Raw genomic sequence first — 57,671 nt, 5'->3', positions numbered from 1 at the left:
AGGCCGAGGTGCTGGAGGCGGAAGCCGTGGCCCATTCACCCATCGTGAATCGGCCCTTGAAAGATGTCAAATTTCCTAAAGGCGCTCTGGTGCTGGCGGTGGTGAGAGCCAATGAGGTGGTTATTGCCACGGGGAAAACGGTTATTCAAGCGGGGGATCGCATCGTGGTTCTGTGTGCCCGAAAAGCGGTCCCTCTGGTGGAAAAGCACCTTTCGGTTCGAGTGAAGCCGTCATGATTTCATGGCCTTTCGTGGGGCGCGCCGTCGGAGCCCTTCTGTGGTGCGTCGGCGCAACACTGCTCCTTCCTTTGGGATTTTCCATCGCCTTCAAAGACGGGGCCCACACCGCCATCCTCCTCACCATGGCGGTGGCGGCGGCTTCGGGCGCCGTTCTCATGTTGTCGACCTACAAGAAAGAAATCTCTCCCGTCATCGCTCACCGAGAAGGCGTTCTCATCGTGACTTGCGGTTGGTTCGGTGCAGCGGTTTTAGGGGCTTTGCCTTTCTATTTGGCCGAAACCTTTCCGTCATTCACCGATGCCTTTTTTGAATCCATGTCAGGCTTTACCACCACCGGAGCTTCCGTTCTGATCGACATTGAAAGCGTTCCTCAAGGAATTCTCCTGTGGCGGGCTCTGACGCAATGGTTGGGAGGTATGGGCATCATCGTGCTTTCCTTGGCCATTCTTCCTTTTCTCGGCGTCGGGGGCATGCAACTTTACAAGGCTGAAGTTCCTTCTCCCGTACCGGACAAGCTGCGTCCTCGCATCAAAGACACTGCAGTGGCTTTGTGGAAGGTCTACATCATCTTTACCGTGGCTGAAACGGCCCTGTTAATGGCCGGCGGTTTGAACCTTTTTGAGGCCCTGTGCCATACCTTTACCACTCTGGCCACCGGTGGCTTTTCCACTAGAAACGCCTCGGTGGGCCATTTCCAAAGCGCTTACGTCGATGGTGTGGTCACGATCTTTATGCTTCTGGCCGGCATTAATTTTTCTCTTCACTACTTGGCCATAGGAGGAAAACCTCAAGTCTTTTGGCGGGATCCCGAGTGCCGCTTTTTCCTTGGGGTTTGCATGGTTCTCGCGGCGGCGACCGCGGGAAGCCTTTACGGATCGGTCTATGACTCGACCTTGAGAGCCTTTCGGTACGCCGCCTTTCAGGTCGTCTCTATTCTAACCACCACAGGATTTGCCACGGCGGACTATGAAACATGGCCTCCCCTGACCCAAGCAATCCTGTTTTTTTGCATGTTCTTAGGGGGCTCGGCCGGCTCTACGGGCGGAGGGATCAAGTGCCTGAGGGTCATGCTCTTGATCAAGCATGGATACCGAGAAATAATGCGCCTCATTCACCCTCACTCCATCTATCAGGTGAAACTTGGAGGCCGCATGGTACCCTCGGATGTCCTCTACAGCGTCTGGGGATTTTTTATACTTTTCCTGGGCCTTTACGTGCTTTTTACCCTGATGATGGCCGCTTTGGGACTGGACCTTCTCACCGCCTTTTCTTCCGTAGCCGCCACCATGGGAAACGTCGGGCCGGGTTTTGGTGCCGTAGGGCCTGCCGAAAACTACGCGGGCCTTCCCACAGCCGCCAAATGGCTTTTGTCTTTGAGCATGCTTGTGGGGCGTTTAGAAATTTACACGGTTCTGGTGCTTTTGATTCCGGAATTCTGGCGTCCGTAGACGTGTTCGAGGGGATGGACAGATGGGCGGAAAGGCGCCGAAGCGCCTTTCCGCATAAGCCTTAACGATATTGCTGACGCATCACCTTTTTGTCCAGTTTGCCGACACTGGTCTTGGGCAGAGCCTCTACAAAACCGATCTTGTCCGGAACGGCCCATTTGGTGATGGTTCCTTCTTCCACAAAGCGCATGAAATGCTGGCGAATCTCTTCTTGGGTCACCTTGCCCTTGAAGTCTTCCTTAAGGACCACGAGAGCCATGGGGCGTTCACCCCACTTTTCGTCGGGCACCCCAATGGCTGCCGCTTCACTCACCGCTGGATGTTGCATGAGAATGTCTTCCAGAATCAGAGTGGAAATCCATTCCCCACCGGTCTTGATGACATCCTTGATACGGTCGGTGATCTGCAAATAACCTCGTTCGTCGATAAAACCAACATCCCCTGTATGAAGCCACCCACCGTCCCAGAGTTCCTCGGCACGTTCCGGATCCTTAAAATACCCTTGGGTCAGCCAGGGTGAACGAACCACCACTTCTCCGGTGCTTTTTCCATCGTGGGGGAGGGGAACGCCGTCCGGAGTGACCACCTGCAGGTCCACCAAAGGAATAGGTTGACCCGTTCGGCACCGTACGGGAATTTGTTCATCCACGGACCATTGCATCATGTCGGGTTGAGGCTGGGCCAAGGTGAGCACCGGGCAGGTTTCCGACATACCGTAACCCGTGATCAGGTCAATGCCTCGGTCCATGGCCGCTTTGCAAAGGCCTTTGGTAAGGGCGGAGCCGCCGATAATCATTTTCCAACCGGAAAGATCCACGCTCTTGGCCGCGGGGCTGGTAAGAATCATATGCAAAATGGTCGGCACGCAATGGGAAAAAGTCACTTTTTCCGTCACCAAAAGCTTCAGGATCACGGCCGGATCGTAGCGTCCTGGATACACTTGTTTCACGCCCAATTGGCCGGCCACAAAGGGTATTCCCCATGCGTGCACGTGAAACATGGGCGTGAGAGGCATGTACACATCGTTGGATCGAAAGGTGGCCGCCGTATGGTAGGATCCGGCCGCCGCCAATACGGCCAGAGTATGCAGCACCAGCTGGCGATGACTGAAATAAACCCCTTTGGGAAGTCCTGTAGTGCCCGTGGTATAAAAGGTGGTGGCTTTCGCGTTTTCATCGAAATCAGGAAAGTCGTAAGAATCCGAGGCTTGCGAAAGAAGCTCTTCATATTCGCCGTCCAAACGGACCTTTGTGGCAGGCAGGTCCGGGCCGTCTTTAAGCACAAGGATCTTCTTGACGGTTTGGAATTGATCCTGAATGGCTTCCACGATAGGCAAAAAGTCCGTGTGCACCAAGAGCACATCGTCTTCCGCATGGTTGATGGTGAAAAGGATCTGCTCGGGAGACAATCGAATATTGACCGTGTGCAAAATGGCTCCCATCATGGGCACAGCGTAAAACAATTCCAAATACCGATGGCTGTCCCAATCCATGACTCCTACCGTGGAACCTTGCTCGACTCCGAGCTGTCGAAGCATGTTGGCTGCTTTATGAACCCTTTGAAACATCTGAGCGTACGTGAATCGATACAGGTCCCGATACACGATTTCCTGATTAGGTGTGCACCTCAAGGGTTTGTGAAGCAGATGCTTAATAAGGAGCGGGTAGGAGTAGGCGGACGGGGTTCGATCGACAAGCTTAACTGGCATGGATTCCTCCTTCGACAGTTGATGGAACTTTGTGCGTGGACCTTTTCCCAAGACGGCTTTGCGGCTTCGGTTTGTACCGAAGAGCACAATAAAACAATTCCTCTTTAACGGTCAATTGTCTCTTTGACGTAAACGGTAGATTTTCTGAACCCTTTGCAAAGCCTCGGGAGTGTCCACTCCCATGACCTCCCACGCTTCCGCCATGGTAAAGGTGACCACAAAGCCTTTAGTGTGAAGGATTTCCACCAAGTCGGTGAGGAAATACTCCTGGATCGTCACCCATTGCCCGTCTCTTTGCTTTTGGACCTCATGAGGAAGGCGGCAGAGGGTCTCCAGACCTTCCAGCAAAGTCTCCCGATGCACGGCGTAAACACCCGCATTGCAAGGAGCTCCATGCATTTGTCCCGGCATAGTGTTCCAATATTTCCATTCCACGATGCGTCGCACACGATTCTTGTGCACGTCGAGTTTTCCGTATTGGGCCGCATCCTCGGGTCGAAAGGCCAGAAGGGTCATGGAAGCTTCCTGAAGCCCTTGCAAAAGACGCAGATAGGTTTCGGGACGGATGAGAGGCACATCGCCCATGGTGATGATCACCGCGTCTTCGTCAAGGTTTTTCAGGAAAGGTCGAGCCGCCAGCACAGCCCCTCCGGTACCGTCGGTGACAGGCTGATGAATATAGGTGCAGGGGTAAAGGGAAGTTTCACGGCGGACATCTTCGGCACGGTGATGCACCACGATGCCTTTAGGGCCCAAAGGAAGGTTTTCCAAAACTTCCAAAAGCATCGGTCGAGAGCCCTGGTAAGGGTTTTGCGGAAGGGGGGAAAGGGGCAATAGGGTTTTGTTGCCGTCGTACCCGAGCATGCGACTGCCCTTTCCGGCGGCGAGAATAAGGCTTGCCGCCCTTCGAAGCTCTTTGGGGTATCCTGCTTCTGAACTCATGGAATATCCTCTGTTTTGAGATGATCCGCTTCCAGTTTGGCCCCGTTTCGGTTTTCTCGTTTCAGAGCACGAACACGAGCCACCGCTTGCAGGTGTTCGTCGTAACTGCTCGAAAATGTGTGAGAACCATCATTGTTACTGACGAAATAGAGGAATGGAGTCTTTTGAGCTTCCAGGACGGCTCGCAGGGATTTTTCACCCGGGTTACAAATGGGTCCAGGAGGAAGCCCTTTATGAACGTAGGTGTTGTAGGGGCTTTCCCGTTCCAGGTGACGTCGAAGAATGGGACCTGAAAAATCTTCAAGATCATAGACCGCAGTGGGATCACTTTGAAGAGGCATATTGCGCTGGAGGCGGTTCAAAAAAACCCCCGCGATCACAGGCCGTTCCCTGTCCATAACCGCCTCTTTTTCCACCAGGGAAGCCAACGTCACTGTTTCATGAACCGTAAAACCCATTCGGCGGGCTTGGGCTTGCCGCTCCGGTGAAAATCTTCGCCAGAATTCCAGCACCATGCGCTTGAGAATGTCCCGAGGTCGGTCGCTACGCCGAAAGAGATAGGTTTCCGGGAAAAGATATCCTTCCAGGGAAGTGCTATCTGGCAGGCCTAGGGACGTGACAAGGTGTCGATCTCGAGCCAGCTCCAAGATCTCATCGGTATCGGCCAGTCCTGAAGCAGCTACGAGACGGGCAACATCCTTCACGGTGGCCCCTTCCGGAATGGTCACCTTGTAGGCCACCACCTTGCCTTCGACCAGAGTTTCCAGAACGAGCTTCGGAGTCGGTGCCGCAGAGAATTGATATTCTCCAGCTTTCATCTTGCCGGCCATGCCACGGACTCGAGCGTACCAGTAAAAAAGGTTCGCCTGAGTGATGACACCCTCTTTTTCCAGAAGAGCCGCCACGGCGTGAGCCCCTGTTCCGGGCCGAATGAAAATCTTTGTGGAGGCTTCAAGTTTCGGAGTGGGAGTGAGACTGAATAGGAGCAGTCGAAAACCCAAGACTGCGGCCACGGCGACCATGACCAGAACAATCCACAAAAAAACCGCCCCTATTTGTATTCTTCGACGACGTGCTTGACTCATGCGCTTTGCCTCAGGGAAGCCGATTCCATTCTGGCGTTCGCCGCCTCCTACCACAGCACCCCATCTTTCTCAAGCCTTCCTCCTTCACCTCTGGCCCCATTTTAAGCGGCAGAAGCACGGCATACCATGACGCTACGTTTCAAATCGGCCGATTTTCCAGGAACGCCGGCGTTCGGCCCGCAGAATTCGTCTGATGTTATCCTGACACAGGTGTGTCGGCTATGGAGCTCGGTGGGGAGCGGACACATCGAACCGCCCCTACATGGCCAAAAGTCCGTGGGTTATGGAGCTTGGCGGACTGTGGCGTTGAATTGCAGTGCTGATTATGGCACTATGCCGAAGAAAATGGGATACTGCATTTGCTTTTCGTGTGAGCGAGGGAGGCACCATGCACCAAGTCGTGCTCGGCACCGCCGGTCACATCGACCATGGCAAAACGTCCCTTATTCGTGCGCTGACAGGCATCGACACGGACAGGCTGAAGGAAGAAAAGCGCCGCGGTATTACCATCGAATTGGGTTTTGCTTATCTGGATCTGCCCGACGGCACGCGGCTTGGTATCGTGGATGTCCCCGGGCATGAACGATTCGTCAAGCACATGGTGGCCGGCGCCACAGGAATCGATCTGGTGGCTTTGGTCATTGCCGCCGACGAAGGCGTGATGCCGCAAACGCGTGAACATTTGGAAATCTGCCAACTGCTTCGTGTCAAGGAAGGGCTGGTGGTGCTCACCAAAATCGACCTAGTGGACGATGGTGAATGGGTCGATATGGTGGAAGAAGATATTCGCGATTTCCTTAAGGGAACCTTCCTGGAAAAGGCCCCCATTGTTCGGGTTTCGGCGGTCACAGGTGAAGGACTGGACACCCTCAAACAGGTCCTCTTTCAAATGGTCCCGAAAGTCCCGGCTCGAAGCACCTCAGGCCCCTTTCGCATGTCCATCGACCGTGTTTTCACTATGAAAGGTTTCGGCACGGTGGTTACCGGCACCAGTCTTTCAGGCACGCTTCATGTGGGGGACCCCGTGACCGTTTATCCTTCTGGGATAAGCACCAAGGTGCGAGGTCTTCAGGTCCACAATCAGGAGGTTCAGGTAGCTTTTCCAGGGCAACGGACGGCCATCAATCTTCAAGGTGTGGAACGTGAAGCATTGCAACGGGGCGAAGTGGTGGCAACACCGGATTCGCTGCTTTCGAGTTACATGCTGGATGTTTCCCTGGAACTCTTGCCCGAAATTCCCCAGCCGATCAAAGACCGCCAGAAGATTCGGTTTCATACGGGAACCACCGAAACGGTGGCGACCCTGGTTCTTCTGGACCGAGAGCAGCTGGCTCCAGGAGAAAAAACCTATGCTCAGGTACGGTTGGATCGACCTTTAGCGGTCCTTCGAGGAGACCGTTATGTTTTGCGTTCCTATTCGCCCATTCGAACCCTGGGGGGTGGCGCGGTCTTGCATCCGGTGCCCAAAAAGCACAAGGGAAAAGACAAACCCTTGGCAGCCCAAGCCCTGAGAACTTTGGAAGACGGAGAAGCTTCCGAGGTGCTTCGGTGGCATCTTCGCGATGCCGGGTGGCTTGGCGTTTCTGAAAAAGAACTCCAAATTCGAGCCAACCTTTTCGGAAAATCTTTTTCCGAGGCCTTGGAAACGCTCCTTTCCCGGAAAAAGGCCGTCCTTTACGACCGAGAAAACCGTCGGTTTATCGATCCCGAGTCCTTAGCCTCCCTGCAGGCCGACATCAAAACCATTTTGGAAACCTACCACGCAAAAAACCCTCTTAAACCCGGCATGCCCAAGGAGGAGATTCCGGCTCAGACCGACCGGCCCGTGGATCCGAAGCTGCTTCACTACGTGCTGCGTCGACTTGGGGAAGAAGGGACCGTGGTCCTGGAAAAGGAATGGGTGCGTCTTGCCAGCCATAAGGGAGATTTGAGCGCTGAAGAAAAGGCGATTCAGGAGCACATGGAAAAAACTTACCGAGAAGCCGGCCTACAGCCTCCCTTTTTTAAAGATGTGTCCAGTCGACTTCCCGGAACATCCCGGCAGCATAAAGACGTTCTGGATTGGATGCTGAATCAGGGACGTTTGATCAAGGTCAAGGAGGATTTATTTTTCCACGCCGAAGCCATCGCCGACTTACAGGATAAATTGGTGGCCTTTCTGCAACAACATGGCGAGATTTCGGCGGCTCAGTTTAAGGAAATGACGCAGGCCAGCCGCAAGTACACCATCCCTCTCCTGGAATACTTTGACGGGCAAAAGCTTACGATTCGTATCGGCGACGTACGACGCTTGAGAGACAGCAAGACAGCTGGATAAGCCGTCGCAATGAAAAAGCGACGTGAAAAAAAGCGTGACGCGGTGTCTTGAAAGGGTTTTGGCGACAAGTGACATCAAGAAAAACGGAGGCGTCCATGATTAAACACGTGGTGGTGATGAAATTCAAACCGGGAGTCGGCGAAGAGGATATCACACGGTTGGAACAGGGGCTGGATCGGCTCCCTGGAACCATTCCGGAGATACTTTCCTATGATTTTGGACGTGACATCGTTCGATCCCAACGATCCTATGATTTTGCTTTGGTTTCCAGCTTTCAGGACATGGAAGCCCTGAAACGATATCAAGCGCACCCGGAACACATGAAAGTCTTGGAATTGGTTCGAAGCCTCTGTGACCAGATCATTGCCGTGGATTTCACCTTCTAGATCCGAAGCGACGGCGTGGACAAGGGCATGCCGCAGCAAAAACACGTTTATGACTACTTTATCGATGCGCATGGAAATTGGTTCTGTGAAGGAAATCCCGTGACGGACCCTGAACTTTTTCGCATGCTGAGCCGCTCCCTTTTTGAAAGAGACGGTCGTTATTACGTGCGTTGCGAAGGGGAAGTTCATCCTGTACGGGTTGCCGATGCGCCTTTGTGGGTTCGGTATGTGTTCTTGGATGAGGACACCGACGGGAATATTCAGGCTGTTCACATTCAGTTGGAAGATGGGCGCAGGGAAGCCTTGAGGCCGGAAACCCTTTCGGTCAGGGCGGAAAGCGCCCTTTACTGCCTGGCTACGCGAAAAAACCTTTTGGCACGGTTTGCCAAGCCTGCCTATTACGAACTGGCCTCTCGACTGGTCTACGATTCCCAATCCCAAAAGTACGTGTTGCAAGTGGCAGGCCAATCCTACCGCCTGACCGACCGACCATGATCCTCTTTTTTTTCAAGGAAAAGCGCAAGTTAGCCTTTCAAAATTTCTTCCGAGAACGGTTTTTTATCTGAAGGTGCGCGCGTCCCTCGTGCATAAAGAGCGTGTCGAAGTTTTGTGTTTTTAGGAAAAGACCCCCTTGAAGCCTTGTCGTGGCGAGGCGTGCCTCGCTACTCTTTTACAACCGCATTCGGCCCAACGGTCCTCGGACGTTCTCGAACAGCCTTCAAGAAACCTGTACCTGAGAACATGAACCCTTTTGGAAAAATGAAAAGGGACGGCGCAACGGCCGTCCCTTTCAACCATTTCCTTTTTCCAAAGGCTTTTGTGCTGTTTTTCATTACATGGGAATGTTCCCATGCTTTTTGGGAGGTAAAGCCTGCCGTTTGGTCGCCAGAAGTTCATAGGCTTCCACGAGGCGAGCCCGAGTTTCACTGGGAACGATAACTGCGTCGATATATCCTCGAGAAGCGGCAATGTAGGGGTTGTAGAGGAGATTTCGATACTCCTCGATTTTTTCTTTTCGCTTCGCCACGGGATCCGGTGCCGACTGAATATCTTTTCGAAAGATAATATTGGCCGCACCTTCGGCGCCCATGACGGCGATTTCCGCCGTCGGCCATGCCAAAGCGATATCGGCACCCAGATCCTTGGAACACATGGCTAAGTAGGATCCACCATAGTCCTTGCGAATAATGAGGGTGACCTTCGGTACCGTCGCTTCGGAATAGCACCACAGAAGTTTGGCACCATGACGAATGATGCCGCCCCATTCCTGTTGCTTACCAGGTAAATAGCCGGGCACATCCGCCAAGGTCAATAAAGGAATGTTAAAAGCATCGCAGAAGCGAATGAACCGCGTGGCCTTATCGGAAGAATCCACATCCAAGCAGCCGGCCAACACTTTAGGCTGGTTGGCAATGATTCCGATGGTTCGGCCGTTGAGTCGCCCAAAGCCTACCACCATGTTTTGAGCATATCCTTCGTGGACCTCAAAAAAATCCCCTCGATCCACAATGGCACGAATGACATCCTTCATGTCATAAGCACCCATGGGATTATCCGGAAGGATCGTATCCAGCTCGGGAGCCAGCCGATACGGATCATCGCCGGTATCCACAATGGGAGGGTCTTCCATGTTGTTATCCGGCAAGAAAGTCAGGAGCCTTTTGATTTCATCGATAGCATGCTGATCGTTTTCGCAGGCGAAATGCGCAACCCCGCTCTTGGTGCTGTGGGCGATGGCTCCGCCCAGCTCTTCTTGGGTGATCTCTTCTCCCAGCACCGATTTAATGACATCAGGACCTGTAATGAACATGTAGCTGGTGTTTTTCACCATGAAGACGAAGTCCGTCATGGCCGGAGAATACACCGCACCGCCGGCGCACGGTCCCATAATGGCGGAAATCTGGGGAATCACCCCGGAACTGATGGCGTTGCGATAAAAGATCTGACCGTATCCGGACAAGGCATCCACCCCTTCCTGAATACGAGCACCCCCTGAATCGTTGAAACCCACAAAGGGTTTTCCGGCTTTGAGGGCCAGGTCCATAACTTTACAGATCTTGCGTGAATGCATTTCCCCCAAAGTGCCGGCTCGAGCGGTAAAGTCCTGGGAAAAGGCGAACACCTGTCGACCATTCACCAGGCCGTAACCCGTAATGACGCCGTCTGCAGGAATGTCCATCTTGTCCAGGCCAAACAAGGTCCCGCGGTGCTTGACGAAGATGTCCAGTTCACGAAACGTTCCGGGGTCAAAGAAATATTCCAAACGTTCCCGCGCGGTCATTTTTCCCCGCTCATGCTGCGCAGCGACGGCCTTTTCGCCGCCCATCTCTTTGATCTTCGCTTCGCGCTCTCGCAGTTCCTTGATTTTGTCCGCCACCGTCTGCATAAGTGATTCTCCTGTTGATTCTGGTCACGTGGAGGGATCATAGGCCTAGCCGTCTTGGGGCTCCGCGCAATTCTATTGGCTTGCCCCACGATGTCAAGCGCTTTGCCGAGTCTCTGGGAAACGAAAACCCGGAAAACTGTTCGACCTTGACGAAAGGCGATGGTTTTCCCATGGAAGCGCATGCGTCCAACCCGTGCTTTGTGCGGTCGAGACGTTCGCGCTTCCAAGGAAAAACCCGTTCTAGGACGAAAGATTCCAGAAAAGGGGCGGGAACACCACGCAGCGTGCCTTTCATGAGGTTTCTTGGGCGAAAACGTACTGGCAACTTCGCCCTTTTCCCATACGCACCAACAGGCCTTTATCCACCATGTCCGTCAATTCCCTCAAAGCCTGGCGTTCGGAAACCTCGTTGAGGCGCGCATAATCTCGGTTGGTAATGTAGCCTTGCGACTGCACGAAATCCAAGGCACGAAGCTGTCGGACGCGCTGTGGACCTGGAGGAAGAATCTTCAAGGCTTCTCGTCGATCCGATGTCTCCCTCCCACCTTCCAGGCGAACAGACGGCTCCGGCGGCGAGGTTATCGAACCGGGGGAGAGACTCGGTGCCGAAGACAGGATCTCCGCCGGCAAGTCCTCGAGGGTAATTTCCTGATCTGGACAAAGAATGACGGCGCGTTCCACGACGTTTTCCAATTCTCGAACATTTCCCGGCCAAGAATAGTCCAGCAGGGCACGAAGAGTTTCAGGCCGAAAGCGAAGGCCTTCTCGGCCTGTCTGTTTCTCGTATTTTCTGAGAAAATGCTGCGCAAGAAGAGGGATGTCCGACGGACGTTCTCGAAGGGACGGCAATTGCACATGGACCACATTCAAACGAAAGAAAAGGTCGGAGCGGAATCGACCGGCGGCAACTTCTTCCTTGAGATTTCGGTTGGAAGCGGCCACGACGCGGACATCCACATGAAGGGTTTCTGTGCCACCCACACGTTCAAAACGCATTTCCTGCAAAGCTCGCAACAGCTTTACTTGAAGGGGCGGGGACATTTCACTGATTTCATCCAGAAAGAGAGTCCCACCGTGGGCCAGTTCAAATCGACCCTTACGTAACCCGACAGCTCCCGTAAACGCTCCCCGCTCATGGCCGAAGAGCTCGCTTTCCAAAAGATTTTCCGGAAGAGCGCCACAGTTGACCGAGATGAAAGGACCTGTCTTTCGAGGGCTATTGAAATGAATCGCTCGAGCGATAAGCTCTTTTCCCGTACCGGATTCTCCCGTGATAAGCACCGTCGCCTTAGTGGGGGCTACTTTACGAATCAGTGCATAGACCCTTTGCATGGGCTCGCTTTTTCCCACAATGTTATGAAACTGGTGCTGCTCCGCCAGTATATCTTTCATCTGCCGGTTCTGACGCTTAATTTGGTGGTGCTCCACGGCCTTTTGCACAAGAACTTTCAGTTCTTCGTTTTCAAAGGGCTTGAGAATATAGTGAAAGGCTCCTTTCTTCATGGCTTCCACAGCCTTTTCCACCGTACCGAAAGCCGTCATCATGATCACCGGAAGATCCGCATTGAAGGCGAGCACCTGTTCCAGAACCTGCATGCCGTCCATCCCCGGCATTTTCATGTCGGTAATCACCACATCCAGATCGTTGTTTTGAACGATTTCCAAACCGTCCCGGCCGCTTTCGGCCGTCATCACATGGTGCCCCTCTTCGGTAAGCAAATCTTCCAAAATAATGAGGTAATTCTTTTCGTCGTCGATAATCAGAACGTTTCCCATGAAACTACGTCTCACACTGGTCTCGGTAAGTCTTGAGCATGCGCCTTCTCAAAAACTCGTCAAGATGTGGCTTCGCCCTGATCCGAAAGGCTCAAAGGCAATCGCACCACGGCACTCGTGCCTCCTTCCGGCCGAGGCTTGAGCTCCACCGAGCCTTGATGACTCTGAATGATGCTCAGCACGATGGACAATCCCAGTCCAGTTCCTTTTTCACGGGTTGTGAAAAAGGGGTTAAAAATCTTCGGCAGCAATTCCGGAGGAATGCCGGGTCCCGTATCGTTGACACGCACTTCCAGCATCGGTTGCTTTCGACTGTCCACACACTTTAGAGACGTGGCGATTTCCAGAGTGCCTCCCGTTTCCATCGCCTGGACCGCATTGACTAAGAGGTTCAAGAAAGCGCGGTATAAAAGATTGGCGTCGGCTTTCAAAACAGCCTCCCCCGCTTGAAAATCCTTCTCAATGCGAATGTTTCGTTTTTGGCATTCCGCCTCGATCACCGCAAGATTTCGTTCAAGAATCTCTTCCACTCGGCAAGGCTCGGGCCTCAAGTCCTTAGGACGAGCGAAGTCCAAAAATTCCGTCACGATATTGTTGAGCCGCGTAGCCTCTTCAATCATGATGGATGCCAGCTTTTTCTGCCGAGGTTCCTGCAGACGTTTTTCCAAAAGTTCTGCGGTACTTCGAATGATTCCCAAAGGATTTTTGATTTCGTGCGACACCCCTGCAATCATTTCCCCAAGAACCGCGAGCCTCTCCGTCCGTTGCAGCTCCTGCTCAAGTTTCTGGCGTTCACGAGCCCGTGCTTCAAGAATTTTCTCCGCACGACGCAAAATGGCCACAAGCGCGGCAAACAGCACCCCCACAAAAGTGGCAATGCTGGCAAAAATGATCACCTGAAAACGGGCGATGTTCACATGGTCAGCCGTGACATCCTGCGTGAATTCAAAGACGCCGAGAATACGCCCCCGCTTCCAGCTTAAAGGACGCTCCTCCCACATGGGCAAATAGGTGCGTAGCTTTTGAGGCCCGATGGGCCAGGAAATCCCCAGAATCGAAAGATGCCGGCCTTCCATGATGGAAAACATGCCTCCATTGAGAGCCTTTTGAAAAGCCTCTCCCAGATCTTTCTTTTCCCCCAAAGGCACATCTTCCGTGCTGTAGGCCAAAACACCTTCGTCAGTGTAGATGTTCACACTCTCTACGGCCAGTCCGTAAATGGCGTTTCGAACCACTTTGTCCAAACGTTGGTACTGCTCTTTGCGACTGAGTCGAACTTCACCCTCTACGGCGACCACAACGGTCGTAAATTGAAAGAAAACCTGATGGTTCAAGTTCTCGGCCGTCAGAAAAGCATACTCCTCACTCTTTTGGACGAGAATTTTTCGAGCCTTGTGAGAAAGAAAAGTGGAAAGGAGCAACGTGCAGACCAAGATAACGATCAGGCTGGATACCGCTACGTACTTCACCAATCGAAAAGGTTTTCCCGTGGCAAGGTTCACGGGGATCGGGACCGCATCCGCTTTTGAGTCTCTGAGGGGCAAAACGGCGTTCTTGAGTCGCCAGGATTTGGAAGGAGACCCATCATCCCTTCTCTCTAACACAGTCAAGGACATGACCCCATGGTTTTTTTTATCTTTGATCATCCCGTTTTTTCACCAAGGCTCGGCGTCGAGCCAAAGCCTCCTTCCACTTTCCTTCCCAACCCCGCTCCTTGGGTTCATAAAACTCGGTCCCAGCCAACCCTTGGGGCAGATACACTTCGGGAACCCATCCTTCCGGCGAGTCATGAGGATATCGATAATCTTTTCCGTATCCCAGCTCCTTCAGAAGCGCCGTCGGGGCATTTCTGAGATGAAAAGGCACGGGGTCGTATGGGGTTTTTCGAGCGCATTCACGAGCCGCTTTCAAGGCCTTGTAGACGCTGTTGCTTTTCGGCGCAAGACTGACATACACCGCCGCCTGAGCCAAGTGGAGTTCCCCTTCAGGACTTCCCAGCAACTCATAGGCACGAACGGCGTTCATGGCCAAGACCAAAGCAAAAGGATCGGCAAGTCCCACATCTTCGGACGCAGCCACAACAAGCCGACGCCCGATGTAAAGGGGATCCTCTCCGGCTTGAAGCATTCGAGTCATCCAGTAAAGGGCCGCGTCCGGATCGCCACCTCGAAGGCTCTTGTGAAAGGCGGAAATCAAGTTGTAATGTTCTTCACCGCTCTTGTCGTAATGCGAGGGCCGTTCCAAGACGTCGACCAGCGCTGAGGGTTCGAGACGTCGAAAACCGTCCGGGTCAGGAGCTGTGCTTAAAACGGCCGTTTCCAGCAGGTTCAGAGCCACACGGGCATCCCCGCCGGCAGCCTTGACTAAAAGCCTCAGGGCCTCTTCGCTCATGACGGGACGAAGCATCCCCAAGCCTCGATCCGGATCCCTGAGGGCCCTTGTGATCACCTGCGTAAGGTCTTCCTCGGACAAAGGTTCCAGAACCAACACATGGCAACGGCTAAGTAAAGGACGAATGATTTCAAAGGAAGGGTTTTCGGTGGTAGCCCCCAAAAGATAGAGGGTTCCTTTTTCCACATGAGGCAGTAGGACGTCCTGCTGGGCTTTGTTCAAGCGATGGATTTCATCCATGAAAAGCCAGGAACGTCTCTGTTCCGTGGCAAAAACTCGGCGCGCCTCCTCTACGGATTCGCGAATTTCCTTGGTTCCCGCCGTGACAGCCGAAAGGGCCATGAAGTGGCCTTGAGTGTGGGCTGCGATGAGCTGGGCCAAGGTGGTTTTGCCACAGCCGGGTGGCCCCCATAAAATGAGCGACTGAAAAAGGGTTCGACTCAAAAGCCGATGAAGAATCTTGCCTTCACCCAGAAGATGCTTTTGGCCCACAAATTCTTCAAGGCGACGGGGCCGCATTCGATCCGCCAGCGGAGCCGACAATGTTGGAGCGCTAGACAGGGACGGCTTTTGAGGCGTCTTCCACAAGGCTTTTCTCCTTTCCACTCCGATGAAATCCTTTTAATTTATAAGGGATTTTGTAAAGGTTTCCAACACGTGTTGATCCTCGAAGGTCGACAGGATGGGGTCACCCATGCCGCCCAATGCCCCTCAGGGTTTTCAGACCCCGATTATTCAAGTGGCGGGAGTGTGTGATGCTCAGGAATGCCGCATGCTTGCAGCGCTGGGCGTTCCTTGGTTGGGATTTCCCTTGCGTCTGGCGTTGCATTGTGAGGATGTGACGGAGCGGGAGGCCGCCGGCCTGATTGCCCTTCTTCCCCCTTTTGTGACTCCCGTGCTGATCACCTACGAAAATCGGTGGCGTGAAATCTACCATCTGTCCAGGTTCTTGGGCGTGAAAGCCGTGCAGTTACACGGTGACATCACTCCGGAGGAACTTCGTCGCCTGAAAGAGGCCTGGCCGAGCTTATGGATCATCAAAAGCGTCATTGTCAGACCTGGAATGAGTGGCGAAGATTGTTTAGAAAAATTGAAGCCGCTCCTCCCATATCTGCAGGCTCTGATTACAGACACCTGGGATCCGAAAACAGGGGCCTGCGGAGCCACGGGAAAAACCCATGACTGGACGGTGAGCCGATGGATCGTGGAGCGATCCGGCAAACCGGTGATTCTTGCCGGAGGACTCAACCCTCAGAATGTGGCCCTTGCCATTCGCATGGTGCGTCCTGCCGGCGTTGACGCTCATACGGGGCTGGAAGATTCTTCAGGACGAAAGGATGCGGAAAAAGTGAAAGCCTTTCTTCGCGAAGCTCGAGCCGCCTTTGCCGCGCTTTCAAACAAGTCTGCCCTTGTTCAACCTTCTCAATCCTCGCCAAGATAGGCTTTGCGAACGCGTTCATCCGCCAGAAGATTCTTTCCCGTACCTTCCAAAGTGATACGGCCTGTTTCCAGAACATAACCATAGTGGGCCACGTGCAGGGCGGCCATGGCGTTTTGTTCCACCAGCAAGATGGTCGCTCCTTGAGCGTTGATACTCTGAATGGTTTGAAAAACCTCTTCCACCACCAGAGGTGCCAACCCCAGGGACGGCTCGTCTAAAAGCACCAGGCTAGGCCGACTCATGAGGGCTCGCCCCAAGGCCAACATTTGCTGCTCCCCCCCGCTCAAGGTGCCGGCCAGTTGTTTGGAGCGTTCCTTAAGCCGTGGAAAAAGGGAGTAAATCCATTCCAAATCTTTTCGAAGTTCTCCAGGGGGTCGATTGTAAGCGCCGAGTTCAAGGTTTTCCAGAACGGTCAGGTTGGGAAAAACTCTTCGCCCCTCGGGAGCGACGCCGATACCGAGCCGAATGATCTTGTATGTAGGCATGCGGGTCAGTTCGTGATTCAAAAACAGAATGCTTCCACTTTTCGGGCGCACAAGGCCCGAAATGGCCCGCAACGTCGTGGTCTTGCCGGCACCGTTGGCCCCGATGAGGGTCACGATCTGCCCTTGAGGCACTTTCAGATGAATCCCCTTCAGGGCATGAATACCGCCATAGTAGACATGCAGATCCTTGACTTCAAGCATGCTTGGGCTCTCCGAGATAAGCCTTGATGACGTCCGGGTGACGTTGGATTTCTGCAGGGCTTCCTTCAGCGATGGTGATGCCGTAATCCAACACCTTGATGCGTTCACACAGTCCCATGACGAATTTCATGTCGTGTTCGATGAGAAAGACGGTGAGGCGATGCCGGTCTCGAATCTGGCGTACCAGCTGGGCCAGTTCCATGGTTTCCTGAGGGTTCATGCCTGCAGCCGGTTCATCCAGCAACAAGAGTTTGGGGCGAGCGGCCAAGGCTCGAGCGATTTCCAAGCGGCGTTGCTGACCGTAGGGCAGGGCACCGGCCTTTTCATCGGCAAGGTGGCCGAGATGGAGTTCTTCCAGGAAACCACGAGCTTCTTCTTTGATGCGAGCTTCTTCTTTTTTGTGGGAAGGAAGTCCGAGCATCGCCTTGAAAAAACGGGAACGAATGGTGTGGTGGAAAGAAACCATCACATTTTCCAAAACGGTCATGTCCGTAAAGAGGCGAATATTTTGAAAGGTGCGGGCAATCCCTTGAGCCGTCACCATATGCGGCGCCGCTCCGGTAATGTCCTTTCCTTGCCACAATACCCTGCCGGACGTAGGAGTCAGAAACCCGGTAATCATATTGAAGACCGTGGTCTTCCCCGCTCCGTTGGGTCCAATAAGGCCCACCAATTCCCCGGGTTCAATGACGATGGAGAAATCTTTGACGGCTGTAAGCCCCCCGAATTGCATGACCAAATTGTCGAGGCGAAAGAAATCGTTCATGCACAACACCTATACCTTGCTCTGCAGACGAAGCGCGGCAAAGAAACGGTCCCAGGACAGTTCGCTTCGCCCCATAATGCCCCGTCGAGCAAAAAGAATCACCACCATGAGAATGATGCTGAACAGGACCATGCGCATGCCTGGAATGCCGGGAATGGTAAACAACCCAAAATTCATAGGGCTCTCCACAACACGCAGAGCCTCTCCACCCCAAGCGAACAAAGCCGCCGCAATAACTGCTCCGCTGGTGCTTCCTAATCCGCCCACAACGATGATGATGAGCAAATTAAAGGTGAGAAAGAAGGTGAAAAGGGTCGGTGAAATGGTCGTGATGAGATGAGCCAAAAGACCTCCGGCAACCCCCGAAAAGAACGCACTGATGAGAAAAGCCAGCAGAAGATGCCTGAAGGGATCGACTCCCATGGCTTTGGCGGCGGTCTCGTCCTCGCGAATGGCCTTCATGGCCCGGCCATAACTGCTGTTCACCAATTGGGTGATAACCACCACCGTGAAGACGGCCACACCCCATGACCACCACAGGGTCGTGTAGGGGGTGAGGCCCTTGAGGCCCAGCGGGCCGTTGGTGAGACTTTGCATGGCGTTGCACAGCACACGAATCACTTCACCGAAACCTAGGGTCACAATGGCCAGATAGTCACCACGCACTCGAAAAACGGGAAAACTGATCAGAAAAGCGAAAACGGTCGCCGTGATGCCGCCCGCCATCAAGGAAACCGCAAAAGGCACCTGAATGACGCTCAAAGGCCAAATGAGCGGTTCAATGATGAAACTCATCTGCTTTTCAGCCGGGGACATGGTCAGCAGGGCGGACGTGTACGCGCCGATGGTAATGAAGGCGTTGGGTCCCAAATGCAAAATACCGCAATAACCGTTTACAAGATTGTAGCTCACCGCCAGCGTGATAAAAATGGCCATATTGTTAAGGATACGGATTTGATATTCCGACCCATACTTTTCAAATAAAAAAAGAATAACGGTGAGAACCGCCAACAACAAAATGTTACACAGAATATTTCGTGTAGATCTGTTCATCCTGGATTCCTTCACATCGAATCACGTCTTGTCGGTAATGGGTTCACCCATGATGCCCGTAGGACGAAAAAGCAGCACAAGAATGAGAACGGTAAAGGCGAAGGCGTCTCGGTACTGGGCCATCTGGGGGAATAGGGCCACAATGAGGATCTCGCCAAGCCCCAAAACAAAGCCACCGACCACGGCACCGACGATATTGCCGATACCTCCCAACACGGCGGCGATAAACGCTTTGAGTCCGGGAATGACCCCCATGAAGGGGTTGACCTGAGGATATTTCATGGCCCACATGATGCCGCCGGCGGCGGCGAGGCTGGAGCCCAGAAAGAATGTGACGGCGATGATGCGGTCCAGGTTGATGCCCATGAGGCGTGTGGTTTCAAAATCCTTGGAGGCCGCCCGCATGGCTTTTCCGACCTTGGTGCGATGCACGATGTACAAAAGACCCAGAAGAAGCGCGAGGGTCAGCACAGGCGTGTAGATGGTCAGGACTTGAATGCGCAACCCCCACAAATCGATGACCTTGGCAAAGACGTCCGGTCGAGGAAAACCCTTGGGGACACCGCCGATGATGACGATGGCAAGGTTTTCCAGAAGAAAAGAGGCGCCGATGGCGGAAATAAGCAAAGAGATGCGTGGAGCGTCCCGCAAGGGTTTGTAGGCCACCCGGTCCAAAAGGACGCCGAATAAACCCGTCAAAACCATGACCAAAGGAAAACTCAGCTGCCACGGAAGACTTAACAGGGTCACCGCATAAATGGCCGCATAGGCGGCCACCATGAGCAGATCGCCGTGGGCGAAATTGATCAGCCGAAGAATCCCGTAGACCATGGTATAGCCGATGGCCACCAGGGCATAAAGGCTGCCCAAGGAGATCCCGTTGATGACCTGCTGCATGAAGATGTCAATCGTCACGAGGCCGTCCTTTAATTTCTTGCTCTTGGCGTTACGCAAAAAAGAGCAGGGCGTGCGGTGCCGGCCCTGCTCCTTGATGGGTTCACGCGCTTTGTAGAATCTTTATCCGTAGCGCCCTTTGGAACTTTCCACAATAGGGCTTTCAGCCGCGGCAAGGTTTCGGGCTTTTGAAGCGTCTTCCATTTCAAGGCGCCCTTCAAAGAGCCCGAAGCCGCAAGGAGCTTGCACGGCGCGGCCCTACGGGTTGACCGTCGTCACATACACAAACTTGCCGTCTTTCACTTTGTTGATGACCATACTCTTGATGGGGTTCCCATTGTCCTGCATGGTGATGAGGCCGGACACCCCGGGGAAGTTCTTGATGGCCACCATGGCTTCACGAACCTTTGGGCCTTCCGTAGACCCCGCCTTTTCGATGGCTTCCACAAGCAGGAAATAAGCATCAGCCCCCAAGGCTCCAAAGGCGTCCGCTTCTTTGCCTTTTTTGGCTTCAAAACGCTTGATGTATTCCTTAGCCAGGTCCGTTGTGGCCCCCTCTTTGTGGAAATGACCGGTAAAGTACATGCCTTCCACGGCCTTGCCGCCGATCTTGATCAATTCCTCGGCCTGAGCGCCGTCTCCCGTGAGAATGGGCACATTGATGCCCAGATCTCGAGCCTGTTTGGCCATGAGGGCGTCTTCCGTGTAGTAGTTGGGAGCGTAAATGATGTCAGGTTTCGCGGCCTGCACGGAAGAAAGCTGGGCCGAAAAATCTTGGTCGCCGGTCTGAATGTAGGTGGTGGAAACCACTTTGCCGCCCAGCTTCACGAATTCCTTCACAAAGAAGTTGGCCAAACCCACGCAATAATCCTGCGCGATGTCGATGATGACGGCGGCGGTTTTGGCCTTCAGTTCATTGACGGCAAACCGAGCGGCCACTTCTCCTTGAAAAGGATCGATGAAACAGGCGCGAAAAGCGTATTGCTTTCCCTGGGTGACCAGAGGATTCGTCGCCGTAGGACTCACGGAAACAATCTTAGCCGCTTCGGAAATGGGGTTGCCCGCCATGGAATTACCGCTGATGGCCTCCCCGATGATCCCCACGACCTTTTCCTTTTCTACCAGACGGCTCACGGCGTTGGCCGCTTCAATCTTGTCGCTCTTGGTGTCCACAAGAACAAGCTCGATCTTCTTGCCCAAAACCGTCGGCTTCATTTCATTGGCAATTTGAATGCCGTCCCATTCCATTTGGCCGTAGGCCGCCACCGCCCCCGTCATGGGCAGATAGGCTCCGATCTTGATGGTTTCCTGAGCCGACACAGGTCCTGTCAAGGCCAAAGCCACACCACAAAGCCCTGCCACAAAAGCCAACCATCTTCTACGTGCCATAGTGCCCTCCTTGTTCTTGCTTTTTCAAACCCTCAAAACACCCCTTGAGAACTCTTCCAACACCTCAAGATCACTCACTGAAAAAGACTTCCTGCTCTCTACTTGACTCGCTCTTGCCTGTCAACCAAAAACCCCAATGTCCTCCAGAAAAACTCCTCCTCCATCGTGCCGGCTTGTTCGAAACCTCACAATACCAAGGTCTTCAAGGCCATTTTAAGGTCGCGGCGAGGCGAAGCCCCGCCCCTACGTCTATTCAAACAAAACACGGACGATGCCGCACTTCCTTCTTGACCGTGAAAAAGATAATTTGCTACAAGCAAACTCGGTTCACAGAAAAGACCGTTCGGGCGCACACGAGGGCTTCTGCTTTCACGCGTTCCTCTTCACCTTTGGATCGTCTCGCTGTTCCTGCACGCCTCCTACTCCTTCGGACCCTGCGGTTCTGGTCATTTCCTGTGCGATGTCTTGGCACCGATCGGTCCGAAAGGCAAAGTCCCATCCATTTCATCCCACCCAAGGGCGGCTCGAGGCATTCGAGCCAGAAGATCGGTTCGTCAACGAAGAGGAGGTATCTGAATGGACCAAGGCAAATCGTACCAGGAGCGCATGAAGGAACTGTTCAATGTGGAAAATCTCTTTGGTAAGCGAATGCCTCTGGAGGGCGTGCGGGTCCTTGAAGTGTGTTACGTGGTGCTGGGCCCGGCGTGCTGTGACTATCTGGCGGAATTCGGCGCGGAGGTGATCAAGTTTGAGGGGCAAAAGGGCGACCAGATGCGCTTTGTGACGCCTTATGCGTTCTTCTGGAAGAATATGTCGCCCGGACTGGAAATTGAGAATCACAACAAATATTGGGTGGGAATGCATTTGGGCCATCCTAAGGCCAAGGAACTTTTCCTGGAACTGGTCAAGAAGGCCGACGTGGTGGCGGACAACCTAACACCGGGACGCATGGCGGAATGGGGCCTGAGCTATAAAGATCTCAAGGAAGTCAACCCTCGTATCATTCAGCTGCACGTGTCCGGTTACGGTAGCTGGGGACCTTGGACCGGTCGTACCAGCTATGACGCTGTGGCCCAAAGCATGGGCGCGCTTTCGCCCATTACGGGTTTTGAAGGTCGAGGCCCCATCAAGTCGGGGGTGTGGATTGCCGACTGGATCACAGCCTTGATGTGCGCCGTAGCCATCATGGCCGCTCTCAACTATCGAGAGCGTACCGGGGAAGGGCAATTCATCGACTATATGCAGGTGGAAAACGTCATTCGATTCCTCGACTGGACCTGGCTCTACGCTTATCTCACCGGCCAAGACCGCCCTCGATCCGGAAACCGCGATTTGGCCGTGTGTCCTTCGGATCTTTTTGACTGTGCCGACGGTTGGATTGCTCTGGCCGCTTTTGATGACGCTTCCTTTAAAGGTCTGTGCCAGGCCATGGGTAAGCCCGAACTATGCCAAAGGTTTGCCGATCCTCTGGAACGGCTCAAGGATGAAAATGCCCGCGAACTTTTAAAGATCATCGATGCTTGGACTCGCACCAAGAAAGTTGAAGAGGTGGAAGCTTTGGGCAACCAATACGGGTTTGCGGCATCTCGAGTCATCACAGCCAAGGACGCCTACCATCGGCCCCATTTTCGTCAACGGGGTGCCATCCAAGAATACGAGGACGCCCTTTACGGGCCCATGGTGCAACAGGTGTACCCGCCGCGCCTGAGTGAAACCCCGAGCCGCCTCTTCTGGGGATGCCGTCCCTTGGGTTTTGACAATGAGTACGTGCTGACCAAACTTCTTGGTTTACCCCACGAAGAAGTGGAAAAGCTGAAAGAGGAAAAGGTCATCTTCCAGTGGAACCCGGCGGTGCCTTCCCATTGCCCGCCCCCCGATTGGGATGGAAAGAGCGGTCTGAAGTTGGCCTAAAAACAGGGACTGGACGATTCGTTTCAGGAGGATGAGAATGACAGACAAAAAAATGGGACCTTCGGTCTATGACGATATGTTCGACGATGAAGCTTTGGCGGCGATGCTCAAGGAAGACAAGACCATCGTGGGGCTTGCCATCAACGAAGCTTACGCGAAATGGGCCTATGCGGAAACCAATCCCAAAGATATTTTTCGTAAGCCTGAAGCCCTCGATGACATGCTGGTTCTGGATGTGAGTTACGCCAACTTCGGCGCCCTGTACGCCTCTTCCATTTTGGCGGAATTTGGAGCTGAAGTGATCCGCATTGAACCTCCGGCCGGGGACCTGGCCCGAAAGATGACCCCTTACGGCATCATGATCAAGGACACGGGGCTGGCGTACCTTACCGAGGCAAGGAATAAATTTCACATCACGCTCAATTTGGAATCGCCCGAAGGGCAAGCCATGTTTCGCAACCTGGCCTCAAAGGCCGATGTGGTTATCGAAGCCTTTAAGCCTGGCTATATGGATTCTTTGGGCATCGGCTATGAGCAACTCAAGGCCTTGAACCCGGGCTTGATCTATTGCGGTATGCACAGCATGGGGCATTTCGGTGAGGATTCGGAAAAATTCGCCAATCAACCCGATTACGACATTGTAGCTCAGGCACGCGGTGTCATTATGTCCATTACCGGTGAACCCGATTTGGACCCGGAAGTCCCCCCCGAATACAAAAGACCTCTCAAACACGGCAACTGGATGGGTTGGTACGTGGGCGGCGCTTGGGCGGCTTTCGGTATTCAAGCCGCTATGTTCGTCAAAAGGCGCACCGGCAAAGGACAATTCGTGGACTGTTCACCCCCTGAAGGGCTTCTTTCCATTTCCAACTACGTCATGCAATACTACCACATGTCCGGCAATGAAATGCCTCGAGCCGGCAATTATGACTACGCTGTCTTTCCTTACACCTACGTGAAGTGCAAGGACGGCTATACTTTCATGTCCGGTTTTACGGATCCTAACTGGGCTGCCCTCTGTGAGATCATGAACCGGCCCGATTTACAGAAGATGTTTCCTACCATCAAGGAACGGTTGACTCCCGAAAATCAGCCGAAGATTCAGCACGAAATCGAAAAATTTACAGAAAACTACACCTCCGAAGAAATCCTTCAAATGCTCACCGAATACAGTCGACGCCCTGACAAAAAAGGCACCGTGGTGACGGGACGGCTGGAAACCCCGACCGAAGTGCTCACTCGAGATCACTGGCGGGTGCGCGAAAGCTTCGTCAAGCGAAAAGATCCTTATTACGGCGAAGTGCTCGTGCAGAACTCGTCCTTTAAGGCCATGAGTCGCACACCGGGGCGAATCAAGTGGATCTGCCGTCCGGTGGGCGCCGACAACGAGTTCATCTATCAAAGGTATCTCGGGTTGGGCAAAGGAAAGCTCCAGCAGCTCAAAGAAAAGGGTGTCATCTAGTTTGTGAATCCATTGTGAATCGTGAAGTCGTGCATCGTGGAGTGGGGCGTGGGGGTCGAATGAACGTCAAAGGACAGGGTTCGAAATCGTACATCGGATCAACCCTGCCCACTTCACGATTTCACGACATCGCCACTTCTCGACTTCACGACTTTCCGATTTCCCGATTTCACGGCTTCATGATTTCCCGATCTTTCGAAGTGCCTGTTCCAGCCGGTCAAATCCTTCTCGAAGCTCCTCCATCGATAGAGCGAAGGAAAGCCGAATACAGCGATCTTCGCCGAAAGCATCCCCGGGCACCACCGCCAGGTGCACTTCTTCCATGAGATAGTCGGCCATGTCTGCGGAGCCTTGAATGGACCGACCACTCACCGTGCCCCCATAGTAAGCGCTCACGTTGGGAAACACGTAGAAAGCTCCGTCAGGCATGGGGCAGGTCACTCCGGGAATTCGAGAAAGCCGTTCCATGACATACGCCCTTCTTTCAGCAAACACTTGAACCATGTGTCTGCAGGTTTCCTGATCCCCCTCAAGAGCCCCTACAGCCGCCCATTGAGCCACAGATGACGGATTGCTGGTGGACTGGCTTTGAATTTTTCCCGCTGCCTTGATCACTTCCCGGTCCCCCAACAAATAGCCGATGCGCCAGCCCGTCATGGCATAGGTCTTGCTCACTCCGTTGACGACAAAAGTACGTGCCTTAAGCCGCGGCTCCACCATGGCCAGATTGGCCCAGCGAAGGTTGTCAAAGAGAATGCGATAGTAGATGTCATCGGAGACGATGATGACCTGGTCGTGTTCCATGAGAACATCGGCCAGATCCCGCAGTTCCTCGGGCCGATAATGGGTTCCTGTAGGGTTGGACGGGCTGTTGAGAACAAGCATGCGGGTCCGTGGTGTGATGGCTTTTTGCAGCTCTTCGCCCGTCATTTTGAAACCGCGATCCTCTTGAGACGGCACGAACACGGGTTCCGCTCCGGCCAGGCGCACCATGTCAGGGTAGGACACCCAGTAGGGGCTGGGAATGATCACCTCATCACCGGGATCCAGTACGGCCTGAAACAGGTTGTAGAGACAATGTTTTCCGCCGCACGAGACCAGCACTTCATCGGGTTCGTACCTTAGGCCGTAATCGGCTTCAATGGTGCGAATCACGGCATTTTTCAGTTCCGCAATACCCTGGACAGGCGTGTAGCGTGTCTGCCGCCGGAAAATGGCCTGGACGGCCATTTGCCCGATGTGATGGGGTGTGTCGAAATCGGGCTCTCCCACACCGAAACTGATGACCCGTACCCCTTGGCTGCGTAAAGCCTTGGCTTTGGCGTTGATGGCAAGGGTCGCCGACGGTTTGACCTGCTGCACTCGTTGCGAAAGTTTCATGTTTCTTCCCCTCTTAGCGGTGCTGTGTTCTTGTCTCCCCTCCCGTACTCGACGCAGACCAGATAAAGTCCATGGGCTGGCGCCGTCATGCCCGCGCGGCTTCGATCCCGACTCTCAAGGATGGCCTCCAGTTCCTGCGGTGTCATAAGGCCGCGGCCGGCACGAACCAAAGTGCCCACAAGATTGCGAACCATATGCCTTAGAAACCCCGTAGCTTGAAAGCGCAAATAGATGTGATCAGGATCGGGTTTCCATATATGGGCAGCTATCATGGTGCGAACCGTCTGTGTCACCGAGGACCCGGCAGCCATGAAGGCACGAAAATCGTGGGTTCCCAACAAGACGGGAAGGCATTGTTGCATGGCTTCCAGGTTCAAGGGTTTGGGCACATGCCAGGTGTAGAGGCGTTCCAAAGCCGACGGCAGCACTCGGTTGAGAATACGGTACTCATAAGTTTTGCTGACGGCCGAATAGGATGCATGAAAAGAATCGGGCACCTCTTCCACGTGCCGAACCACGATATCCGGCGGTAAAAGACCATTCAGTCCCCGTTGAAAGTCTTGAGGGCTGAGCCGTGTCCTGGCGTAAAAATTGATCACTTGTCCCAAGGCGTGCACCCCCGCATCGGTACGGCCTGAAGCGCGCACCGTCACAGGCCGCCCTAGGATAACTCCCAGTTTGGATTCCACCACTTCCTGAATGGTGAGAACCCCTTTTTGTCGCTGCCAGCCGTGGTAATGGGACCCGTCGTATTCCAGAATGACTTTGAAGTTTCTCTTGACTTGAGGGTCCAACGGCACGGAAACGGCCTTGGGAGCGGGCATGGGTACCGAACATTCGGTGACGAAAGACTCGTTTAGGGTTGCCATGGAGCGGCTTCTAGTCCGCAGTCTTCCGGAAAGCCCAGCATCAGGTTCATGTTGCAAACCGCTTGGCCCGAAGCCCCTCGAGTAAGATTGTCAATCACGGAAACCACGATGATCCGGCCCGTGCGGGAATCCATCTTCCATGCGAGATCACAATAGTTGCTTCCCCGCACCTGCAATGTCGTAGGAAATTGACCGGAGGGGCACAGTCGCACGAAGCGTGCGGACGCATAAAAAGCATGAAAAGCTTCCGCCACATGACGCTCCAGCACCCCTGGTTCCAATTGCGCATAGACGGTGCTTAAAATCCCGCGACTCATGGGCACAAGGTGCGGCGTGAAACTGATACGTACCGGCTTTCCCGCCAAAAGGCTCAGCTCTTGCTCCACTTCAGGGGTATGACGATGTTCGGCTACTTTGTAAGCGCGAAACCCGTCATTGACTTCGCAGTAATGGGTTGTAAGCGCCAGACCTCGGCCCGCGCCGCTCACGCCTGACTTGGAATCAGCGATGATGGTTTCTGCAGCGATGAGCTTTTCCTTAAGAAGGGGCGCACAGGCAAGAATGATGCTTGTGGGATAACATCCCGGGTTGCCCACAAGGCGGGCGGACGCGATTTGCTCTCGGTACAGCTCGGGAAGGCCGTAGACGGCTTCCTGCAGAAGATGTGGGGCACTGTGTTTTTGGTACCAGGTTTCGTAGACGGACGCGTCTCGAAACCGAAAATCGGCGCTTAAATCCACCACCCTCACGCCGCGATCCAACAAGGACGGAACAATTTCCATGGCGGCATGGTGGGGAAGGGCGGTGAAAACCAACCGAGCTTCACGCGTCAGCACTTCCGGGTCTGTATCTTCAAAGCGCAGATCCCCATGGCCGCGCAAGGCGGGATAAACGTCGGCCAGAGTTTCCCCTTGATTCGCTCGGGACGTGACGGTTGTGACGCGCACTCGAGGATGCCCGCTCAAAAGCCGAATCAGCTCAAAGCCCGTATACCCGGACGCACCGGCAATGGACACTGGCACCATGGCCGCCTCCCTGTTGTAACCCCCCAGACAAACTTCAGGGGCCCACACCGTTGGCGAGAGCCCCTGAAAAAGATGCCGTGCTGAAAAAATCTTAGCGTTTGGAGTATTGGAACCGAGCTCGTGCGCCACGTTGCCCGTATTTTTTGCGTTCCTTGACGCGGGAATCGCGCGTGAGAAAGCCGGCTCGCTTCAGGACCTGGCGGAACTCCGGATTGAATTCAATGAGAGCCTTGGAAATGCCGTGTTTGATGGCCCCGGCTTGGCCGCTCAAGCCGCCGCCGCTCACATTGACGTACACGTCCAGCTTTCCAAAAGTGCCCGTGAGCATCAAGGGTTGGTGAATGATCATTTTGCTGGTTTCACGCACAATGTATTCGTCGATAGGCTTGTTGTTGATCACAACGCGACCCGTACCGGGTTTGAGCCATACTCGAGCGACCGCTGATTTGCGCTTTCCTGTTGCATAAAAACTCTGTTCCGCCATGTGACGACTCCTTGACTACTTACGGCTGCCCAGGTTCAGGGCCGTGGGTTGCTGGGCTTCATGAGGATGCTCGGCGCCGGCATAAACTTTCAGCTTTTTGAGAAGCTTGCGGCCGAGGCGATTCTTGGGCAACATGCCTCGAACGGCGAATTCAATGAGCCGTTCAGGATGTTCCTGGTTCAGCTTTTTGGCCGTCGTGACCTTCAAGCCGCCGGGGTATCCCGAATGCCGGTAATACTTTTTCTGCTCCCACTTGCGGCCGGTCAAACGCACCTTTTCGGCGTTGATGACCACCACGAAATCACCCGTGTCCACATGAGGAGAAAAGGTCGGCAGATGCTTGCCTCGAAGCCTCACGGCGATCTCACTGGCCAGTCTGCCCAAAATCTGACCTTCGGCATCCACCACAATCCATTTTCTTCCGTTGGCATCGAACTTGGCACTCGTCGTTTTCATAAAGATATCTCCACTTAAACCACTTCAGGTGTTCGACTCGAAGCATTGTCCTATAGGAAATCCCCCTGACCTTGTCAAGCAAAAGTTCTCCTTCGGGCCCGTCGATCCTTTTCTTTTCATCCTTCGAAAAAAAACGCACATACCTCTTGACAGGCTCAAGAATTGTCCCCTATAAAGCATCACCCTGTCACAAAGATGCAGGGCGTTGAAGCTTCTCAAGAAGGAAAACAGGATGCATCGCAACGGAACGGTTCAGGGCTTTTACTTTTATTACGGGTGGTATCAGGGCCCCTTAGGGGTTGGCCGACCACCGCGCTGAGCCGTCCGAAGCCGCAGGACGCCGGCACCAAGGCCGTGGGCTAACCCCAAAGCCCACGGCCTTTTGAGTTCTTAGGCCGTGGGCACAAGCTCACGGCCTTTGTCGTTTTTGAAGGCTCGGCACGTTTGCGCCGATATTCCAAGAAACGGGAAAGTCCAAGCTTTCCCCCACCAAGTCCGGTAAGGAGGACCCGCCATGATTGTTGTCATGAAACCAGAACACACAGACGAAGATCTTCGCAAACTCATTGCGCGCGTCGAAAAAATGGGGCTGCGCACGCATTTGTCTCGAGGAGAACGACGCACCATTGTGGGAATCATCGGCGAAAGGGATTTGATTCAGGAGATTCCTTTTACGAGCTTTCCCGGTGTGGAAGCGGCCCATCCCATTTTGCAGCCCTACAAGTTGGTAAGTCGAGAATTCAAAGAAGAAAACACCAAAATACGTATCGGCGAACATGTAGAACTGGGAGGACAGGCCATTCCCATCATCGCCGGGCCATGTGCCGTGGAAGGTCGTGAAGTTCTCGATGAAATCGCCGACGCTTTGCATGCCATGGGCATTCCCATGCTGCGAGGAGGCGCTTTTAAGCCGCGCACATCGCCTTACAGCTTTCAAGGTCTCGGGGAACTGGCTCTGAAATTCTTGAGCGATGTGCGAAGCCGTACCGGCATGCCTGTGGTCACCGAGGTCATGGACGCTCGAGAACTTCTCTTGGTCTACAAATATGCGGACGTTTTGCAAATCGGAACACGAAACATGCAAAACTTCAAACTCCTGACGGAAGTGGGCCAGGTGGACAAGCCCGTGATTCTTAAAAGGGGAATGGCAGCGACCATCAAGGAATTTCTCATGTCCGCGGAATATATCGTGAGCCACGGCAATGAGAAGGTGATTCTCTGCGAGCGAGGCATTCGCACCTTTGAAACGGAAACGCGAAACACCTTGGACCTGAGTGCTGTGCCTTTGCTGAAAAAACTGACCCATCTGCCCGTCATTGTGGATCCCAGCCATGCCCTGGGGCGAACGGACCTGATACCCGCCATGGCCTGTGCGGCTGTCGCCGCCGGTGCTGACGGACTCATGTTGGAAGTCCACGTGCGACCGCACGAAGCCAAGAGCGACGGAGCCCAATCCTTGACCCCTGAGGCCATGCAGGAACTCCTGGATCGGCTGGAACCTGTGGCCAACGCTGTGGGACGAACCCTTTTGCGAACCGCAACGGCCCGTTCCAAGGGACAGCCTCATACTCTGCAAGCCACCTCCTGAATCCCCAGTGTGACGCTCACCAAGGGGGTCATGGAGAGCAAAAAAATCTTGCTGGAGCCTCGGTTGACGAAGTGGCATGTTAGGGAGGCAGCATGACGGAAAATCCCTCGGACTTTAAAGGCTGGCCGAAACTTCCCCACATCGGCATCATCGGGGGACTGGGTGCCATGGGTAGGCTTTTTCACCGCTTTTTTACAAACCTTGGCGCGTCGGTCTCCATTTCCGATGTGGGGACCGATCTGAGCAATGAAGACGTCATTGCAAGATCCCACGTGGTCCTTGTAAGCGTCCCTCTGCACAAGGCTTCAAACATTCTGAGCAACCTGGCCCCACACTTTCAGGAAGGACAGCTGGTCCTGGACATCTGTTCCCTCAAGGTGCCACCCAAAAAAGCCATGCAGGGGTGCAGCGCATGGTACGTGGGGCTGCATCCCATGTACGGTCCGTATGTTTCGGACTTTGTAGGCCAAACCATGATCGTGTGTCCGGACCGCGTGACCAGGGAACCATGGAACTGGCTTATGGGCGTCCTCGAGCATGCAGGACTTAAAATACACGTCTGTTCAGCCGAAGACCATGACCGCATGATGACCGTGATCCAGCTTATTCCTCACATGACCACGGTCGTGCTGGGGCACTGTCTAAGAGAAATGGGTATCGACCCCGTTGAAAGCCTTCGCTTCACCAGCCCCATTTATCGTCTGGAACTGGACCTTATCGGCCGACTCTTTGCCCAAGACCCGGCCCTTTATGCCGCCATCGCCATGGAAAACCCGTATAAGAACGAGGCCCTGAATGTTCTGCGCCAGGTGTTTTTTGAAACCATGGACGATGTGGAAAACGATCGCTGGCATGCCTTTTTGCAAGCCTTTGAGCAGACTCGAGCCCATTTCGGAGAGTTTTGTGCACAAGCCTTGCACGAAACCAACCGATTGCTGACCTGGCACCACAATGCCAACAATCATGGAACTCAAGAGGTCTTGTTCACCCATCAGTCCGAAAGCCACACTGCGCCTGATGGGAAGGGCTCTGCGGCGCGTGAGGTTTTACACGGAGAGAAGGTCTATGCCTGACATCATGCCCTCTGGACAAAATCCCTGCTCGAGATGCTTGGAAAGTGAAGGTAGCTTTTTCGAGCACCGAGTGAACACCCATAAGCCGAGCGGTTCCAAAAGCGTGACCGAAACAGAGGAGGCTCTTCAGCCGTTTCATGTAACCTTTAAGCTCCACGGCGCTCGTTCTCTTAGTTTATGGCTTCAACAGCACTTTCCTCAAAGACGCCCCTATCTTTTCATTGACCGGAACGTGGCTTCTTTGTGGGGAGAAGCTCTGGGTGCCGATAACTTCGCCGAAGCCTGGATTCCGTGGGATGCTCGAGAAGACAGGAAACGCCTTGCTACCGTAGAGGATCTGGCCCGAACGGCCTTGGCTCGAGGAGCTGACCGTGAAAGCGTTTTTGTCGCTCTTGGAGGCGGCGTAACGGGGGATGTGATCGGTTTCCTGGCATCCATCTTTATGCGAGGTGTTCCTGTGGCGCAGGTGCCCACGACGCTGCTGGCTCAAGTGGACAGCTGCCTGGGGGGCAAAACCGGCGTAGATCTTGACGAAGGAAAAAATCTTCTGGGCACTTTTCATCAGCCTCAGGGCATTTTGGTGGATTCGGCTTTTCTCGAAACCCTGCCCGAGGAAGAATGGCGAAACGGGATGGCGGAAGTTATCAAATACGCTCTTTTGGAAGACAGCGGGCTTCTGGAGACTTTGGAATCCTTTGCCCAGACAGAAAGCGCTCAAGGCGTTTCCTATCCTCTGCCCCAACAGATGACACAATATCTCGTGTTTCAAAGCCTGAACATCAAGGCGCGTTATGTTTCGGCTGATGAAAGAGACTTCGGGTTGCGCCAGTTCCTGAACCTGGGACACACCACAGGGCATGGCTTGGAAGCTTTGAGCGGCTACACGCTGCCACACGGGTCTGCGGTGGCTCTGGGAATGAAGGTGGCGGTTCAGTTGGGCATCCTTATGGGGGTGACGAACCCGAATCTGGCCCAACGTCTGAATCGAATCCTCAAGGCGTACCAACTGCCGTTGACAACACCCCTCGCTCAAGACCCCGAGGCGCTTCTGCACCACATCCGTCATGACAAGAAAAAGGGTGCCGCCGGGCTTGCCTGGATCGTGCCTCGAGATGTGGGCCGTGTGGAACGACACACGAATGTTTCGGAAACAACCCTTCGCGAGGCACTCCGTGTGATCCAAGAGCCCGAGACTTAGAAAGTCAAGAAGGCTAGGTGTCAGGTTCCGTTGGCTCGAAGAAAAGTAGCCAATGAGGCGGAATCTTCCACGTTATGAATGACCACGTTACGGTCGATGCGGCGCACAAGCCCTCGTAAAACCTTTTTCGGTCCCACTTCCACAAAATGATCGTAGCCGTTGCTCAAAAACCACTCAATGGATTGCTTCCATAAAACGGCGCCGCAGAGTTGTCTTACGAGCTTTTCCGGGGCTTCGTCGGATGTCTGCAGCGGCATGGCATCGATGTTGTTCACCACGGGAATCCTGGGAGGCGCAAAGGAGGTAGCACGCACATGGGGTTCGAACTTTTGACGAGCTGATTCCATGCACCGACTATGCCAAGGACCGCTCACATTGAGCTTGACGCATTTCTTGGCACCTTCCGCGGCACTGGCTTCCAGAGCCTTATCCACGGCGTCCACGGGACCTGTGATAATAAGTTGGTCCGGGCAATTGACATTGGCAATTTCCACATCGTACAGACGACAGATCTCTTGAAGCTTCCCTTCCGGCATATCCATAACAGCCGCCATGGCTCCCGGAGTTTCAAGCGAAGCTTCGTGCATGTATTGGCCACGCCATCGCACCAGGTTCAAGGTATCTTTGAGCGACAAGACGCCGGCAGCATAAAGAGCGCTGTATTCTCCTAGGCTATGACCTGCTGTGGCCGCAGGAAAAATTTCGTGGTGAGCAAGCACGGCAAGACACGCCAAATTAACCACCGTGATAGCCGGTTGCACGTTTTGAGTTTGGGTGAGAACGTCCTCAGGACCTTCGAAGCACAACTTCTTGATGTCCATGCCGAGAATCGCTTCGGCCTGGTCAAAGAGTTCTCGCACCTCGGAATAGTTTTCGTAGAAATCTTTCCCCATGCCCACATACTGCGATCCTTGACCGGGAAACAAGAAAACCCATTTTTTCATGACGCAGGCTCTTTCTCGTGAAGGAAGTTCTTTCTCTCGTGCGCCGCTTTTAGTCAGAAGCCCCTCTTTTGTCAAGCACGCCATGAGAAATTCTCTGGATCCCGAAACAAGGATCGCCTGGCCTAAGGAACGATGTGAAGGATATAATTGCTGCTCCCGGTAAGACCAGGACCCATTGGTGGGCCGGAAACCGTCGCCCCGTCTCTTACAGGGAAATATAAAGTATAGTTGTTACGGCCACCAGGCAGGATGCCCCCACCCCCAGGACTACAGATTAACGGCACGGAGTCAATTTCTTCATCAAAATCTATTCTAAGCATCGCCTGACAATTTTCGTCAAAATAAAGATGTCCACTTAGTTTCACATGTGCATGTGTCGATCCCCAGCAGTACACATCATGAGCGTAAAACACAGTGCTGTTGGTTACAGTTCCTTCACCGGAGATGGTATTATCCTCCCTTAGGACAAAAGGAACCACACCTTCCCAACGAAGCTCTTGATGAAATCCTTCGAAATCAGCAGTGTACAAGTGATCGTAAGTCATGGTAAAAGACCGCCTTCCGTTGTAGACCCCGCATCCGCCCACACTGTCCCGAACCACGAAGTATGTGTGCCACAGATAGTATCGTGTCGAATCACCCGTGGGAGTCGCCATCAGGTAACAGTGATACTGTCCGGGAGGCAAGGCTGAAACCGGAATATCCCCGAACAAGAAGGCGTCCACCGGTTGCTTCACGGACCTTTTCCAGGCGACCAGTTCTGTTTCAAAAACCAGCAGCTGTCCGTCGGGATTCACGAGGTAGAGGTGAAAAGGGTCCAAGGCCGGCGCGATAATCCCAACGTACAGGTCCACGGGCCCGCCAAAAGCGGCAAGGCTGATTCGCAATCGAACGGTAGGGCCTCCTTCGGCGACAGGGCCGACACCAATGGGACGAGCGACCGCCGGATCGGCGGCCACTATGGGATTGGCCGTAGGTACATAAGAAAATCCTTGCTGTCCCTGAGGCAGAGGCATTCCTTGAGCCTGCGCCTTCAACCACAGGGCCATCACCAGAGCGCCTATCATGGCTAATAGTCTGCAATTCCGAGACATGGCTTCCCTCCTCAACGCAAGGTAAGCGGTGGAAAGAAAAAGTTTTTAAAAGTTTCGCACAACCAAAACATCTCTGTCAACGGGACCTCTTTGTATAATCGTCAGATTGACCGGCACCTCGGGACGTCCTCATGAATTCGTCCGAATGACTTCACTCAAGTCTGTCACATATGTGTCGCAGAATACGTCCATTTGTCGATTTTGTTCATCGAACCACATGAAAATAGTTTGCAGGATCACCGAGAATTGAATGCGGTGGTAGAATCATGTAGTCAAATGCTGACCTCTCCCTATGTCCCATGCTAATCTCCTTTTGCTCGGTTCATTCCTAGAGTCAGAAAAAAGGATTCCAAAACGAGAACCATCTACTTCTTTCACCAGCAGGTTGAGTCCTACAAAACTCCCAGGGGTCCCACGCAGAGAACTCTACTCAATTTAGGAAAGCTGGATCTGGAGCCTAAGAACCTTAAAATATTGGCAAAGCCCATTGAAGAAATTCTCGGCGGGCAATGAGGCTTTCCCGCCGATCAGGAGATTGAGCGGTTGGCGCTTCATTTCGCCTCGCTTTTGCGTACGCAACGTTTCGAAACAGGTCAACCTCAGAGCTGTGACCGGGAAGGTACATGGCAGACGCTGCCGCTTGACTCGCTCAAATGCGAGAATGTTCGGACCGTGGGAGCTAAACCTGTAGGAGCCTGGGCTTACAAACAGCTTGAGATGACAGAGACCTTTAGGACATCCGGCTTCAGAGAGACTGACATTGCTCGGGCCAAGGTTTTGATCCTTGGAAAGCTCATCCATCCCGCAAGCAAGCGGGAAACCCACCGAGTGGTTTCACCAAAGAAGCGCCCTCCAGGAGGTGATGGATATCCATGCAAATCACGTCTCTGTTTCCAATTTGTATCACCCCTGCCATCGGCTGGTCCCCCAAAAGAAGACCATTGAAGCGTTTTCGGTGGAACAGGAAACAAGTCTTTTCGGGCTGAAAGAAAAGCTCGTCCTTTGTCATCTGACCCATACGTCCTGTGAAGGCAACCCCTGAGCGGAAGAGGCCCGGCGAGGTGGCTCCAAAGAAAAGCGCTCGGACCGACCTCTTGCCGCCTTGGAAATCGTATTGAATGAGGACGGATTTCCCAAGATGTATGAAGTCTTTCCTGAAAATATCTCGGGACCGGGCACTTTGAAGGCCATAGTGAATGAGATGTTGCTTCATCGTCTACGGCAGCTGTGCCTGCCCGACCAGAAGCCTACGGTGGTCCTTGACGCGGGCATAGCCCCGAAGGCGAATCTGGGCTTCCTTCGCGATAAAGGGTTGGACTACGTGTGCGTGGACCGACGGCGAGGTCAAGAGGTTCCGAAAGGTGATCCACACGTTATTCACGATGGTCCCTCGGGCGTCGTCAAGGCGCTCAGAAGCGGTGATTCTTTCGAGGCTCTTTTGTTTTGCTGGAGCATGGGCAGAGAACACGAGAAAGAGTCCATTGAGAGTAGATTCCAGATGGGTTTTGAGCAGGATCTTCAAAGATTGGCCTATTCCTCCCCAAAAAAAAGAGGAATCAAGTGATACGAGAAGGTTTTGGAACGCATCGCGTATGGCCTTGACGCTCGATGCTACGAGATCGACGTTGAAGAAAAAGACGCCAAGGTGGCAAGGCTTTCTCGGGAACTCAAGGGTGAGCAAGGGCTCCGGAAGAGATTTTCCCGTCGTTACCGAATTCTATCTTCACGAACGGATCTTTCGGGCAAGGAGCATTGCGATCTCTTCAACATGCTGACCCAGGTGGAGGTATCTTTTCGCAGCCTCAAGCACGACCTTTCACTACGGTCGGTCTATCATCGTGTGTCACGCCGGATCCAAGGGCACCTTTTCGTCACCGTCCTCGCCTACCTTCTTCTGTGGGTCATCCAGAGGAAACCGCACGAACGTGGGATTCGCCACCACCTGACCACCATGCAAACGCATCTGAGTGGCCAGGTCCGCGTGACCACCAGCATGGTTAACGATAGGGGTCAGGTTATCCATAGACCACACTTTGGAGCCGGAAGCGCTTCACCTGGCCATGGACAAGGCTCTCGGACTGACGGATCGGCCATGGCAAAGGCTAACCACTATCAAGTGAAAAATTTGTAATGGAGAATGCGAAAGAACATTCCAGTAGAATTCATATTTTACACACAATACTGACAAACTTCGGATAAACACCGTGGAACCATCCCTCGGAACCAATTTCTTTACCGCTGGTCAACCCCCCAGAAAGGACGAACTCCTTTCAAAGAATGCTTTCAAGACGACCGATGGCGGAGGGAAGGGCTTTTCGATTGCGATTCATTGTGGCATGGTGAAGGCCTATCGTGGAATGGGCTGACGGCTCGAAGACCTCGAGGAGGGGCACAGGTGGATGAAAGCTGCAGTGGGGATGGTTCTACGTGAGGAGGGATGTGCATGGAGAGGTTTTTCAATGCAAGGAGTGTCGCCGTCATCGGAGTATCCAGTTCACCGACGAATTTAGGGCGTGCCATTGTTTTCAATCTCTTGGAATTTCAATACCAGGGACTCATTTATCTGGTAGGCCCCAAAGGCGGTGTTTTTGCGGGCCACAAGATTTATCGGTCGGTGGCGGAACTTCCGGAACCTGTCGATTTGGCCGCCGTCCTGGTGCCTGCTCGAGCGGTTCCGGAAGTGGTGCGTCAATGTGGGGAAAAAGGTATTTCAAGAATCATCGTGGAATCTGCAGGGTTTCGCGAGCTGGGGGAGGATCGGCTGGATCTGGAAAAAGAGATTCGGGAGGCTCTTTCACGCTACGGCATGCGGATGATCGGGCCGAACTGCATCGGTATCATTCATCGACAGACCGGGTTGGCGGTGCCTTTTATGCCCATGAGGGCGGAAGCGCCTTTGGGGCGTGTGTCTATCCTTTCGCAAAGCGGCGGTGTGGGAGCCACCATGATCAACCACTGCGCCGCAGAAGGCATTGGTTTTTCCAAGTTTGCGAGCATCGGCAACAAGCTGGATGTCAACGAAAACGATCTCATTAGGTATTACACAAAGGACCCGCACACCGATGTCATCTTCGGCTATCTTGAAGGCATTGCCCAGGGCAGGGAACTCATGGAAATTGCGGCACGGGCCGGCAAGCCTATTGTCATCCATAAATCCAACCGCGGAGGTGCCGGAGCCGTCATTGCACGATCTCATTCCGCATCTCTTTCCACAGATGATGCCGTAACCGATGCCGCCTTTCGTCAATGCGGTATTCTTCGTGTAGCCGATCAAAACGAAGGTCTGACGGCCATCAAGGGCTTTTTGTTACCCAAGATGCGTGGGCGAAGATTGGCGGTGATTTCCCGTTCCGGGGGGCATGCGGTCATGGCGGCCGACGCGGCGGACGAGTTCGGTTTTGAACTGCCGCCGTTTCCTGACGACCTTGTGAAAATGGCTGAAAGTCATGCGCGGGCTGGCGTTATTCAATTCCACAACCCCATGGACTTGGGAGATGTATTTGAGCTAGAGCTTTATGAAAAGCTTGCCCTGGAGACTTTAAATCGTTCCGATATCGACGGCCTTCTTTTCATTCACAATTACCAAGGTATCTTTGATGCGGAAGGATCCCGTCGGCTTGTGGCCAGCCTGGGGCGCCTGATGCGCGACACGGGGAAACCCATTGCCGTGTGCGTTTTTACCATGCATAAGGAACTGGAACACAACCGTAAAACGGCCGGGTATCCTATTTTTACCGATCCTAGAGATGCCGTGCGGGCTTTGGCCTGGAACCGAGATTTTTCCGTCCGCTCCCAGGAGGTCTTTTCAACGCAACGACCCACAGACATCGACATGGAAAGCGCTCAGCGTCTTTTGAACTCCGGCGCCGACGGCCTCATGGCTCCCGACCTCTTAGCGTCGGCTCTAGCCTGTTACGGCATACCTACGGTGCCTTGGGCCATGGCGGACAGCGCCGATAAAGCCGTGAAGGAGGCGACTCGATTGGGTTTTCCCGTCGTCATGAAAACGGCGTCTTTGAACGTGGTGCATAAGACCGACGTGGGTGCCGTGCGTTTGCACCTGAAGGATGAAGCCGACGTTCGTGATGCCTACGCCCATCTTGCCCGTTTCGGCGCTCACGTGATGGTGCAAAAAACGGCCGAACCTGGGATGGAATGGATCGTTGGAGGCCGCCAGGATGAACATTTTGGTCCCGTGATTCTGGTGGGGCTCGGCGGCATTTATGTGGAAGTGCTCAAGGAAACGGCGCTGGGCATCGGTCCTTTGACCAAAGCCTATGCGCGGGCTTTGGTGCGTCAATGTCGTGGAGCGGCGCTCCTCGATGGGGTGCGAGGCCAAAAACCTCTGGATGAAAATGCTCTCGTGGATGTGCTGGTACGTGTGTCTTGGTTTCTGTATGATTTTCCTCGAGTCCGTGAGTTAGACTTAAATCCCGTACGTGTTCATGAAGTGGGGTGTGCGGTTCTGGATTGGCGTGCTGTCATGTCCACGACCTGAGCACTTAATGGAAAAATCCATGGGACAAAGCTCTTTAGAATCAGATGAGGGCGAGGATAACCATGAAATTTGCCTACAGTACGCTTTCCTTTCGATTGAAAAACCTTAAAGAATCCGTAGATGCAATAGCCAAAGCGGGTTTTCGTCGGGTGGAGCTTTTGGCCGACCGACCGCAACTGTTTCCCGAGGATTTCGGAGCGGCCCAAATGTCGGCGCTGCAACAATGCTTGGCGGAGAAAAACGTCAAGCTGGTCAACCTCAACGCTTCTCGAGTAACCGCCCTAGGGGATGGAGCCCATCCAGGTTGGCTTGAGGAAGACTGGAAGGAACGAGAATTGCGCATTCGTTACACCTTGGATTGTTTGCGAGTGGCGGCCGCTTTAGGTGTCGGTACGGTATCCACCAACGGGGGCGGGCCCATACCGGAATCCATGAATAAAATGGAAGCCTGGCGCCTTTTTGTGGCCAACATGCATCGAGTCACCCCCTTGGCTAAAAAGCTCAACGTGCGTTTGTGCGTTCAGCCTGACCCGGATCAACTCATTCGCACGGCCGATCAGGTTCTGGAACTCATGGACGAGGTTGGAGAGCCGTTGGCATTGGCTGTGGATTATGATCCTGTGCATGCTCTGGTGGTCGGAGAAGATCCCTGCGAGACCTTTCAAAAGCTTAAAAACTTTGTGGCCTTTGTGCGCCTTTCGGATATGCAGTGTCCGGATGCCCATCGCCATGTGCAGCTCGGCGAAGGCCAGTTTCCCTTGCTGCCTTTTCTGAGATGTCTTGAAGAATGCCAATATCAAGGGGACGTGATCATTTCCGTGCGCTGCGAGGATCGGTCCCCGGAAGAAGTGGTGACGGCAAGCCGAGATTATCTCATGCGAAACGGCTATGCCTTTGATCAAGGTTCTTAACGCTTAACGCTTCGGCACAAGGAGGTGCACCATGATGGGAAAGAGGGCAGGTGTGACGGCGTTCTTTGTGGCGGTATTTTGTTTAACAGCCGTTTGCCAAGTTTGGGCGGGCGGTGTGATCAAGCTGGGCGTAGTCACCAAACCTGGGTCGGCTCAGAATGTATGCGCAGAAAAATTCAAAGAGCTCCTGGAGTCTCGGTCCGATTTCGAAGTCAAGATTTTTCACAGCGCCTCCTTGGGTACGGAAACGGAAATCTTGCAGCAGATTCAAATGAATTCCGTTCAGATGGGCGTTATCACTTCCGGCCCTTTTGATGTCTTTGTGCCTGAGGCGCGAGTGATCGATTATCCGTTTCTTTTTGCCAACAGCCGGGAAGCCGACCTGGTTCTGGACGGTCCCGCCGGCCAGGCTCTCCTGAAGGCTCTGGAAAGAGCCCGTTTCAAAGGAATCGCTTTTTCTGAAAACGGTTTTCGGCATCTTACCAACAACGTACGACCCGTCCATCGAGTGGATGATGTCAAGGGTCTTAAGATTCGTGTGATGGAATCCATCCTGCACAAGGAGCTGTGGCGAGTTCTTGGGGCCAACCCCACCCCCATGGGGTGGCCCATTTACACGGAGCTTCAGCAAGGAACCATAGACGCCCAGGAAAACCCTCTCTGGGTTATATGGAATTACAAGATCTTCGAAGTGCAAAAATACATGAGCCTCACAGGGCACGTTTATTCGGCCCACATCGATGTGGCCAATTTGGAATGGTTTAACGGTCTTTCCCCTAAGGACCAGGAGATGATCGTTCAGACCATGAAGGAGGCGGCGGCTTATCAGAGGCAATGGAATCGAGACAACGAAGCAGACTTCCTGGCCAAAGTCAAAGCCGCAGGCATGGTGGTGGACGAATCCCCCGATTTGGAATCGTTTCGAGCCAAGGCATCGGTGCTTAAGGATCTAGAGATCTACAAGGATCCCAAGGTTCAGAACATGCTGCAGGTTTTTCTGGATGCGGTTGCCGAGGTGCGCGGAAAATAGGGGGTTTCAAGGGCCATGGGGTGGCTGCATCGCTTGAGCTTCGGACTCAACCGGGGAGTGGAAGTTACCATCGGTGTGCTGGCCATGCTTATGGCCCTGGTCACCGGTCTTCAGGTATTTTTCCGGTACGTGCTGAACCATTCATTGTTTTGGTCAGAGGAATTGGGAAGAATTCTGCTGGTATGGATCACCTTTCTGGGAGCGACCGCTGCCTATCGAAGAAAAGCTCATGTGGGGATCGATGTCATGGTGCGGCGTCTTGCCCCTAAGTCCCAAGGGGTGTTGGAACGCCTGCTGCTTGTCGTGTCGAGCCTGTTTTTCTTGGTCCTTATCGTTTTCGGGTGCCAATTTATACGCTTCATCGCCAGCCAGAGAACGCCCGCTTTGGGCCTTCCCATGGGCCTCCCTTATACGGTGATCCCCTTAAGCGGCCTGATTTTTCTTGTGCATACCGCCAGCCTAGGTTTGGAACATAAAAAATAACCCTAGCGGCGGCCGGATGTGTCCGTCCACCAACCATTCGTTGTGGCGGCCCCATGGATTCGCCAACCAACCGTGGGGGCGGACCTATTTGTCCGCCCCAAAACCAATCTCCTGTTGGCGCGGACCGACTTGTCCACCCGCCAACCATCTGTTTGCGCGGCCACATGGATTCGCCCGCCGATCTTTTGTAGGAGCGGACCCATGTGTTCGCCCATGAATCCATCATCCCTATCTGGAGCCAAACCATGTTACCGATGGTGCTCTTTGTGACTCTCATGCTTTTGTTTTTGGCCAATATGCCCATAGCTTTGGCCATCGGCGTGGCTTCCCTGACCGCTCTATGGCTTCACGGTGATCTACCTCTCATGATGGTGATTCAAAGACTCTACGCGGGAGTGGACTCCTTTCCGCTCATGGCCGTGCCACTCTTCATGTGTGCCGGGGCGCTCATGGAAGCCGGAGGCATTTCGAGGCGGGTGGTGCAACTTGCAGAATCCATCGTGGGATGGCTTCCCGGAGGTCTTGCCGCTGTTGCCGTCGTTTCCGCCATGTTTTTTGCCGGCATTTCAGGTTCGGCCGCCGCCGATACGGCCGCGGTAGGCACGATTCTTATCCCGTCCATGATTCGTCGAGGCTACGATAAAGGGTTTGCGGCGGCAGTCCAAGCAGCCGGCGGATCCATCGGTGTGGTGATTCCGCCGAGTATTCCCATGATCATTTTTGGGTTTCTCACGGGAGCCTCCATTGGAAAGCTCTTTGCTGCAGGTATCTTGCCCGGCATTCTCATGGGTGTAAGTCTTATCCTGGTTTCCACGATTCTTTCCTGGAAAAACCGATACAGCACGGTGGTGGCGTTTTCCTGGCGACGATTGGTGACATCCATATGGGACGCCAAATGGGCTATGGGGGCGCCCGTGGTGATTCTGGGCGGCATTCTCAGCGGTGTTTTTACCGCGACGGAATCGGCGGCGGCGGCAACTTTTTACGCGCTGCTTGTCGGTCTTTGGGTGCATCGAGAACTTCGCTGGAAAGACCTTCCGGAACTCTTCATTCGATCGGCCGTCACGGCCAGTCTTGTTTTGTTTATCATCGCCACGGCTTCCATCTTCAGCTGGTTCATGGCCATTGAAGACATTCCGGCTCGACTGGCACGAGGACTCCTTTCCGTGACCATGCACCCCACGGCGCTTCTCATGATCTTGAACGGCATTCTTCTTTTGGCGGGAACCTTTGTGGAAACCACCGCCTCCCTTATTCTGCTCGTACCCGTAATTCTTCCCCTGATACCAACGCTGGGCCTGGACATCGTGCAATTGGGAGCGATCGTGGTGGTGAACCTGGCCATCGGTATGCTGACGCCGCCCCTGGGGATTTGTCTGGTGGTTTCCTGTACCCTTGCTCAATGCCGTATGGAAAGAGTCGTCGCCCGTATCGGCCCCTTTCTTTTGGTCCTTTTGGTTGACCTGGTGCTTATCTCCCTGTGGTCGCCGCTCACCATGTGGCTGCCTTCAATCCTGCAGCGGTAGAGAAAAAGAAGAGGTTTTTGAATACCAGGGAAGGATTCTTAGAAATGGAACCGGCACATCGCGGCATATTTTCAAGAGCCGATCCCTATGGGGTGCGTCCGAGTGCGACCCCATATTCCGGGCGGACACATCGGCCCGCCCTTATGATCGTGTTCTGGGGCTGACACATCAGTCCGCTTTTACAGGGCGTTTTGTCCCACGAGGGCGTAATGTCCTGGCCGTTTTTTTCAGCGGACACCAGGACCGTCCTAAGAATGCGCTTTGACAAAAGGGTAGGGTCCGTTCCAGGATGTTGAGCATGGACGGGACCCGCCCCGTGTGGAGCTTAATGTGTGTTCGCCGGGGGGTTCCTTGCAAAAGGGGTGTGACAAGGCGGCTTGCTCGTGATAGATTAAACATACTGATCCGTCCTGCAGTGCATCGAGAGGCTGAAGCGAGACGCGAACCCCCTCTGCGGAACGGGTGCCCATGGAGTTTCTCGAACGACTGAAGTTCAAAACGACCATTAGCGTGGTTTCGCTCACCATGATCTTCTCTGTGGCCCTTGCCGCCTGGGTGGGAATCCGCATGTCCATCCTGCCTGCCATTGAAGAGCAGGCGGAAGATCAATTACAGGCCCTAGGGGAAAGTCTGCAGCGATGGATGGAGACCGCACCAAGCCGCGCCAAGTTCGAGGAATTGGGAGCACGACTCTATGAGCAGCTTTCCTTTTATCCAGGTTTTCGTTCCCTGCGGCTGGAAGACGCTCGAGGAAAGACATTGTTCTTTTCCGGGGAATCTCAAAAAGAGACGAGCGGCCACGCGGAGGTTCGGCGCCGCGTTAACGGCATGGAACTGACACGGTCGAAAGGCAAGGGGGATCCTTGGTATGAGCTTGTGTTTCAAACGGCTCGGCCAGGACTCGAAACCCCCATGGTGGTGCGCACGGGTTTTCAATATCCCATCCTGAAGCCTTTGCGCGAACGTCTTCTTCAAACCCTTTTTCTCATCACGGCCCTCATTCTGACTGCCGGGTACTTTATCAGCCGCTGGTTTACAGCCCGAATCACACGCCCTGTCCAACGTCTTTCGGAAATGACCCAGCTCTTGGCACAAGGCCGGATGCAGGACGTTCTGAAAACCGTGGATGTCAGCCCTTTATGCCGCCCGGCATCGACAGGGGGCACCTGGGACCGAGAGGTGCCGGCGCCCGGTATGTGCCCGTATCTCAGTCAATCGGATGTCCAAAATCTTTTCCCATGGTGTCGCGGTACCGAAAAAGTTCAGTTGACCGCACATCCATTGTGCTCTCAATGCCACGTCCCCTCAAAAGTGGGAGAAAATGAACTCATTCGGCTTCTCTACAGCTTTCACTTTATGGCCAATGAGATTCGCTCCTACCAGGAACGACTCAAGAAACGCTATGAGTTCGAAGAACGCCTTTTGGCGGCGTGTCCCGACGGTATTGTGGCCAACGATGCCACAGGTCGCGTCATTTTGTTTAATTCAGGCGCCGAACGGCTCTTGGGCTACAAAGCCGCCGAAGTGCTCTATCGACTCGACGTTCGCGACCTTTATCCTCAGGGGGAAGCATCGGCTATCAAAAAAGCCTTGCAAAGCGCTGAATACGGTGGCCCTGGCGTGTTGGTCAATTACAATACCACGGTCCGGACCAAAGACGGGCGAATGCTGCCGGTTCGGCTTTCGGCCACGATGCTTGCTGAAGATGGAGATTCTTATTCCATTGTGGGTTTCTTTCACGACCTTAGCGAGTTAAAAGCCCACATGGACGCTCTGGTGCAAACCAACGAGAATCTCAACGCCGCCAATCTTCAACTGGAACGTCTTAACCGTTACTATTTGGAAATGCTCAGTTTTGTCACCCATGAATTGAAATCCCCCATCGCCAACGGATACATGAGCGCTAATGCGTTGAGGCAGGAAATCTTCGGGCCTTTGACGGACGATCAAAAAAGAATGGTGGAGGCCATTTGCAACAATTTGGATCAGTCCATGGAGATGATTCGGCATTATCTGGACCTTTCTCGAATCGAAAAAGATGAATTGCCGGTACGTCCTCGAAAGGTGAATCTCTTCAACCAGGTGATCGCTCCAGTCCTTTCAGCCCTGGATCCCAGCATTCAGGAAAAGGGATTGCGCGTGGAAGTGGATGTTCCCAAGGATCTTGTCTGGACCCTGGATCCGGAACTCTTTCGGGGTGTCATGACCAATCTTTTGGGCAACGCCGTCAAGTACGGAGAACCTCAGGGAAGAATTCTTCTCAACGCAGTTGTCACATCCCAAGGGCGTCTGCGCCTCAAAGTATGGAACTCGGGACCCGGAATTTCCGAAGAAGATCAGACTAGATTATTTCGTAAGTTCCAGAGGTTGTCGTCTGCTCGGCGGTCGGCCACTCGAGGCACAGGTCTTGGGCTCTTTATCACTAAGATCGTGGTAGAACGGCATGGAGGCACCATTTGGGTGGAGAGCGCTCCAGGGAAAGGGGTTGCTTTTCTTTTGGAAGTGCCACCGGGGCTGGAGGCACAGGCTGAGTCGCTGTCGGAAGGGGAGGATGATTGAATGAGCGGAAAACGTATAGTGATCATTGATGATGATCCAAGTTTCTTGGAGATCACGGGGGCCATTCTCCGCCGGTTCGGCTATGAGGTTATGACGGCGAGCAACACGCAAGACGGCCTTCGGCTCATTGAAGAAGAACAACCCGATCTGCTGGTGCTGGATATCATGATGGCGACCGTGGACGAAGGTCTACGTTTCGCGGTGAAGCTGAGACAGAGCGAGGCCTTGCGCAAGCTTCCCATCATCATCGTCTCGGCGCAGCCGGAATCGGAAAAGGGGTACACACGAACCGTTGACGAGGATTTAGATTGGATCGCCGCCGACATTTTCATGGAAAAGCCGGTGGACCCGCAAGCACTACGCCACAACATTGAACTGCTTCTTAAACGAGAACAATAACCAAAGGTACCGCAACGGTATCGATTCGGCACCGTGGTTGATCCTGATCCCGATCACGCGCTCGTTGGCTTTCCTTAAGCTGCCTTGCCTTCGCTTTCCGCCTCGCAATCTGTAGGCCGGTCAATGTGGCGGGTGCCGTCTCGGTGACCGGAATATTCCTGAACAAAGAAGAGTCAGTAAAGATGATTCCACTGGGCTGCGGAGGACTTCTATGGCGAAGACGGTGACGGTCACATTGGATGGAAGAACGGTGCAGGCTCAGGAAGGCAGCACCATTTTGGACGTGGCCAGACGCGAAGGGGTTTATATTCCGACACTGTGTTACACACACCTGTTGCGTCCTTTGGAAAACTGCCGGCTGTGCGTTGTGGCCGTAGAAGGGGAAAAGCAGTTCAAGGCGGCCTGCAGCACCCCCGTGCGAGACGGCATGATCATTCGCACTTCCGGCCAGGATCTGGCCCAAACACGAAAACTCCTTCTCGAACTACTCCTGGACACTCACTACGGCGACTGTGTGGCTCCCTGTTCAGTCACCTGCCCGGCCAACGTGGATATTCAAGGCTACCTCGCGCTCCTTCGCCATGGGGAATATCTGGAAGCCGTGCGGCTTATCAAGGAAAAGATCCCCATGCCGGCCACGATCGGCCGTGTCTGCCCGCATCCGTGTGAGGGGGCATGCCGACGGCATCTGGTGGATGAACCTGTCAATATCAATCATTGCAAACGATTTCTGGCAGATTTTGAAATGAAGTCCGGAGTGCGGATACTTCCCCAGGTGCCTGCGGAAACCGGGCATCATGTGGCGGTGGTGGGAGGTGGCCCGGCGGGGTTGAGCGCCGCCTATTACTTGAGGGCTCTCGGACATGGCGTGACCATATTCGAAGCCCGAGAAAAACTTGGGGGTATGCTGCGCTACGGGATTCCTGAATACCGGCTTCCCAAGAAAATCCTGGACTGGGAAATCGAGGGGATTTTGAGCCTGGGGGTTAAGGTGCGCACGGGGGTCATGTGGGGTCGGGATTTCACCCTGGATGATTTGAAAAAGGAGGGGTTTGGGGCCATCTTTCTCGCCATCGGCGCCTGGGCCAGCCGTAAGCTGGGTATCGTCGGGGAAGAACTGGAAGGCGTGGAAAGCGGCGTCGATTTCTTGGAAAATATCGCCGCCGGACGACCGGTGAAAGTGGGTCGGCGCGTCGTGGTCATCGGGGGCGGCAACGTGGCCATTGATGCGGCTCGGTCCGCTTTACGCCTGGGTGCGGAAAAAGTCACCATCCTTTACCGTCGATCCCGAAAAGAAATGCCCGCAAGTCACGAAGAAATCGAAGCCGCGGAAGCGGAAGGCGTGGAAATACATCTTCTGGCCGCTCCTACACGGGTTTTGGGCGAAAACGGCCATGTGCGTCAGTTGGAATTCATTCGCATGGAATTGGGAGAACCCGACGCCAGCGGTCGTCGGCGACCGGTACCCGTGGAAGGATCGGAAACCCTTTTGGACGTAGACCAGGTCATCAGTGCCATCGGCCAATATCCGGTGGTGCTGACCCCGGACCAAGACCCCGGCATGGAAAAGATCCCCATCACCCGGTGGAGCACCATCGGCGGGGATCCTCGAAGTATGCACACGGGGGCGGAAATGATCTTCGTCGGGGGCGACTTGTTCCGAGGCCCCATGACCGTGGTGGCCGCTTTGGCAGACGGCCGCAAAGCCGCCTACTCACTGAACCGGTTTTTCCAAGCGGGTCGTGTGGAACCCGAACCCTTGCATTTCAACATCAGCAAGGGCGACCTTGCGCACATCGACAAGGAGCCTTTCGGGGTCTACAAGGTCATTCCTCGGGAACGCATGCCTGAAGTGGAAGTTTCTCGAAGGCTTAAAAACTTCATGGAAGTGGAATTGGGCTTTGATGAGGCTCAGGCCAAAAGGGAAGCGGAACGTTGCCTGGTGTGCGGCTGCAGTGCGGCGTTCGACTGCCGCCTGAGGGACCTGATGAACGAATTTCAGGTGGATTGGCGCGAACAACCCAGCAAAAAGATCCATTTTCAAAGGGTCGCCGCCATCGACACGCATCCCCTCATTGCCTTGGACCCCAACAAATGCATCCGCTGTGAACGTTGCTACGTGGCTTGTCAGACCTTCCAATGCAGCGACGCCATTGATTTCAAGGACTGGCCCAAGTTTAACGCCAAATGCGTCTCCTGCGGCCTTTGTGTCGACCTGTGCCCCACAGGAGCTCTCATGGAACGGCGCCAGGGGCGTCCGGTGGAACGATTGGATTGGCAATCCGTTCCCAGCCATTGTGTCCACTGCGGCTATGGATGCGAACTGGAGCTCAAGGTCAAAGGAGAACGGCTCGTATGGATCGCCGATGGGCGAGACACCCTTCCCAATCGGGCTTCCACCTGTTCCAAAGGAAGGTTCCGTTCTTACGACGACCATTGGCGCGGCCAAAGAGCCACTCAGCCCATGGTGCGCGAAAACGGGGAGCTCAAAGAAACTTCATGGGGAAAAGCTGTGGAAGCCGCCTTGCAAGGACTTCGAGCCGTGGCGCAAAAACACGGCCAGGAATCCATCGGTGCCCTGGGATCCCCTCGGCTGACCTGTGAAGGACTCTACCTTCTGCAAAAATGGATGCGCACACGTTTCGGCACCCCCTTTGTGGACACCCTGGGCCGAAAGACGGCCGAAGCCGTTTTGCGACACGCTCTGATTCCCAAAGGTGGATCCCCTCTGGTGCCTTCCATGGCCGAACTGGCTCATGCGCAGGCCATTCTTTACGTGGGGGAGCGCTTGGAAGAAACAAACCCGGTGACGGTGACTTCCATTCGTCGAGCCGTTCGGAGTGGTCATGTCCCTTTGTGGGGCATGGGCCGACTGTCGGAATCCCTTCGACCGATGGCTGCCCTTTCCTACGCGGCCGAAGTGAAAAGATGGCCGGATCTTCTGTCATGCCTGACCCTGCAGTTTGCGGAAAAAAGTGGAGAAAAGGCCTTGGAATACCTCAAGGACCTTTGGGGCTCGCAACCGCTTGAGGCCGTCAAAAAGCTGTCCTTGGAAACCTTTGAAAGGAATGCTCTGGAAAGTTTGGTTCATGGCATGAGCGCGGTGGGCGGTGTGGCTGTGGTGCTGGATCTCGCGGCACTGGAACAGCTCAGTGAGCCGGAAATTGATCGAGCCGTGCAAGCCGTGACGGCGCTTGTTTCGGTCATGAAAAAACAGGTTCGAAAAAATGGGACGGGACTCTTCCTGGCGGCTCCCTATGCCAATGCGGTGGGAGCGTGCTTTGTGGGCATGAGTCCCAAGACGCTTCCGGGCTGCATATCGTTTGATCGTGAATCGGATGTGGCAAAGCTTCGAACCTTATGGGATGACACACCCCTTCCTCAAGGACCTGGCATCGGTGTCATGGAAGCCTTGCAAAAAGGGGAGATTCGAGCCCTGTTCCTTCAGGACAGCGCGCTCCTTGGAGAAGTTTCGGCACAGGATCTGGAAGCCTTAAGCCGATTGGAATTCCTCGTGGTTCAGGAAAACACACTGGGACCCGCTACCGCGTGGGCTCACGTGGTGCTCCCGACAGCCGCTTTTGGCGAACAGGAAGGTATTGTCATCAACCAGGAAGGCCGTCTTCTGACCCTTCAAAAGGCGCTCGGCCGACATGGGGAAAGCCTACCAGACTGGGACGGCATCAGTCGCCTTATGGCGGCCGATGGCGCTCCATTTCCAAAAAACCTGGACGCGGTTTATCAGGAATGGGCGAAACTCTTTTTGGGAGGCGTCGTGTCCGATTGGCACGCTGCGGCCGTCGAAAAGAAACGCTTGGGGGACCTTCTGGCAGGAGCTTAGGAGCACCCCAAAATTTCCAGTCATTCGTTCTTGGCAAGGTGGTTTTAAGGGGGCAAGGGCACGGCGCACCGTGCCCCTACAAGCTTTTCGAAAACTCGCCATCTCAAGCTCTCTCATGCCGTTTCATGTTCGGGGCGAGACGCCGCCTTGCCCCTACAGGCTCCAGACCTGTGGTTGTGTCCTTTTTTGGGGCGCGGGCTTTCGGACCGCTCATTGCGAGGCCGGGACACCCGCCCTCGATGAGGTTCGAAAACGCATGTTCCGTGGAAAAAGCGCTTTCAGGCAGGGTTTTCTGGACGGAAAATTTCCGGTTAATCGGTTTCGGATTGAAAGGGCTGAGGTTGCCAGCCGCCTCCTAGAGCCTTGTAGAGCCGAATCAGGCCGGCGGTGACCGCCCCGCGGCTTTGCGCCCGTTCATCTTGAAAATTCTGCAAAGTACGCTGCGCGTCCAGGACATCGGTAAAATCTACCAGGCCAGCCTGATAGCGGTCTCTGGCTCGATATTCCGCCTTTTCAGCAGCTGCGACGGCTTTTTCCAGTTGTTCCAGGCGCCTTTGTTCCTGAGCAAAGGCGACCAAAGCGTTTTCCACTTCTTCCAGGGCCTTCAAAAGAAGCGATTCATAGCGCAACAGTGCCTGTTCCTGTTGGGCCGATCGAATTTCAATATTCTGACGGATCTTTCCGGCATCAAAGACGCGCCATTGCACGGAGGGACCCACAGCCCAGAAGCGGCTCGCCCATTCCAAGAGATCTCCCGCTTTTAAGGATTCCAAACCAATGGTTCCTAAAAGGCGAAGCTTGGGGTAAAGCTCCGCCGTCGCCTGCCCGATACGGGCTGTGGCGGCTGCCAAATCCCGTTCGGCTTGCCGAATATCGGGGCGGTTTCGAAGGGCTTCGGCGGGAATACCTATGGCCACGCGAGGTGGTACGGCCGGAACAGGGCGGCGTTCTCGCAAAACCTCTTCCAGCACTCCCGGTTCATGGCCCGTGAGAACGGCCAGTCGATTCTTGGCGGCTTCCAGACCTGCTTCCAGGGGCGCGAGGGCCGCGCGTGTATGTTCCAGATTGTAGAGGGACTGCTGCACGGGAAGTTCATCGATCAGGCCGGCTTCATAGCGGGAAAGATTCAAAGCGTAGGTTTCTTCCTGCACGGCGATGTTTCGACGCGTCAGATCCAATCGATCCTGAAAGGTGCGAAGTTCCACATAGGCTAAAGCCGTTTCGGCCATGAGGCTTGCCCGCACGGCATCGTGGGCTGCTTGAGCCGCTTGCCAGTCGGCGACGGCTGCTTCCACGGCTCTTCGCGTACCCCCGAACAAGTCCAATTCCCATCCTGCATCAAAACCAGCCTGATAAAATCCCGTTTCCACAGCGCGACCCGTAGTGCCATGAGCACTGGTGCGACGTCGTGAAGTTTCCGCTGCGGCATCGAGGGTGGGAAACAGCCCGGCTTTTTGAACCCCGAGGACCGCTCGAGCTTCCCGCACACGAGCGACGGCGATCTTAAGGTCCCGATTGGCCTTGAGCACTTGACTTTCCAGGTCGGTCAGAATCGGGTCTTCCAAGGCTGTCCACCAACGGGCCAAAAGGTCGGCATTGGGCGTTGCGGCATCCCAGGGCCCGTTCTCCTGCGCGTGCCAGCGTTCCGAGACATGGATTTGTGGGGCGGTGTATTGAGGACCTACGGGTGCGCAAGCCCACGCCGTCATCCAAACCCAAAAGATCAGTCCGAGGAGGCTGCCCGAGAACTTAGAACAAATCATTCCGGCCCAAGGCGCAGGGGGACGGCTCGTCCTGCCGCTACGGCCCAAAACCTCTGTTTTCCTGAAAGCTCGGGCCTCCGGCCTTCCATTTGTACAGGCATAGACGGGCGCGCTCCCAGGCGAATGATCTCGACTCGGACAGCATCCTGAAATTTTGCTTGCAGACCCGGTTCCACAACACTTCATCGAGTCTTTCGCCTCCATGAAGCTCCTTAATGTTCGCCACGAAGCTTTTCGCGCCATGCCCGCCCTTTTTCTCGAGCCGTCTGGAAGACATAAAAAAGGTATGGAATAAGAAAAATGCCGAAGACCGTGCACACCAACATGCCTGAAAAAACCGTGGTGCCGATGGCTCGGCGGCTGCCCGCTCCGGCCCCTGTGGCAATCACCATCGGAGCCACGCCGAGGATAAAGGTAAAAGCCGTCATAAGCACGGGACGAAACCGAATGCCGGCCGCTGCCAGGGCCGCTTCGGAAATGGACAACCCTTGGGCCCGGCTGTCTCGAGCAAATTCCACAATAAGAATGGCGTTCTTGGCGGAAAGCCCGACCAAGAGCACCAGGCCGATCTGGGCGTAGATACTCAAAGGCATCCCCAGCAGGGTCAAACCGGCCATGGCTCCCAAAGCCGCCACAGGCACGTAGAAGATGATGGCCAACGGAATATTCCAGCTTTCGTATTGGCCGACCAGAAACAGGTAACCAAAAAGGACCGCCAGCAAGAAAAGCCAAACCACCTGACCCGAAGCTTGTTTTTCCTGGAAAGACACCGAAGACCATTCAAAACCGTAACCTGAAGGCAGCACCTTGGCCGCCAATCGTTCCATGGCGTCCATGGCCTGACCTGAAGCATAACCCGGAGCGGCTTGGCCGCTGAAATCCGCACTGGGAAACTGATTGTAACGTTTGATGAGCTGAGGACCGAGCACCGTGGACACAGTGGCGAGGCTGGTCAAGGGGACCAGATGCCCTGTTTCACTGCGCACATAGAGCCTTTGAATGTCGGAAAGATCGTCGCGGTACGGGGCTTCGGCCTGAACCTTGACCTGGTAGGTGCGATCCCGAAGATTGAAGTCGTTGACATAGGACGATCCAAGATGAGCTTGAAGTGTGGAGAAAATGCGGCTCACGGGCACCTTCATGTATTCGGCGCGTGTGCGGTCCACGTGAAGAAAAATCTGGGGAGTGTTGGCCGTGTAGGTGGTGAAAACTCGGGACAAGGCGGGATCCTGATTGGCCGCCATCATAAGCGTCATGGCCACGCCGAAAAGTTCCTGGGGGCTTTGGCCTTCTTTGGCTAAAAGTCTGAAATCGAAACCGCTTGTGGTGCCCAATCCGATGATGGCCGGGGGCGCGAAAGCAAAGGAGTTGGCTTCGGGAATGGAAGCAAGACGCCCCTGAGCCTGTCTGACAATGGAGTCCACGTGCAGTCTGGCCCCGGGCCTTTCATCCCAAGGCTTGAGGATGGCAATGCCGAACCCTACGTTGGCGGCTCGCCCGCTCAAAAGACTGAAACCGCTGACCCCAATGACGTCTTTCACCCCCTCCAAGGAACGAATCTCACCCGTGATACGTTTCATCACTTCATAGGTGCGTCCCAAGGACGCTCCCTCCGGAAGCTGAGTGTTGAAAAAGAAATAACCTTGATCTTCTTCAGGAAGAAAACTGGTGGGGCTTCTTTGAAACAGGAACCCGCTGCCGAGAAGCACCAGGGCCAGAAAGAGGGCACCAAGAACAGCTTTTCGTAGAAGCAGGTTCGATCCTGCCACGTAGCCACGACGTGCTTTCGCCAGGAATTTATTGAACCACGCGAAAGGACCTCGTTGAGGCGGCCGATGTGCTCGAAGCATGGTGGCACACATGGCCGGACTCAGGGTCAGGGCACAGAGTGTGGAAATGAGCACCGAGGTACAGATGGTCACGGCAAACTGCTTGTAAAGTTGCCCGGTAATGCCGGGCATAAATCCCACCGGGACAAAAATGGCCAGCAGAACCAAAGTCGTGGCGATGATGGGCCCGGTCACCTGCTCCATGCTTCTGAGAGCCGCTTCCTTTGGTGAAAGTTTTTCTTCGGCCATAAGGCGATAGACGTTTTCTACCACCACAATGGCATCATCGACCACAAGCCCGATGGCCATGATGAGGGCAAAGAGGGAAATGGTGTTGGCGTTGTAGCCGAGAGCGAAAAGCACAGCAAAGGTTCCGATCAAGGACACGGGAATGGTCACCGTGGGCACCAGGGTCGCCCTCCAGTCCTGAAGGAAGACGTAGTTTACCAAAAGGACCAGAAGAAACGTCAGCAGTAGAGTCCATTCGATCTCGTGAATGGCCGCAGAAACATACCGAGTGGTGTCCAAAATGATTTCGTAGGCCATATCTTCCGGCATGGATCGGGACAAGCGCTGAAGTTCCTCGCGCACAGCCTGCATGGTTTCCAAAGCGTTGGCACCTGTAGCGCGGTACACGGCCAGAGTGGCGGCAGGTTTTCCATTAAGCATGGATTCGGTGGAATAATCCTTGGCGGCCAATTCCACACGGGCAATATCGCCAAGGCGCACCACCCCCCCTTGTTCATTTCCACGGATGACGATGTTTTTGAACTCTTCAGGCTTTTCAAGCCGACCCTTGGCTCGAATAGTAAACTGCACCTGCTGGTCCCGTCCGACGGGTTCGCGGCCGATGGAACCTACGGCGGCCTGAATGTTTTGACGCCTCACGGCAGCAATGACGTCATCGGCGGTCAATCCCATGGCCGTGAGCCGGTCCGGACGCATCCAGATACGAATGCTGTATTCTTTTTCTCCAAAAATAAAGACGTCGCTCACCCCCGGAAGACGCACCAAAGCGTCCTTGACGATGTTGCTCATGTAATTGCTCAGAGAAAGCATCGTCTGGGTGCCGTTCGGTGAATAAAAACTTACAGCCGCCATAATGTCCGATGAACGACGCCGTACCGTGATTCCTTGGGCCACCACCTCGGAAGGCAGCTTTGGAAGGGCCAACTGCACCCGGTTCTGCAGGTTGACTTGGTCGATGTCGGGATTGGTTCCTACCGCAAAAGTCACCGACAACTGGTAAGTGCCGTCGTCGGAACAGGTGGAAGACATGTAAAGCATGTCTTCCACACCGTTGACTTCCTTTTCAATGGGAGCGGCCACCGTCTGGGAAATCACTTCGGCTCCGGCTCCAGGATAGGACGCAGTGACAAAGATTTCCGGCGGCGTGATTTGAGGGTATTGAGCCACAGGAATATTGAACAAGGCGATAAGCCCGCCGATGGTGATGACGATGGACACGACCGCCGCCAGGCGCGGTCGTTCGATAAAAATGCGGGAAAACATGACCGCTACCTCCCCGGCTCGATCAAGACTTGAGGCTGCACCGTCTGGCCGGGCCGCACCTTCTGCAGACCCTGCACGATGACCCTTTCGCCCTCCGTCAGGCCAGAAGTCACCGCCCATTCGGTGCCCACGGTCGGTCCGAGGGTGATATGGCGTGCCACCACCTGATTGGCATCATCCACGGTCAAGACATAATGGCCCTTTTGATCTACAAGGACCGCCGATTGCGAGACCACGGGCAGAGGCTGAGGATCCCGAGCTTGTATCAACACGGTGACGTACTGGCCGGGAATAAGTGTCCCCTCGGGATTGGGAAACACCGCCCGTACCGCAATGGTTCCGGTGAAAGGATCTATCTGATTGTCCACAAACTGCACGTTCCCTGAAAACCCATAAATGGTCCCGTTCGAAAGTCGCAAGGACGGCGACAAAACCCGATCTTTTTTGCCTGAAGATGCTTCCCGCAAAGCCGCTTGTACCGCCGTTATGTCGTTTTCACTGACCCCATAGACCACACGGATGGGATCTTCCTGCACGAGCCGAGCAAGAACCCCTGATCCGGGTTCCACCACGTTGCCGACCGTGTAGGCCGTGCGACCGATACGCCCGGCTATGGGGGCCCTCACCACCGTGTAAGCCAAGTTGATCTGATCGATAGCCAGTTGAGCTTTAGCCGCCTGAAGGCGCGCCGCTGCTTCGGCTCGAGCCGCCTCTGCACTGTCCATCTCGGTGGCGGGAACACTCTCGGACCGGGCCGCCTGAAGCCTTTTGAGGTAGCGATCGGCACGTTCAAGGGCGGCTTCGGCCTCAGCCACCCGAGCCATGGAGGCTTCCACACGGGCCTTGTAAAGATCCTGTTCGATGACGTAAAGCACATCCCCGGAACGCACACGAGCCCCTTCCCGGAACCGTACCTCCTGAAGGAATCCTTCCACTCGAGCCCGAATGTCCACAGCCTGAATGGCTTCCACATGACCCACGTATTCCGTCACAGGGCTCACATCTTTCACCCGAACCGGCACCACGCCTACAGGCACAGGCTTATCCCCGCCCGGCCCTGACGGCGCCGCGCCAGCAGGCGCCGGGCCGGCCCATCCAAGAAAAGCCGCCACCAAGAAAGCCATTGCCCATCCGGCCTTGCCAAACCGCTCCAAAAAACCCGTCACGGACCGAAACATCCAGAAACACCACCATCGGTGGTCCCATGACCTCCTGTCCCCCTTCATGAACCCTCCCCCAACTAGAAAGGATTGACAAATCCAAACATCTAATTCAAATTACCGTTTGAATTTTTCATTTAAGGGCCTGGGTTTGAAAAGTCAATGATTCTTTGGAAGGGATTCTTGACATCCCGAAGGCTGGAAAGGCATGGCTTCTCGACGTAACGGGTTGGCTACACGCGAGCGGCTTTTAAACGCCGCCTGTGAGGTCTTTGCCGAAAAAGGGTATCATGGAGCACGTCTTGCGGACATTTGTCGTCGCGCGAAGGCCAACATCGCGGCGGTGAATTATCATTTCGGCGACAAGGCTTCCCTCTATGTGGAAACATGGAAGCATGCTTTTCAAAAGGACCTGGAAAAGGGGCCGCTCGTTTCCAATGATTTGCCGCCTCGGGAGCGTTTTGCGCAGCTCATACGGTATCTTTTGCTTTCCTTCGTCAAAAAGAGTCGCCACGGGCAGTTTACCCGTCTTTATTTTCAGGAACTGGCCAATCCCACGGGGCTTATTCGAGACGCCTTGCAAAAACTGATGGAACCCCGCCGAATGTTCGTTTTGAAGCTCCTTTCGGAACTCAGCGGGCTGGAACCGAATGATGAAAGGCTTCTTTTCTGCGAACTGAGCATTATCAATCAGTGTCGAGCCGTCTTTACGGTACGGCGGGAAGATTTGGAATATCTTTTGGGCCGGCCTCTTTCCGATGAACTCATTGACCGCTTGGCCGACCACATTACTCGGTTTTCTTTAGGAGGCTTACAGGCCGTCGCCCAGACCTCGAGTCCGGGAAACACGCCTTAAACTTTTTTCTTCAGGGTGGCGAGCGGCTTAAACGGTTTTCCCGGTCGCGCAGCTGCGGCCGCTCATTTTTCGATGGGGAGCACGATGACTGGAACGGAGGCTTTTTCTTTAAACCGTCCGGCATCTTCCAGGGTTCCGATGCCTTCCCCTACGTGCATGGGCACGGCGACCTTGGGGCCGATGCTGGAGGCCGCCAGCACTGCTTCTTCAGCCGTCATGACATAGGTGCCGCTGACCGGAAGCAGGGCCACATCCGGACTCAGACCCTCCATTTCGGGAATGGGGTCGGTATCCCCAGCATGGTAGATACGGAGACCGTCCACCGTGATGAGGAACCCCACATGGCCGGCTTCCCTGGGGTGATAGGGCACACCCGGGCTGCGAAATTTGTTAAGGTTGTATGCTGGAAGGGTTCGTAAACTCAGCCCTTGAACCACCAGCTCATCACCGGGCTTGACGATTCGAATGTCTCCGGAAAATTTCGCTGCCGCCGTCGCGACGGTCACAATGACCGTTTCGGGTTTTCGAATCTTGTCAACGTCGGCAGGGGAGGCATGATCCGCATGTTCATGGGTGATAAGAATCAAATCGGCCAAAGGGCCTCCTTTGATACGATAGGGATCGATGTAGATGACCTTATCTTTTCCATCGATGCGAAAGCCGGCATGCCCCAGCCAGTGAATCTTAGCGACGAGAGACTGGAGTTTCTCCGGCTCGGTCCCGCCGAATCCCGAGGTTGGAAGCAGGCCCTCGACGATGCAAAGGAGTGTGCTCAGGACCAAAATCCGCAAGAAAAGATGGTTCCAACGCATTCTCATCCCTCCTGGTCAAGGTGCCTTACGGCCATGCAGCCCACCGAATCTTCCGTGAAGCGCATGGACCCTGCACGCGATTTCTTGGCTTACCCATTGGA

46 protein-coding genes (2 of these 46 only partly in view) are annotated in these 57,671 nt (G+C 54.3%); 21 read left to right on the top strand and 25 right to left on the bottom strand.

Translation table 11 applies throughout. The features are described from left to right. Together trkA and WHS46_03380 are read left to right on the top strand one after the other, a co-directional pair. Positions 1–236: the 3' end of a Trk system potassium transporter TrkA gene (gene trkA, locus WHS46_03385; GenBank protein MEJ5347716.1), read on the top strand. The gene continues 1,129 nt to the left of window position 1, outside the view; the window shows 236 of its 1,365 coding nt (coding positions 1,130–1,365); its start codon lies beyond the left edge, outside the window; it ends in the stop codon at positions 234–236. After that, positions 233–1,687: a TrkH family potassium uptake protein gene (locus WHS46_03380; GenBank protein ID MEJ5347715.1), complete on the top strand. Its 1,455-nt coding sequence runs from the start codon at positions 233–235 to the stop codon at positions 1,685–1,687. The genes trkA and WHS46_03380 overlap by 4 nt, the downstream gene beginning before the upstream one ends. A 61-nt stretch (positions 1,688–1,748) precedes the next feature. On the opposite strand, the gene WHS46_03375 is transcribed toward WHS46_03380, so the two are convergent. The 3 genes from WHS46_03375 to mltG form a co-directional block, all read right to left on the bottom strand. Next, complete coding sequence (locus tag WHS46_03375; protein MEJ5347714.1) at positions 1,749–3,395, bottom strand: fatty acid--CoA ligase; 1,647 nt, start codon at positions 3,393–3,395, stop codon at positions 1,749–1,751. A 111-nt stretch (positions 3,396–3,506) separates the two neighbouring features. After that, on the bottom strand, positions 3,507–4,337 hold the full coding sequence (locus WHS46_03370; GenBank protein MEJ5347713.1) for an NTP transferase domain-containing protein: 831 nt from the start codon (positions 4,335–4,337) through the stop codon (positions 3,507–3,509). Next, positions 4,334–5,422 (bottom strand): endolytic transglycosylase MltG, encoded by a 1,089-nt coding sequence (mltG, locus tag WHS46_03365; GenBank protein ID MEJ5347712.1) that lies wholly within the window; start codon positions 5,420–5,422, stop codon positions 4,334–4,336. The genes WHS46_03370 and mltG overlap by 4 nt, the downstream gene beginning before the upstream one ends. A 388-nt stretch (positions 5,423–5,810) precedes the next feature. On the opposite strand from mltG, the gene selB reads away from it, so the two are divergent. The 3 genes from selB to WHS46_03350 all read left to right on the top strand — a co-directional run bounded on the left by selB (position 5,811) and on the right by WHS46_03350 (position 8,620). Further along, entirely contained in the window at positions 5,811–7,739 is a 1,929-nt protein-coding gene (selB, locus tag WHS46_03360) for a selenocysteine-specific translation elongation factor (GenBank protein ID MEJ5347711.1), read from the top strand. Between the two features lie 95 nt (positions 7,740–7,834). After that, complete coding sequence (locus WHS46_03355; protein MEJ5347710.1) at positions 7,835–8,125, top strand: Dabb family protein; 291 nt, start codon at positions 7,835–7,837, stop codon at positions 8,123–8,125. Between the two features lie 27 nt (positions 8,126–8,152). Further along, positions 8,153–8,620 carry a hypothetical protein gene (locus tag WHS46_03350; protein MEJ5347709.1) on the top strand — a complete coding sequence of 156 codons (468 nt, stop codon included), beginning with the start codon at positions 8,153–8,155 and terminating at the stop codon, positions 8,618–8,620. A gap of 337 nt (positions 8,621–8,957) precedes the next feature. Here WHS46_03350 and WHS46_03345 read toward each other — a convergent pair whose 3' ends face one another. The 4 genes from WHS46_03345 to WHS46_03330 all read right to left on the bottom strand — a co-directional run bounded on the left by WHS46_03345 (position 8,958) and on the right by WHS46_03330 (position 15,284). Continuing rightward, a complete protein-coding gene (locus WHS46_03345; protein ID MEJ5347708.1) occupies positions 8,958–10,511 on the bottom strand; it encodes a carboxyl transferase domain-containing protein in 1,554 nt (517 codons plus the stop codon). Between the two features lie 291 nt (positions 10,512–10,802). Beyond that, on the bottom strand, positions 10,803–12,287 hold the full coding sequence (locus WHS46_03340) for a sigma-54 dependent transcriptional regulator (protein MEJ5347707.1): 1,485 nt from the start codon (positions 12,285–12,287) through the stop codon (positions 10,803–10,805). A 59-nt stretch (positions 12,288–12,346) separates the two neighbouring features. Continuing rightward, entirely contained in the window at positions 12,347–13,891 is a 1,545-nt protein-coding gene (locus tag WHS46_03335) for an ATP-binding protein (GenBank protein MEJ5347706.1), read from the bottom strand. Positions 13,892–13,919: 28 nt separating this feature from the next. Further along, the gene (locus tag WHS46_03330; protein MEJ5347705.1) at positions 13,920–15,284 is read right to left on the bottom strand and encodes a replication-associated recombination protein A; all 1,365 of its coding nucleotides are present in this window, start codon (positions 15,282–15,284) and stop codon (positions 13,920–13,922) included. An 88-nt stretch (positions 15,285–15,372) separates the two neighbouring features. On the opposite strand from WHS46_03330, the gene WHS46_03325 reads away from it, so the two are divergent. After that, entirely contained in the window at positions 15,373–16,119 is a 747-nt protein-coding gene (locus WHS46_03325) for a phosphoribosylanthranilate isomerase (GenBank protein MEJ5347704.1), read from the top strand. Here WHS46_03325 and WHS46_03320 read toward each other — a convergent pair. From WHS46_03320 to WHS46_03300, 5 genes are all read right to left on the bottom strand, one after another. After that, the gene (locus tag WHS46_03320; GenBank protein MEJ5347703.1) at positions 16,101–16,805 is read right to left on the bottom strand and encodes an ABC transporter ATP-binding protein; all 705 of its coding nucleotides are present in this window, start codon (positions 16,803–16,805) and stop codon (positions 16,101–16,103) included. The two genes, WHS46_03325 and WHS46_03320, sit on opposite strands and share 19 nt — an antisense overlap. Next, on the bottom strand, positions 16,798–17,571 hold the full coding sequence (locus tag WHS46_03315) for an ABC transporter ATP-binding protein (protein ID MEJ5347702.1): 774 nt from the start codon (positions 17,569–17,571) through the stop codon (positions 16,798–16,800). Before WHS46_03315 ends, WHS46_03320 begins: the two co-directional genes overlap by 8 nt. A 9-nt stretch (positions 17,572–17,580) precedes the next feature. Next, positions 17,581–18,624 (bottom strand): branched-chain amino acid ABC transporter permease, encoded by a 1,044-nt coding sequence (locus WHS46_03310; protein MEJ5347701.1) that lies wholly within the window; start codon positions 18,622–18,624, stop codon positions 17,581–17,583. A 21-nt stretch (positions 18,625–18,645) separates the two neighbouring features. Then, positions 18,646–19,539: a branched-chain amino acid ABC transporter permease gene (locus tag WHS46_03305; protein MEJ5347700.1), complete on the bottom strand. Its 894-nt coding sequence runs from the start codon at positions 19,537–19,539 to the stop codon at positions 18,646–18,648. 237 nt (positions 19,540–19,776) lie between these two features. Further along, positions 19,777–20,907, bottom strand: a complete 1,131-nt coding sequence (locus tag WHS46_03300) for an ABC transporter substrate-binding protein (protein MEJ5347699.1) — start codon at positions 20,905–20,907, stop codon at positions 19,777–19,779. A gap of 576 nt (positions 20,908–21,483) precedes the next feature. On the opposite strand from WHS46_03300, the gene WHS46_03295 reads away from it, so the two are divergent. Both WHS46_03295 and WHS46_03290 read left to right on the top strand, forming a co-directional pair. Further along, positions 21,484–22,818, top strand: a complete 1,335-nt coding sequence (locus tag WHS46_03295) for a CoA transferase (protein ID MEJ5347698.1) — start codon at positions 21,484–21,486, stop codon at positions 22,816–22,818. Positions 22,819–22,855: 37 nt separating this feature from the next. Then, complete coding sequence (locus WHS46_03290; protein MEJ5347697.1) at positions 22,856–24,280, top strand: CoA transferase; 1,425 nt, start codon at positions 22,856–22,858, stop codon at positions 24,278–24,280. A 177-nt stretch (positions 24,281–24,457) separates the two neighbouring features. Here WHS46_03290 and WHS46_03285 read toward each other — a convergent pair whose 3' ends face one another. The 5 genes from WHS46_03285 to rplM form a co-directional block, all read right to left on the bottom strand. After that, a complete protein-coding gene (locus tag WHS46_03285; GenBank protein MEJ5347696.1) occupies positions 24,458–25,660 on the bottom strand; it encodes a pyridoxal phosphate-dependent aminotransferase in 1,203 nt (400 codons plus the stop codon). Then, entirely contained in the window at positions 25,657–26,529 is an 873-nt protein-coding gene (truA, locus tag WHS46_03280) for a tRNA pseudouridine(38-40) synthase TruA (GenBank protein MEJ5347695.1), read from the bottom strand. Before truA ends, WHS46_03285 begins: the two co-directional genes overlap by 4 nt. Further along, positions 26,517–27,554, bottom strand: coding sequence for an N-acetyl-gamma-glutamyl-phosphate reductase (gene argC / locus WHS46_03275; GenBank protein ID MEJ5347694.1), 1,038 nt, complete (start codon positions 27,552–27,554; stop codon positions 26,517–26,519). The genes truA and argC overlap by 13 nt, the downstream gene beginning before the upstream one ends. A gap of 91 nt (positions 27,555–27,645) precedes the next feature. Beyond that, complete coding sequence (gene rpsI, locus WHS46_03270) at positions 27,646–28,038, bottom strand: 30S ribosomal protein S9 (protein ID MEJ5347693.1); 393 nt, start codon at positions 28,036–28,038, stop codon at positions 27,646–27,648. A 15-nt stretch (positions 28,039–28,053) separates the two neighbouring features. Then, the gene (gene rplM / locus WHS46_03265; GenBank protein ID MEJ5347692.1) at positions 28,054–28,494 is read right to left on the bottom strand and encodes a 50S ribosomal protein L13; all 441 of its coding nucleotides are present in this window, start codon (positions 28,492–28,494) and stop codon (positions 28,054–28,056) included. Positions 28,495–29,008: 514 nt separating this feature from the next. On the opposite strand from rplM, the gene aroF reads away from it, so the two are divergent. The 3 genes from aroF (at position 29,009) to aroB (ending at position 32,353) form a co-directional block, all read left to right on the top strand. Then, a complete protein-coding gene (gene aroF / locus WHS46_03260; protein MEJ5347691.1) occupies positions 29,009–30,082 on the top strand; it encodes a 3-deoxy-7-phosphoheptulonate synthase in 1,074 nt (357 codons plus the stop codon). A gap of 92 nt (positions 30,083–30,174) precedes the next feature. Next, the gene (locus tag WHS46_03255) at positions 30,175–31,155 is read left to right on the top strand and encodes a prephenate dehydrogenase/arogenate dehydrogenase family protein (GenBank protein MEJ5347690.1); all 981 of its coding nucleotides are present in this window, start codon (positions 30,175–30,177) and stop codon (positions 31,153–31,155) included. Between the two features lie 103 nt (positions 31,156–31,258). Beyond that, positions 31,259–32,353, top strand: a complete 1,095-nt coding sequence (aroB, locus tag WHS46_03250) for a 3-dehydroquinate synthase (protein MEJ5347689.1) — start codon at positions 31,259–31,261, stop codon at positions 32,351–32,353. Positions 32,354–32,373: 20 nt separating this feature from the next. Here the strand turns inward: aroB and fabD are convergent, their stop codons facing one another. The 4 genes from fabD to WHS46_03230 form a co-directional block, all read right to left on the bottom strand. After that, the gene (fabD, locus tag WHS46_03245) at positions 32,374–33,297 is read right to left on the bottom strand and encodes an ACP S-malonyltransferase (protein ID MEJ5347688.1); all 924 of its coding nucleotides are present in this window, start codon (positions 33,295–33,297) and stop codon (positions 32,374–32,376) included. Between the two features lie 122 nt (positions 33,298–33,419). Further along, positions 33,420–34,391, bottom strand: a complete 972-nt coding sequence (locus WHS46_03240; GenBank protein MEJ5347687.1) for a hypothetical protein — start codon at positions 34,389–34,391, stop codon at positions 33,420–33,422. Between the two features lie 1,216 nt (positions 34,392–35,607). Further along, positions 35,608–35,772, bottom strand: a complete 165-nt coding sequence (locus WHS46_03235) for a hypothetical protein (protein ID MEJ5347686.1) — start codon at positions 35,770–35,772, stop codon at positions 35,608–35,610. Positions 35,773–36,234: 462 nt separating this feature from the next. Continuing rightward, positions 36,235–36,414, bottom strand: a complete 180-nt coding sequence (locus WHS46_03230) for a hypothetical protein (GenBank protein ID MEJ5347685.1) — start codon at positions 36,412–36,414, stop codon at positions 36,235–36,237. A gap of 420 nt (positions 36,415–36,834) precedes the next feature. On the opposite strand from WHS46_03230, the gene WHS46_03225 reads away from it, so the two are divergent. The 8 genes from WHS46_03225 (at position 36,835) to WHS46_03190 (ending at position 49,638) form a co-directional block, all read left to right on the top strand. Next, positions 36,835–38,889, top strand: coding sequence for an acetate--CoA ligase family protein (locus WHS46_03225; protein MEJ5347684.1), 2,055 nt, complete (start codon positions 36,835–36,837; stop codon positions 38,887–38,889). A 62-nt stretch (positions 38,890–38,951) separates the two neighbouring features. Next, positions 38,952–39,800 carry a sugar phosphate isomerase/epimerase gene (locus tag WHS46_03220; protein MEJ5347683.1) on the top strand — a complete coding sequence of 283 codons (849 nt, stop codon included), beginning with the start codon at positions 38,952–38,954 and terminating at the stop codon, positions 39,798–39,800. Positions 39,801–39,831: 31 nt separating this feature from the next. Beyond that, positions 39,832–40,830, top strand: a complete 999-nt coding sequence (locus tag WHS46_03215; GenBank protein ID MEJ5347682.1) for a TRAP transporter substrate-binding protein — start codon at positions 39,832–39,834, stop codon at positions 40,828–40,830. 15 nt (positions 40,831–40,845) lie between these two features. After that, complete coding sequence (locus WHS46_03210; protein ID MEJ5347681.1) at positions 40,846–41,313, top strand: TRAP transporter small permease; 468 nt, start codon at positions 40,846–40,848, stop codon at positions 41,311–41,313. Between the two features lie 245 nt (positions 41,314–41,558). Next, the gene (locus WHS46_03205) at positions 41,559–42,839 is read left to right on the top strand and encodes a TRAP transporter large permease (GenBank protein MEJ5347680.1); all 1,281 of its coding nucleotides are present in this window, start codon (positions 41,559–41,561) and stop codon (positions 42,837–42,839) included. 468 nt (positions 42,840–43,307) lie between these two features. After that, positions 43,308–45,398 (top strand): PAS domain-containing sensor histidine kinase, encoded by a 2,091-nt coding sequence (locus WHS46_03200; GenBank protein ID MEJ5347679.1) that lies wholly within the window; start codon positions 43,308–43,310, stop codon positions 45,396–45,398. Continuing rightward, a complete protein-coding gene (locus WHS46_03195; GenBank protein MEJ5347678.1) occupies positions 45,399–45,797 on the top strand; it encodes a response regulator in 399 nt (132 codons plus the stop codon). Between the two features lie 211 nt (positions 45,798–46,008). Next, positions 46,009–49,638 (top strand): FAD-dependent oxidoreductase, encoded by a 3,630-nt coding sequence (locus WHS46_03190; GenBank protein ID MEJ5347677.1) that lies wholly within the window; start codon positions 46,009–46,011, stop codon positions 49,636–49,638. Between the two features lie 311 nt (positions 49,639–49,949). Here the strand turns inward: WHS46_03190 and WHS46_03185 are convergent, their stop codons facing one another. From WHS46_03185 to WHS46_03175, 3 genes are all read right to left on the bottom strand, one after another. After that, positions 49,950–51,347: an efflux transporter outer membrane subunit gene (locus WHS46_03185; protein MEJ5347676.1), complete on the bottom strand. Its 1,398-nt coding sequence runs from the start codon at positions 51,345–51,347 to the stop codon at positions 49,950–49,952. A gap of 266 nt (positions 51,348–51,613) precedes the next feature. Beyond that, positions 51,614–54,742, bottom strand: a complete 3,129-nt coding sequence (locus tag WHS46_03180; GenBank protein MEJ5347675.1) for a multidrug efflux RND transporter permease subunit — start codon at positions 54,740–54,742, stop codon at positions 51,614–51,616. 5 nt (positions 54,743–54,747) lie between these two features. Then, positions 54,748–55,968: an efflux RND transporter periplasmic adaptor subunit gene (locus tag WHS46_03175; GenBank protein ID MEJ5347674.1), complete on the bottom strand. Its 1,221-nt coding sequence runs from the start codon at positions 55,966–55,968 to the stop codon at positions 54,748–54,750. 142 nt (positions 55,969–56,110) lie between these two features. Between WHS46_03175 and WHS46_03170 the strand changes: the two genes are divergently transcribed. After that, positions 56,111–56,758: a CerR family C-terminal domain-containing protein gene (locus tag WHS46_03170; protein MEJ5347673.1), complete on the top strand. Its 648-nt coding sequence runs from the start codon at positions 56,111–56,113 to the stop codon at positions 56,756–56,758. Between the two features lie 62 nt (positions 56,759–56,820). On the opposite strand, the gene WHS46_03165 is transcribed toward WHS46_03170, so the two are convergent. Further along, complete coding sequence (locus WHS46_03165) at positions 56,821–57,570, bottom strand: MBL fold metallo-hydrolase (protein ID MEJ5347672.1); 750 nt, start codon at positions 57,568–57,570, stop codon at positions 56,821–56,823. A gap of 33 nt (positions 57,571–57,603) precedes the next feature. On the opposite strand from WHS46_03165, the gene WHS46_03160 reads away from it, so the two are divergent. Further along, positions 57,604–57,671: the 5' portion of a hypothetical protein gene (locus tag WHS46_03160; protein MEJ5347671.1), read on the top strand. It continues 115 nt past the right edge of the window; only the first 68 of its 183 coding nucleotides appear in the window; its start codon is at positions 57,604–57,606; the stop codon falls past the right edge of the window.

Source organism: Desulfosoma sp. (genome assembly GCA_037481875.1).
In the GTDB taxonomy this organism is placed as follows: domain Bacteria; phylum Desulfobacterota; class Syntrophobacteria; order Syntrophobacterales; family DSM-9756; genus Desulfosoma.
The sequence above is the reverse complement of the archived record's forward strand: the minus strand, read 5'-3'. Positions and strand labels throughout refer to the sequence as shown.

Excerpts from the sequence above, each read along its gene's own strand:
- WHS46_03240 (MEJ5347687.1), bottom strand. The coding sequence starts at position 34,391 with ATGTCTCGGAATTGCAGACTATTAGCCATGATAGGCGCTCTGGTGATG.
- WHS46_03290 (MEJ5347697.1), top strand. The coding sequence starts at position 22,856 with ATGACAGACAAAAAAATGGGACCTTCGGTCTATGACGATATGTTCGAC.
- WHS46_03370 (MEJ5347713.1), bottom strand. The coding sequence starts at position 4,337 with ATGAGTTCAGAAGCAGGATACCCCAAAGAGCTTCGAAGGGCGGCAAGC.
- WHS46_03315 (MEJ5347702.1), bottom strand. The coding sequence starts at position 17,571 with ATGAACGATTTCTTTCGCCTCGACAATTTGGTCATGCAATTCGGGGGG.
- WHS46_03375 (MEJ5347714.1), bottom strand. The coding sequence starts at position 3,395 with ATGCCAGTTAAGCTTGTCGATCGAACCCCGTCCGCCTACTCCTACCCG.
- WHS46_03310 (MEJ5347701.1), bottom strand. The coding sequence starts at position 18,624 with ATGAACAGATCTACACGAAATATTCTGTGTAACATTTTGTTGTTGGCG.
- WHS46_03195 (MEJ5347678.1), top strand. The coding sequence starts at position 45,399 with ATGAGCGGAAAACGTATAGTGATCATTGATGATGATCCAAGTTTCTTG.
- truA (MEJ5347695.1), bottom strand. The coding sequence starts at position 26,529 with ATGGCAACCCTAAACGAGTCTTTCGTCACCGAATGTTCGGTACCCATG.
- WHS46_03320 (MEJ5347703.1), bottom strand. The coding sequence starts at position 16,805 with ATGCTTGAAGTCAAGGATCTGCATGTCTACTATGGCGGTATTCATGCC.
- WHS46_03210 (MEJ5347681.1), top strand. The coding sequence starts at position 40,846 with ATGGGGTGGCTGCATCGCTTGAGCTTCGGACTCAACCGGGGAGTGGAA.
- WHS46_03175 (MEJ5347674.1), bottom strand. The coding sequence starts at position 55,968 with ATGAAGGGGGACAGGAGGTCATGGGACCACCGATGGTGGTGTTTCTGG.
- selB (MEJ5347711.1), top strand. The coding sequence starts at position 5,811 with ATGCACCAAGTCGTGCTCGGCACCGCCGGTCACATCGACCATGGCAAA.
- WHS46_03255 (MEJ5347690.1), top strand. The coding sequence starts at position 30,175 with ATGACGGAAAATCCCTCGGACTTTAAAGGCTGGCCGAAACTTCCCCAC.
- rpsI (MEJ5347693.1), bottom strand. The coding sequence starts at position 28,038 with ATGGCGGAACAGAGTTTTTATGCAACAGGAAAGCGCAAATCAGCGGTC.
- WHS46_03215 (MEJ5347682.1), top strand. The coding sequence starts at position 39,832 with ATGATGGGAAAGAGGGCAGGTGTGACGGCGTTCTTTGTGGCGGTATTT.
- mltG (MEJ5347712.1), bottom strand. The coding sequence starts at position 5,422 with ATGAGTCAAGCACGTCGTCGAAGAATACAAATAGGGGCGGTTTTTTTG.
- fabD (MEJ5347688.1), bottom strand. The coding sequence starts at position 33,297 with ATGAAAAAATGGGTTTTCTTGTTTCCCGGTCAAGGATCGCAGTATGTG.
- WHS46_03340 (MEJ5347707.1), bottom strand. The coding sequence starts at position 12,287 with ATGGGAAACGTTCTGATTATCGACGACGAAAAGAATTACCTCATTATT.
- WHS46_03190 (MEJ5347677.1), top strand. The coding sequence starts at position 46,009 with ATGGCGAAGACGGTGACGGTCACATTGGATGGAAGAACGGTGCAGGCT.
- rplM (MEJ5347692.1), bottom strand. The coding sequence starts at position 28,494 with ATGAAAACGACGAGTGCCAAGTTCGATGCCAACGGAAGAAAATGGATT.
- WHS46_03380 (MEJ5347715.1), top strand. The coding sequence starts at position 233 with ATGATTTCATGGCCTTTCGTGGGGCGCGCCGTCGGAGCCCTTCTGTGG.
- aroF (MEJ5347691.1), top strand. The coding sequence starts at position 29,009 with ATGATTGTTGTCATGAAACCAGAACACACAGACGAAGATCTTCGCAAA.
- WHS46_03325 (MEJ5347704.1), top strand. The coding sequence starts at position 15,373 with ATGCCGCCCAATGCCCCTCAGGGTTTTCAGACCCCGATTATTCAAGTG.
- WHS46_03345 (MEJ5347708.1), bottom strand. The coding sequence starts at position 10,511 with ATGCAGACGGTGGCGGACAAAATCAAGGAACTGCGAGAGCGCGAAGCG.
- WHS46_03220 (MEJ5347683.1), top strand. The coding sequence starts at position 38,952 with ATGAAATTTGCCTACAGTACGCTTTCCTTTCGATTGAAAAACCTTAAA.
- WHS46_03230 (MEJ5347685.1), bottom strand. The coding sequence starts at position 36,414 with ATGGATAACCTGACCCCTATCGTTAACCATGCTGGTGGTCACGCGGAC.
- WHS46_03185 (MEJ5347676.1), bottom strand. The coding sequence starts at position 51,347 with ATGACGGCGTGGGCTTGCGCACCCGTAGGTCCTCAATACACCGCCCCA.
- WHS46_03165 (MEJ5347672.1), bottom strand. The coding sequence starts at position 57,570 with ATGCGTTGGAACCATCTTTTCTTGCGGATTTTGGTCCTGAGCACACTC.
- WHS46_03225 (MEJ5347684.1), top strand. The coding sequence starts at position 36,835 with ATGGAGAGGTTTTTCAATGCAAGGAGTGTCGCCGTCATCGGAGTATCC.
- WHS46_03300 (MEJ5347699.1), bottom strand. The coding sequence starts at position 20,907 with ATGGCACGTAGAAGATGGTTGGCTTTTGTGGCAGGGCTTTGTGGTGTG.
- WHS46_03355 (MEJ5347710.1), top strand. The coding sequence starts at position 7,835 with ATGATTAAACACGTGGTGGTGATGAAATTCAAACCGGGAGTCGGCGAA.
- WHS46_03200 (MEJ5347679.1), top strand. The coding sequence starts at position 43,308 with ATGGAGTTTCTCGAACGACTGAAGTTCAAAACGACCATTAGCGTGGTT.
- WHS46_03180 (MEJ5347675.1), bottom strand. The coding sequence starts at position 54,742 with ATGTTTTCCCGCATTTTTATCGAACGACCGCGCCTGGCGGCGGTCGTG.
- WHS46_03170 (MEJ5347673.1), top strand. The coding sequence starts at position 56,111 with ATGGCTTCTCGACGTAACGGGTTGGCTACACGCGAGCGGCTTTTAAAC.
- WHS46_03295 (MEJ5347698.1), top strand. The coding sequence starts at position 21,484 with ATGGACCAAGGCAAATCGTACCAGGAGCGCATGAAGGAACTGTTCAAT.
- argC (MEJ5347694.1), bottom strand. The coding sequence starts at position 27,554 with ATGGTGCCAGTGTCCATTGCCGGTGCGTCCGGGTATACGGGCTTTGAG.
- WHS46_03350 (MEJ5347709.1), top strand. The coding sequence starts at position 8,153 with ATGCCGCAGCAAAAACACGTTTATGACTACTTTATCGATGCGCATGGA.
- WHS46_03205 (MEJ5347680.1), top strand. The coding sequence starts at position 41,559 with ATGTTACCGATGGTGCTCTTTGTGACTCTCATGCTTTTGTTTTTGGCC.
- WHS46_03285 (MEJ5347696.1), bottom strand. The coding sequence starts at position 25,660 with ATGAAACTTTCGCAACGAGTGCAGCAGGTCAAACCGTCGGCGACCCTT.